The 55,477-nt window shown below is 70.5% G+C and carries 54 protein-coding genes (2 of these 54 only partly in view); 23 read left to right on the forward strand and 31 right to left on the reverse strand.

What is annotated here, in order from left to right:
• The 5 genes in view from narI to ABZX12_RS08780 are tightly spaced (each overlapping or abutting the next) and all read right to left on the reverse strand, a layout consistent with a single transcriptional unit that may run on beyond the window.
• On the reverse strand, positions 1-71 hold the beginning of the coding sequence (narI, locus tag ABZX12_RS08760; protein ID WP_355691188.1) for a respiratory nitrate reductase subunit gamma. It extends 643 nt beyond the left edge of the window; 71 of the gene's 714 nt are visible here — the first part of the coding sequence; it begins with the start codon at positions 69-71; its stop codon lies beyond the left edge, outside the window.
• Complete coding sequence (narJ, locus tag ABZX12_RS08765) at positions 71-742, reverse strand: nitrate reductase molybdenum cofactor assembly chaperone (protein WP_355691190.1); 672 nt, start codon at positions 740-742, stop codon at positions 71-73. The genes narI and narJ overlap by 1 nt, the downstream gene beginning before the upstream one ends.
• Positions 739-2,403, reverse strand: a complete 1,665-nt coding sequence (narH, locus tag ABZX12_RS08770) for a nitrate reductase subunit beta (protein ID WP_355691192.1) — start codon at positions 2,401-2,403, stop codon at positions 739-741. The genes narJ and narH overlap by 4 nt, the downstream gene beginning before the upstream one ends.
• Positions 2,394-6,035, reverse strand: a complete 3,642-nt coding sequence (locus ABZX12_RS08775) for a nitrate reductase subunit alpha (RefSeq protein ID WP_355691194.1) — start codon at positions 6,033-6,035, stop codon at positions 2,394-2,396. The genes narH and ABZX12_RS08775 overlap by 10 nt, the downstream gene beginning before the upstream one ends.
• Positions 6,032-7,282 (reverse strand): MFS transporter, encoded by a 1,251-nt coding sequence (locus ABZX12_RS08780; protein WP_355691196.1) that lies wholly within the window; start codon positions 7,280-7,282, stop codon positions 6,032-6,034. The genes ABZX12_RS08775 and ABZX12_RS08780 overlap by 4 nt, the downstream gene beginning before the upstream one ends.
• Positions 7,283-7,380: 98 nt before the next feature.
• Here ABZX12_RS08780 and sulP point away from each other — a divergent pair, with 98 nt between their 5' ends.
• Positions 7,381-9,051, forward strand: a complete 1,671-nt coding sequence (gene sulP / locus ABZX12_RS08785; protein ID WP_355691198.1) for a sulfate permease — start codon at positions 7,381-7,383, stop codon at positions 9,049-9,051.
• Here sulP and ABZX12_RS08790 read toward each other — a convergent pair.
• The 3 genes from ABZX12_RS08790 to ABZX12_RS08800 are packed head-to-tail and all read right to left on the reverse strand — an operon-like array spanning position 9,037 to position 12,936.
• The gene (locus ABZX12_RS08790; protein WP_355691199.1) at positions 9,037-10,227 is read right to left on the reverse strand and encodes an acetate kinase; all 1,191 of its coding nucleotides are present in this window, start codon (positions 10,225-10,227) and stop codon (positions 9,037-9,039) included. The two genes, sulP and ABZX12_RS08790, sit on opposite strands and share 15 nt — an antisense overlap.
• Positions 10,224-12,302, reverse strand: a complete 2,079-nt coding sequence (gene pta, locus ABZX12_RS08795; protein WP_355691200.1) for a phosphate acetyltransferase — start codon at positions 12,300-12,302, stop codon at positions 10,224-10,226. The genes ABZX12_RS08790 and pta overlap by 4 nt, the downstream gene beginning before the upstream one ends.
• A 10-nt stretch (positions 12,303-12,312) precedes the next feature.
• Positions 12,313-12,936, reverse strand: a complete 624-nt coding sequence (locus ABZX12_RS08800) for a TetR/AcrR family transcriptional regulator (RefSeq protein WP_355691201.1) — start codon at positions 12,934-12,936, stop codon at positions 12,313-12,315.
• A 91-nt stretch (positions 12,937-13,027) separates the two neighbouring features.
• Between ABZX12_RS08800 and ABZX12_RS08805 the strand changes: the two genes are divergently transcribed.
• Positions 13,028-13,777 (forward strand): SDR family NAD(P)-dependent oxidoreductase, encoded by a 750-nt coding sequence (locus ABZX12_RS08805; RefSeq protein WP_355691203.1) that lies wholly within the window; start codon positions 13,028-13,030, stop codon positions 13,775-13,777.
• A gap of 47 nt (positions 13,778-13,824) precedes the next feature.
• Here ABZX12_RS08805 and ABZX12_RS08810 read toward each other — a convergent pair whose 3' ends face one another.
• The 3 genes from ABZX12_RS08810 to ABZX12_RS08820 all read right to left on the reverse strand — a co-directional run bounded on the left by ABZX12_RS08810 (position 13,825) and on the right by ABZX12_RS08820 (position 15,681).
• Complete coding sequence (locus tag ABZX12_RS08810) at positions 13,825-14,214, reverse strand: VOC family protein (protein WP_355691204.1); 390 nt, start codon at positions 14,212-14,214, stop codon at positions 13,825-13,827.
• Between the two features lie 63 nt (positions 14,215-14,277).
• Positions 14,278-15,012, reverse strand: a complete 735-nt coding sequence (locus ABZX12_RS08815; protein ID WP_355691206.1) for a YafY family protein — start codon at positions 15,010-15,012, stop codon at positions 14,278-14,280.
• 42 nt (positions 15,013-15,054) lie between these two features.
• Positions 15,055-15,681 (reverse strand): VOC family protein, encoded by a 627-nt coding sequence (locus ABZX12_RS08820; protein ID WP_355691208.1) that lies wholly within the window; start codon positions 15,679-15,681, stop codon positions 15,055-15,057.
• A gap of 125 nt (positions 15,682-15,806) precedes the next feature.
• On the opposite strand from ABZX12_RS08820, the gene ABZX12_RS08825 reads away from it, so the two are divergent.
• Complete coding sequence (locus tag ABZX12_RS08825) at positions 15,807-17,522, forward strand: sodium:proton antiporter (protein WP_355691209.1); 1,716 nt, start codon at positions 15,807-15,809, stop codon at positions 17,520-17,522.
• Between the two features lie 3 nt (positions 17,523-17,525).
• Here the strand turns inward: ABZX12_RS08825 and ABZX12_RS08830 are convergent, their stop codons facing one another.
• The gene (locus ABZX12_RS08830) at positions 17,526-18,926 is read right to left on the reverse strand and encodes a sulfatase-like hydrolase/transferase (protein WP_355691210.1); all 1,401 of its coding nucleotides are present in this window, start codon (positions 18,924-18,926) and stop codon (positions 17,526-17,528) included.
• 65 nt (positions 18,927-18,991) lie between these two features.
• Between ABZX12_RS08830 and ABZX12_RS08835 the strand changes: the two genes are divergently transcribed.
• Both ABZX12_RS08835 and ABZX12_RS08840 read left to right on the forward strand, forming a co-directional pair.
• Positions 18,992-20,119, forward strand: a complete 1,128-nt coding sequence (locus ABZX12_RS08835; protein ID WP_355691212.1) for an ROK family protein — start codon at positions 18,992-18,994, stop codon at positions 20,117-20,119.
• On the forward strand, positions 20,116-21,717 hold the full coding sequence (locus ABZX12_RS08840) for an alpha-L-arabinofuranosidase C-terminal domain-containing protein (protein WP_355691214.1): 1,602 nt from the start codon (positions 20,116-20,118) through the stop codon (positions 21,715-21,717). Before ABZX12_RS08835 ends, ABZX12_RS08840 begins: the two co-directional genes overlap by 4 nt.
• On the opposite strand, the gene ABZX12_RS08845 is transcribed toward ABZX12_RS08840, so the two are convergent.
• From ABZX12_RS08845 to ABZX12_RS08865, 5 genes are all read right to left on the reverse strand, one after another.
• Positions 21,710-22,282 (reverse strand): GNAT family N-acetyltransferase, encoded by a 573-nt coding sequence (locus tag ABZX12_RS08845; protein WP_355691216.1) that lies wholly within the window; start codon positions 22,280-22,282, stop codon positions 21,710-21,712. The two genes, ABZX12_RS08840 and ABZX12_RS08845, sit on opposite strands and share 8 nt — an antisense overlap.
• Complete coding sequence (locus tag ABZX12_RS08850; RefSeq protein WP_355691218.1) at positions 22,279-23,877, reverse strand: RecQ family ATP-dependent DNA helicase; 1,599 nt, start codon at positions 23,875-23,877, stop codon at positions 22,279-22,281. The genes ABZX12_RS08845 and ABZX12_RS08850 overlap by 4 nt, the downstream gene beginning before the upstream one ends.
• Before the next feature lie 22 nt (positions 23,878-23,899).
• Positions 23,900-24,475 (reverse strand): dihydrofolate reductase family protein, encoded by a 576-nt coding sequence (locus tag ABZX12_RS08855; protein WP_355691219.1) that lies wholly within the window; start codon positions 24,473-24,475, stop codon positions 23,900-23,902.
• A gap of 91 nt (positions 24,476-24,566) precedes the next feature.
• Entirely contained in the window at positions 24,567-25,301 is a 735-nt protein-coding gene (locus ABZX12_RS08860) for a class I SAM-dependent methyltransferase (RefSeq protein ID WP_355691220.1), read from the reverse strand.
• 15 nt (positions 25,302-25,316) lie between these two features.
• Positions 25,317-25,961, reverse strand: coding sequence for a VOC family protein (locus ABZX12_RS08865; RefSeq protein ID WP_355691221.1), 645 nt, complete (start codon positions 25,959-25,961; stop codon positions 25,317-25,319).
• Positions 25,962-26,033: 72 nt separating this feature from the next.
• On the opposite strand from ABZX12_RS08865, the gene ABZX12_RS08870 reads away from it, so the two are divergent.
• Positions 26,034-26,984 carry a helix-turn-helix domain-containing protein gene (locus tag ABZX12_RS08870; RefSeq protein ID WP_355691223.1) on the forward strand — a complete coding sequence of 317 codons (951 nt, stop codon included), beginning with the start codon at positions 26,034-26,036 and terminating at the stop codon, positions 26,982-26,984.
• Here ABZX12_RS08870 and ABZX12_RS08875 read toward each other — a convergent pair.
• Complete coding sequence (locus ABZX12_RS08875) at positions 26,981-27,664, reverse strand: GAF and ANTAR domain-containing protein (protein WP_355691225.1); 684 nt, start codon at positions 27,662-27,664, stop codon at positions 26,981-26,983. The genes ABZX12_RS08870 and ABZX12_RS08875 overlap by 4 nt on opposite strands.
• Before the next feature lie 182 nt (positions 27,665-27,846).
• Between ABZX12_RS08875 and ABZX12_RS08880 the strand changes: the two genes are divergently transcribed.
• Positions 27,847-28,506 carry a transglycosylase SLT domain-containing protein gene (locus ABZX12_RS08880; protein WP_355691226.1) on the forward strand — a complete coding sequence of 220 codons (660 nt, stop codon included), beginning with the start codon at positions 27,847-27,849 and terminating at the stop codon, positions 28,504-28,506.
• A gap of 11 nt (positions 28,507-28,517) precedes the next feature.
• Complete coding sequence (locus tag ABZX12_RS08885) at positions 28,518-29,123, forward strand: DUF1684 domain-containing protein (RefSeq protein WP_355691228.1); 606 nt, start codon at positions 28,518-28,520, stop codon at positions 29,121-29,123.
• A gap of 1 nt (position 29,124) precedes the next feature.
• On the opposite strand, the gene ABZX12_RS08890 is transcribed toward ABZX12_RS08885, so the two are convergent.
• Positions 29,125-31,278: a DEAD/DEAH box helicase gene (locus ABZX12_RS08890; RefSeq protein ID WP_355691230.1), complete on the reverse strand. Its 2,154-nt coding sequence runs from the start codon at positions 31,276-31,278 to the stop codon at positions 29,125-29,127.
• Between the two features lie 164 nt (positions 31,279-31,442).
• On the opposite strand from ABZX12_RS08890, the gene ABZX12_RS08895 reads away from it, so the two are divergent.
• Positions 31,443-33,902, forward strand: coding sequence for a phosphoketolase family protein (locus tag ABZX12_RS08895; RefSeq protein WP_355691232.1), 2,460 nt, complete (start codon positions 31,443-31,445; stop codon positions 33,900-33,902).
• Here the strand turns inward: ABZX12_RS08895 and ABZX12_RS08900 are convergent.
• Both ABZX12_RS08900 and ABZX12_RS08905 read right to left on the reverse strand, forming a co-directional pair.
• On the reverse strand, positions 33,891-34,508 hold the full coding sequence (locus ABZX12_RS08900) for a UdgX family uracil-DNA binding protein (protein ID WP_355691234.1): 618 nt from the start codon (positions 34,506-34,508) through the stop codon (positions 33,891-33,893). The genes ABZX12_RS08895 and ABZX12_RS08900 overlap by 12 nt on opposite strands.
• The gene (locus ABZX12_RS08905; RefSeq protein WP_355691236.1) at positions 34,508-35,170 is read right to left on the reverse strand and encodes a DUF6766 family protein; all 663 of its coding nucleotides are present in this window, start codon (positions 35,168-35,170) and stop codon (positions 34,508-34,510) included. The genes ABZX12_RS08900 and ABZX12_RS08905 overlap by 1 nt, the downstream gene beginning before the upstream one ends.
• An 86-nt stretch (positions 35,171-35,256) precedes the next feature.
• Between ABZX12_RS08905 and ABZX12_RS08910 the strand changes: the two genes are divergently transcribed.
• Complete coding sequence (locus ABZX12_RS08910; RefSeq protein WP_355691238.1) at positions 35,257-35,757, forward strand: hypothetical protein; 501 nt, start codon at positions 35,257-35,259, stop codon at positions 35,755-35,757.
• Here ABZX12_RS08910 and ABZX12_RS08915 read toward each other — a convergent pair.
• Together ABZX12_RS08915 and ABZX12_RS08920 are read right to left on the reverse strand one after the other, a co-directional pair.
• Entirely contained in the window at positions 35,752-36,222 is a 471-nt protein-coding gene (locus ABZX12_RS08915) for a vitamin K epoxide reductase family protein (RefSeq protein WP_355691240.1), read from the reverse strand. The genes ABZX12_RS08910 and ABZX12_RS08915 overlap by 6 nt on opposite strands.
• A 3-nt stretch (positions 36,223-36,225) precedes the next feature.
• Positions 36,226-37,134, reverse strand: coding sequence for a DUF929 family protein (locus ABZX12_RS08920; RefSeq protein WP_355691241.1), 909 nt, complete (start codon positions 37,132-37,134; stop codon positions 36,226-36,228).
• A gap of 136 nt (positions 37,135-37,270) precedes the next feature.
• Between ABZX12_RS08920 and ABZX12_RS08925 the strand changes: the two genes are divergently transcribed.
• On the forward strand, positions 37,271-37,891 hold the full coding sequence (locus tag ABZX12_RS08925) for a class I SAM-dependent methyltransferase (RefSeq protein ID WP_355691243.1): 621 nt from the start codon (positions 37,271-37,273) through the stop codon (positions 37,889-37,891).
• Here ABZX12_RS08925 and ABZX12_RS08930 read toward each other — a convergent pair.
• On the reverse strand, positions 37,866-38,990 hold the full coding sequence (locus ABZX12_RS08930; RefSeq protein WP_355691326.1) for an MFS transporter: 1,125 nt from the start codon (positions 38,988-38,990) through the stop codon (positions 37,866-37,868). The two genes, ABZX12_RS08925 and ABZX12_RS08930, sit on opposite strands and share 26 nt — an antisense overlap.
• Positions 38,991-38,995: 5 nt before the next feature.
• Entirely contained in the window at positions 38,996-39,544 is a 549-nt protein-coding gene (locus tag ABZX12_RS08935; protein WP_355691245.1) for a Chromate resistance protein ChrB, read from the reverse strand.
• 104 nt (positions 39,545-39,648) lie between these two features.
• Here ABZX12_RS08935 and ABZX12_RS08940 point away from each other — a divergent pair, with 104 nt between their 5' ends.
• Both ABZX12_RS08940 and ABZX12_RS08945 read left to right on the forward strand, forming a co-directional pair.
• Positions 39,649-40,515, forward strand: coding sequence for a diiron oxygenase (locus ABZX12_RS08940; protein WP_355691247.1), 867 nt, complete (start codon positions 39,649-39,651; stop codon positions 40,513-40,515).
• Positions 40,512-41,762, forward strand: coding sequence for an FAD-dependent oxidoreductase (locus tag ABZX12_RS08945; protein ID WP_355691249.1), 1,251 nt, complete (start codon positions 40,512-40,514; stop codon positions 41,760-41,762). Before ABZX12_RS08940 ends, ABZX12_RS08945 begins: the two co-directional genes overlap by 4 nt.
• Here the strand turns inward: ABZX12_RS08945 and sigJ are convergent.
• Positions 41,743-42,639: an RNA polymerase sigma factor SigJ gene (gene sigJ / locus ABZX12_RS08950; RefSeq protein WP_355691250.1), complete on the reverse strand. Its 897-nt coding sequence runs from the start codon at positions 42,637-42,639 to the stop codon at positions 41,743-41,745. The genes ABZX12_RS08945 and sigJ overlap by 20 nt on opposite strands.
• Before the next feature lie 90 nt (positions 42,640-42,729).
• Here sigJ and ABZX12_RS08955 point away from each other — a divergent pair, with 90 nt between their 5' ends.
• On the forward strand, positions 42,730-43,182 hold the full coding sequence (locus ABZX12_RS08955) for a nuclear transport factor 2 family protein (protein ID WP_355691252.1): 453 nt from the start codon (positions 42,730-42,732) through the stop codon (positions 43,180-43,182).
• Here ABZX12_RS08955 and ABZX12_RS08960 read toward each other — a convergent pair.
• Positions 43,172-43,801: a methyltransferase domain-containing protein gene (locus tag ABZX12_RS08960; protein WP_355691254.1), complete on the reverse strand. Its 630-nt coding sequence runs from the start codon at positions 43,799-43,801 to the stop codon at positions 43,172-43,174. The genes ABZX12_RS08955 and ABZX12_RS08960 overlap by 11 nt on opposite strands.
• 87 nt (positions 43,802-43,888) lie before the next feature.
• On the opposite strand from ABZX12_RS08960, the gene ABZX12_RS08965 reads away from it, so the two are divergent.
• From ABZX12_RS08965 to ABZX12_RS08980, 4 genes are read left to right on the forward strand one after another with little or no spacing between them, the layout of a single operon-like run.
• On the forward strand, positions 43,889-44,299 hold the full coding sequence (locus ABZX12_RS08965; RefSeq protein ID WP_355691255.1) for a VOC family protein: 411 nt from the start codon (positions 43,889-43,891) through the stop codon (positions 44,297-44,299).
• Between the two features lie 29 nt (positions 44,300-44,328).
• Positions 44,329-44,676, forward strand: coding sequence for a YciI family protein (locus ABZX12_RS08970; RefSeq protein ID WP_355691257.1), 348 nt, complete (start codon positions 44,329-44,331; stop codon positions 44,674-44,676).
• Positions 44,673-45,866 (forward strand): DUF6596 domain-containing protein, encoded by a 1,194-nt coding sequence (locus tag ABZX12_RS08975; protein ID WP_355691259.1) that lies wholly within the window; start codon positions 44,673-44,675, stop codon positions 45,864-45,866. Before ABZX12_RS08970 ends, ABZX12_RS08975 begins: the two co-directional genes overlap by 4 nt.
• 17 nt (positions 45,867-45,883) lie before the next feature.
• Positions 45,884-47,014 (forward strand): acyltransferase, encoded by a 1,131-nt coding sequence (locus ABZX12_RS08980; RefSeq protein ID WP_355691261.1) that lies wholly within the window; start codon positions 45,884-45,886, stop codon positions 47,012-47,014.
• A 140-nt stretch (positions 47,015-47,154) separates the two neighbouring features.
• Here ABZX12_RS08980 and lexA read toward each other — a convergent pair whose 3' ends face one another.
• Positions 47,155-47,808 (reverse strand): transcriptional repressor LexA, encoded by a 654-nt coding sequence (gene lexA / locus ABZX12_RS08985; protein ID WP_355691262.1) that lies wholly within the window; start codon positions 47,806-47,808, stop codon positions 47,155-47,157.
• 97 nt (positions 47,809-47,905) lie between these two features.
• On the opposite strand from lexA, the gene ABZX12_RS08990 reads away from it, so the two are divergent.
• Positions 47,906-48,703, forward strand: a complete 798-nt coding sequence (locus tag ABZX12_RS08990) for a TIGR02569 family protein (protein WP_355691264.1) — start codon at positions 47,906-47,908, stop codon at positions 48,701-48,703.
• On the opposite strand, the gene ABZX12_RS08995 is transcribed toward ABZX12_RS08990, so the two are convergent.
• Both ABZX12_RS08995 and ABZX12_RS09000 read right to left on the reverse strand, forming a co-directional pair.
• Positions 48,661-49,857: a Cmx/CmrA family chloramphenicol efflux MFS transporter gene (locus tag ABZX12_RS08995; protein WP_355691266.1), complete on the reverse strand. Its 1,197-nt coding sequence runs from the start codon at positions 49,855-49,857 to the stop codon at positions 48,661-48,663. The two genes, ABZX12_RS08990 and ABZX12_RS08995, sit on opposite strands and share 43 nt — an antisense overlap.
• A gap of 69 nt (positions 49,858-49,926) precedes the next feature.
• A complete protein-coding gene (locus ABZX12_RS09000; RefSeq protein ID WP_355691268.1) occupies positions 49,927-50,502 on the reverse strand; it encodes a TetR/AcrR family transcriptional regulator in 576 nt (191 codons plus the stop codon).
• A 173-nt stretch (positions 50,503-50,675) separates the two neighbouring features.
• On the opposite strand from ABZX12_RS09000, the gene ABZX12_RS09005 reads away from it, so the two are divergent.
• Positions 50,676-52,688, forward strand: a complete 2,013-nt coding sequence (locus ABZX12_RS09005) for a DUF1906 domain-containing protein (protein WP_355691269.1) — start codon at positions 50,676-50,678, stop codon at positions 52,686-52,688.
• 3 nt (positions 52,689-52,691) lie between these two features.
• On the opposite strand, the gene ABZX12_RS09010 is transcribed toward ABZX12_RS09005, so the two are convergent.
• Positions 52,692-53,564 carry a LysR family transcriptional regulator gene (locus ABZX12_RS09010; RefSeq protein WP_355691271.1) on the reverse strand — a complete coding sequence of 291 codons (873 nt, stop codon included), beginning with the start codon at positions 53,562-53,564 and terminating at the stop codon, positions 52,692-52,694.
• Between the two features lie 85 nt (positions 53,565-53,649).
• Here ABZX12_RS09010 and ABZX12_RS09015 point away from each other — a divergent pair, with 85 nt between their 5' ends.
• From ABZX12_RS09015 to ABZX12_RS09025, 3 genes are all read left to right on the forward strand, one after another.
• Complete coding sequence (locus ABZX12_RS09015; RefSeq protein WP_355691273.1) at positions 53,650-54,453, forward strand: alpha/beta hydrolase; 804 nt, start codon at positions 53,650-53,652, stop codon at positions 54,451-54,453.
• Positions 54,450-55,250, forward strand: coding sequence for an LLM class flavin-dependent oxidoreductase (locus tag ABZX12_RS09020; RefSeq protein WP_355691275.1), 801 nt, complete (start codon positions 54,450-54,452; stop codon positions 55,248-55,250). Before ABZX12_RS09015 ends, ABZX12_RS09020 begins: the two co-directional genes overlap by 4 nt.
• Positions 55,251-55,313: 63 nt before the next feature.
• Positions 55,314-55,477, forward strand: the 5' end (the start) of a protein-coding gene (locus tag ABZX12_RS09025; RefSeq protein ID WP_355691276.1) for a type 1 glutamine amidotransferase domain-containing protein. The gene runs 358 nt beyond the window's last position; 164 of the gene's 522 nt are visible here — the first part of the coding sequence; its start codon is at positions 55,314-55,316; the stop codon falls past the right edge of the window.

Consider the following 55,477-nt stretch of genomic DNA (forward strand, 5'->3'; position numbering starts at 1 on the left):
CGCCAGATGTGCCCGACGACGAACACGGTCAGGCAGACATACGGGAAGACCACCCACAGGATCTCGTCCATCAGCGCGCTCCGGGAAACGTCGGCATCGGGAGGACGGCCGGATCGAAGGCCGGGGTCGCGTACGGCGTGAGCCCGACCTCCTCCTGCGGCGGGCCCTCGGCGGCGAGCCGGGCGATCGCCTCCCGTTCGTCGCCCTGCAGCGGCGGCAGCGTCGCGGTGACCGCGAGCACCGCGCCGTACCAGGGCGAGTCGCCGTCGGCGAGGGCGATCCGGAGCAGTTCGAGCCCCGCGCGGTGGTCGAGCAGCAGCCGGTGGCCGAGCTTCTGGTCGACCGTCGCGGCGTACTCCAGGACGACGCAGAGGTGATCGGGCAGCTCGGAGTCGTCGAGGACGAAACCGGATCGCAGGTAGGTCTGCTTGAACCGCAACAGCGCGACGCCGCGGCGGCGGGTGTCGCCGTGGGCGAAGTACGTGAGGTAGAGGTTGTGCCGGCGCCGGCTGTCGAATGTCTCGACGTACCGCGCCTGCAGGTCCGGAAGGTTGCCAACAGCAAGCTGTTCGAGCGTGGCCGTGAGCGGTTCGGCGAGGCTGCTCGGGAGCCGGTCGAGGGCACGCCGGACCAGCGGCAGACGCTCGACCAGAACCTCGTCGGGGTAGTCGAGCAGCAAGGACGCGGACTGCCAGGCGATCGTCAGCTGTCCGGCCGGCAGGGCCGGGGCGGGATGCTTCATCCGGCGTGCTCCTCGTCGTCCGGCCGCGGCGGGAACAGGCCGTCGGGCTTGCCTTTGCCGTCCCAGTTGAGCAGGTTGACCCGCGCCTGCTTGTCCTCCGGCGAGGCGATCCCCTCCGAGGTCTGGCGGTCCTTGAGCATCTGGAAGTTCTCGACGGCGATCGGCGTCGGTACGCCGGAGCCCTCGCCGAACGGCCCCGACCCGCCCATCCCCGGTCCGCCCTCGTAGTCGAGCGAGCAGGCCAGCTCCTCAAGATCGTGCGCCTGCTCGGCGTGCGCGGCCGGGATCACGTAGCGCTCGTCGTACTTCGCGAGAGCGAGCAGCCGGTACATGTCGTACACGTCCTCCTCGCTCATCCCGACCGCCGCCGGGATGCTGCCGTCCGGATCGCGGCCGAGGTTGATGTCACGCATGTACGAGCGCATCGCGGCGAGCTTGCGCAGCACCTGGTCGACCGGTGCGACGTCGCCCGCGGTGAACAGTTCGGCGAGGTACTCGACCGGGATCCGCAGCGCATCGATGGCCGCGAACAGGTTGTCCTTGCGCTCCGCGTCCTCACCGGTCTCGCGGACCACGTCGACGACCGGTGACAGCGGCGGGATGTACCAGACCATCGGCAGCGTCCGGTACTCCGGATGCAGCGGCAGCGCCACGCGGAAGCGGTTGATCAGCGCGTACACCGGCGAGCGTCGGGCCGCGTCGATCCAGTCCGCCGGGATCCCGGCCCGCTCGGCCTCCCGCTGGACGGCGGGATCGAAGGGGTCGAGGAACACGTCCCGCTGCGCCTCGTACAGGTCCTGCTCGTCCGGCACCGACGCGGCGGCGAGCACCTTGTCGGCGTCGTACAGCACGAGACCGATGTAGCGCAGCCGGCCGACGCAGGTCTCCGAGCAGACCGTCGGGAGACCGACCTCGACACGCGGGAAGCAGAACGTGCACTTCTCGGCCTTGCCGGTGCGGTGGTTGAAGTAGACCTTCTTGTACGGGCAGCCCGACACGCACATCCGCCAGCCCCGGCACCGGTCCTGGTCGACCAGCACGATGCCGTCCTCGGTGCGCTTGTAGATCGCGCCGCTCGGGCAGGATGCCGCGCAGGACGGGTTCAGGCAGTGCTCGCAGATCCGCGGCAGGTAGAACATGAAGGTCTGCTCGAACTCGAACCGGACCTTGTCACCGACCTTCTTGAGGATCGGGTCCCGCTCGGCCGTCGCGGCGGACCCGCCGAGGTCGTCGTCCCAGTTCGCCGACCAGGTGATCTTCAGGTCGTCGCCGGACAGCAGCGACTTCGGCCGCGCGACCGGCGTGTGCTGCTGGGCCGGCGCGTCGGTGAGGTTCGCGTAGTCGTACGTCCAGGGCTCGTAGTAGTCGTGGATCGAGGGCAGCTTCGGGTTCGAGAAGATCGTCAGCAGCTTCTTCAACCGGCCGCCGGACTTGAGCGTCAGCCGCCCGCGTTTGGTGAGGGCCCAGCCGCCCTTCCACGTCTCCTGGTCCTCGTACGTGCGCGGATACCCCTGCCCGGGCCGCGTCTCGACGTTGTTGAACCAGACGTACTCGGTGCCGGTGCGGTTCGTCCACGCCTGTTTGCAGGTCACCGAGCAGGTGTGGCATCCGATGCACTTGTCGAGGTTCATGACCATCGCCATCTGCGCCATCACCCGCATCCGTACGTCACCTCCTGCGAGCGCTTGCGGATCACGGTGACCTCGTCGCGCTGGTTCCCGGTCGGCCCGAGGTAGTTGAAGGCGAAGGACAGTTGCGCGTACCCGCCGATCAGGTGCGAGGGCTTGATCAGCAGCCGGGTCAGCGAGTTGTGGATCCCGCCGCGTTTCCCGGACGTCTCGGCCAGCGGTACGTCGATCAGCCGGTCCTGCGCGTGGTGCATGTAGACCGTGCCCTCGGGCATCCGGTGCGAGACGATCGCCCGCGCGACCACCACGCCGTTGCGGTTCACCGCCTCGATCCAGTCGTTGTCCACGATCCCCACCTTCGCGGCGTCCTGGTCGCTCATCCAGATCGTCTGCCCGCCGCGGCTGAGCGACAGCATGAACAAGTTGTCCTGGTACTCCGAATGGATCGACCACTTGTTGTGCGGTGTCAGATAGCGAACTGTCACGCCGAGTTCGCCGACCGACCCGATCTCGGGCTCGGCGAACATCGCACCCATGTCCAGCGGCCCGCGGTACACGGGCAGGTTCTCGCCGAGCTCGGTCATCCAGTCGTGGTCGAGGTAGAAGTGCTGCCGGCCGGTCAGCGTGTGCCAAGGCTTGAGGCGCTTGACGTTGATCGTGAACGGCGAGTACCGGCGGCCGCCCGATTCCGAGCCGGACCACTCCGGCGAGGTGATGACCGGGACCGGCGCCGCCTGCGTGTCGGCGAACGTGATCTGCTTGCCCTCGTGCTCGGCCGCGAGGTCGTGCAGCGGCTTGCCGACGCGGCGCTCGAGCGTCTTGAAGCCCTCGGTGGCGAGCCGTCCGTTCGTCGTACCGGACAGCGCCAGGATCGCTTCGCAGGCGTGCACGTCACGCTTCAGCGACGGACGACCGTCGGCCGGGCCGCCGCGGACGGCGCCGTTCTTGGCGCGCAGGTACTCCACCGAGGCGGTCTCGTCGTACGTGACGCCCTTCGTGGTCGCGCCCAGCTGCTCCATCAGCGGACCGAGCGCGGACATCTTCGCCGCGACGGCCGCGTAGTCGCGCTCGACCTCGATCAGCTTCGGCATCGTGACGCCCGGCACCGGTTCGCACTCGCCGGCCTTCCAGTCGCGGACCGTGCCGTGCGGGGTGGCGAGCGCGTCCGGCGTGTCGTGCAGCAGCGGTACGGCGACCACGTCGCGGCGGGTGCCGAGCCGGGTGGCCGCGAGCGCGCTGAACTTCTCGGCGATCGTCTGCCACGCGTCCCAGTCGGTCCGGGTCTGCCACGGCGGCGCGATCGCCGGATTGAACGAGTGCACGAACGGGTGCATGTCGGTGGTGTTCAGGTCGTGCTTCTCGTACCACGTCGCGGCGGGCAGGACGACGTCGGAGAACAGCGTCGTGCTGGTCTGGCGGAAGTCCAGCGTCAGCAGCAGGTCGAGCTTGCCGCGCGGAGCCTCGTCGTGCCATTCGACGTCCCGCGGATGCACGCCTTCGCTCGCGCGCAACGAGGACCCGGCGCCGAGCAGATGCTCCAGGAAATACTCGTTGCCCTTGGCCGACGAGCCGAGCAGGTTGGCGCGCCAGATCGAGAGGATGCGCGGGAAGTTCTCCGGCGCGTCCGGATCCTCGCAGGCGAACCGGAGGTCCCCGGACTTCAGGTGCTCGACGATGTGCTCGGCGACCGGCCGGCCCGCGGCGGCGGCCTCGTCGGCGAGGTCGTGCGGGTTGCGGTTGAAGGTCGGGTACGACGGCATCCAGCCGAGCCGCGCGCTCATCGCGATCAGGTCCGCGGTGGTCTTGCCGGTCATACTGCCGGGCAGGTCCGAGAAGGCGTCCGCACCGAACGAGTCGTAGCGGAACTGGTCCGTGTGCAGGTACCAGTAGGCGGTCTGGATCATCTGACGCGGCGGCCGCACCCAGTCCAGCCCGAACGCGAGCTGCGCCCAGCCCGTGATCGGGCGGCACTTCTCCTGGCCGACATAGTGCGCCCAACCGCCGCCGTTCACGCCCTGGCAGCCGGTGAGCGTGGTGAGCGCGAGGAACGCCCGATAGATCGTGTCGGAGTGGAACCAGTGGTTGGTTCCGGCCCCCATCACGATCATCGACCGTCCTTTGGAGTCCTCGGCGTTCTGCGCGAACTCGCGGGCGATCCGGGCTGCCGCGGCGGCCGGTACGCCGGTGATGGTCTCCTGCCAGGCGGGGGTGTACGGCGCGAGGTCGTCGTACGATGCCGGCCAGTGGCCGGGGAGCCCGGGGCGCGCGACGCCGTACTGCGCGAGCATCAGGTCGTACACCGTCGTGACCAGGTGATCGCCGATGCGCCGGGTCGGAACGCCTCGTAGCAGCTGGCCGTCGGCGTCGAATCTCGGCAGCGTCACAGGAACGCTCTCACGTCCCTGCAGCGTCAGGAGGGGATCCGTGGAGCCCAGGTCCAGGTTCCACCGGCCTTGTCCTGCTTCGCCGAAGCGGTGGCCGAGGGAGCCGTTCGGAACTACCGGCCGGCCTGTCGTGGTGTCGAGGACCACAGGCTTGAACGCGGCGTTCTCCTCCGTGCTGCCGAGGTCGGCCGCGGTGAGGAACTTGCCGGGGCGGTAGCTGCCGTCGGTCTCGTCGAGGCGGATCAGGTACGGCAGATCGGTGTAGGTCTTCGCGTACTGCGTGAAGTACGGGGTCTCGCGGTCGACGAAGAACTCCTGCAGGATCACGTGCCCCATCGCCATCGCCAGCGCGCCGTCCGTACCGGGTGCTGCCGGCAACCATTCGTCGGCGAACTTCACGTTGTCGGCATAGTCCGGCGCGACCGCGACCACCTTCTGCCCGCGGTACCGCGCCTCCGCCATCCAGTGCGCGTCCGGCGTCCGCGTGACCGGCAGGTTCGAGCCCCACATGATCAGGTAGCCGGCGTCCCACCAGTCGCCGGACTCCGGTACGTCGGTCTGGTCGCCGAACACCTGCGGCGACGCGACCGGCAGATCGGCGTACCAGTCGTAGAACGACAGCATCGTCCCGCCGATCAGCGACGTGAACCGCGCGCCGGACGCGTGCGACACCATCGACATCGCCGGGATCGGGGAGAACCCGGCGATCCGGTCCGGCCCCCACTTCTGCAGCGTGTGCACGTACGCCGCCGCGACGAGCTCGGTCGCCTCGTCCCAGGTCGAGCGGACCAGCCCGCCCTTGCCGCGCGCGGACTTGTACCGCTGCGCGAGCTCCGGGTTGTCGACGATGTGCGCCCACGCCGCCACGGGGTCGCCGTACTGCGCCTTCGCCTGCCGGTACAGGTCGAGCAGGACGCCGCGGACGTACGGGTAGCGGATGCGCGTGGGGGAGTAGGTGTACCAGGAGAACGCGGCGCCCCGCGGGCAGCCGCGGGGCTCGTACTCCGGCTTGTCCGGGCCGACCGACGGATAGTCGGTCTGCTGGGTCTCCCAGGTGATGATGCCGTCCTTGACGTACACCTTCCACGAGCACGAACCGGTGCAGTTGACGCCGTGCGTCGACCGGACCACCTTGTCGTGGCTCCAGCGGTCGCGGTAGAAGTCGTCCGCGCCGCGGCCACCGCGTTTGGTGAGGGTGCGCAGGTCGTCGGAAACGGTGCCTTTGGTGAAGTAGCGACGGGTACGGATCAGAGCTTCGGTCAGCTCGCCGTCCAGACTCATGCGGCTCCCTCGATCGGTGTGGCGCGCGACTCCTGGGGACTCGGTTGAGCGGTCCTCCTCACAATGGTCAGCGTCAGCAGCAGCGTCAAGGCCGCCGTGATCGACAGCAGCGTCAGGCCGATCCCGTACGACTGCGTGCGGCCGTAGACGTAGCCCATGATCAGCGGCGGCACGAAGCCGCCCAGGCCGCCCGCGGCGCCGACGAGTCCGGTGACGCCGCCGACCCGGGCCGGGTCCGTCACCCTGGCGACCAGCGCGAACGTGGCGCCGCTGCCGGCGCCGAGCGCGGCAGCCATCCCCAGGAAGGCAATCGTCCCGACAGGCTGGAGCAACGGTGTCGTGGCCGCCACCGCGGCGCCGACGACCACGACGCCGTAGCAGCACGCCAGCACCGGGATCGGGCCGAACTTGTCCGACAGCCAGCCGCCGACCGGGCGCATCACGACGGCGACGACGACGAAACCGGCCATCCGGTTGGCCGCGTCCGCGGCGCTCAGGTCGTAGGCGGTCTTCAGGTACGACGGGAGGTATACCGAGAACGCGACGTACCCGCCGAACGCGACCGCGTACAGGATGCAGGCCTGCCAGCTGATCGGGAGCTTCGCGTTCGCGATCAGCCGCTGCGCGAACCCGCCCTGCGCCGGGCGGCGGTTCGGCGCGTCCCGGAGTACGAACCAGGCGATGACGGCGTACGCCGCGAGGCTGATCGCGGTGAGCAGGAACGGGATCTGGTGCCCGGCGTTGCTGTAGAGCTTGACCGTGGTGAGCGCGCTGATCGCCGTACCGCCCATGCCGGCGCCGAAGATGCCGATCGCCAGGCCGCGACGCTCCGGCGGGAACCACGCGTTCACGAACGGCACGCCGACCGCGAACGCGGTGCCGCCGATGCCGAGGAAGAACCCGCCGACCAGCAGTGCGGCGTAGGAGTCCAGCGCGAAGAACTCGATGAACAGGATCGGCACGATCGTCGCCGCGGACACCAGCGGGAACATCACCCGGCCGCCGTACCGGTCGGTGAGCGCGCCGATCGGGATCCGCCCGAGCGAGCCGACGAGCACCGGCACGGCGACCAGCAGCGCCACATCGGACTCGGTCAGCGTGCCGAGCGTGCCCTGGGTCCGGAAGAGCGGGCCGAGCGGGCTAAGCAGCGCCCAGGCCCAGAAGTTGAGCGCGAACCCGATCGTGGCGACGGCGAGCATCAACCACGGGGAACGTACTGCGGTCCTGTCGCCGCCGGTGCCAGCCATGCTGAGCAGCTTGCCGCCGCCACGGGCGTGGCAGTAGGGCCGAAGGTCCTCCGTGTGGCGGACACTGAAGTGCGGCAGTTCTGCGAAAGGGGGCGGGGGTGACGATTACGGGACTCGAGACACTGCGCGGATACCAGCGGGGCTGGTTGCGGTCGGACGTGCTCGCCGGGCTGACGGTGGCGGCGTACTTCGTGCCGCAGGTGATGGCCTACGCCCAACTCGCCGGTCTGCCCGCGGTGGCCGGGTTGTGGGCCTCGCTCGGTCCGCTCGTGCTGTACTTCCTGCTCGGTACGTCGCGGCTGCTGTCGATCGGACCGGAGTCGACGACCGCGCTGCTGACCGCCGCCGCGATCGGCCCGCTCGCGGCCGGGGATCCGGCGCGGTACGCCGGGCTGGCCGCCGTACTGGCGCTGATGGTCGGCGCGATCTGCGTCGCCGGATGGGCCGCGCGACTGGGGTTCCTCGCGGACCTGCTGTCCAAACCGGTGCTGATCGGCTACCTGGCCGGCATCGCGGTCCTCATGATCACTGGCCAGCTCGGCCGGCTGACCGGGGCACCGGTCGAGGGTGACTCACCGGGGGCCGAGGTGGTGTCGGCGATCCGCCTGATCCCGGAGTGGGAGCTCGCCCCGGTGCTGCTCTCGGTGACGGCGCTGGCGTCGCTGCTCGCCCTGGCGCGGTGGACGCCGCGTCTGCCCGGCCCGCTGATCGTCGTGGCAGGGGCAGCGCTGGTGACCTGGATAGCCGGACTCGGCGACAAGGGCGTGGCTCTGGTCGGTTCGGTGCCCAGCGGCCTGCCGGTCCCGCAGGTGCCCTCGATCGACCCGCAGGACGTCGCGATGCTGGCGCTGCCCGCCCTCGGCGTCGCACTCGTCGGCTACACCGACACGGTGCTCACCGCCCGTGCCTTCGCCAGCCGCGGCGGCGGGCAGATCGATCCCGGTCGTGAACTGCTCGTCCTCGGACTCGCCAACGTGTCCGCGGGCCTGCTGCGGGGCTTCCCGGTGAGCAGCAGCGGCAGCCGCACCGCCCTGGCAGAGGCTTCCAGCGCCAAGAGCCAGGTTTACTCGCTGGTGGCCGCGCTGACGATCGTTGCGACGCTGGTCTTCGCCGGGCCGCTGCTCGAGACGTTCCCGATCCCCGCGCTCGGCGCCCTCGTCGTCTACGCCGCGCTGCGCCTGATCGAACTGTCCGAGTTCCGCCGGATCGCGTCGTTCCGGCGCAGCGAGCTGCTGTTGGCGGTGGCAACGACCATCGGCGTGGTCGCGCTCGGTGTCCTGTACGGCGTCCTCGTCGCCGTCGGGCTGTCCGTCATCGACCTGCTGCGGCGGGTGGCCCGGCCGCACGACGGGATCCTCGGCTACGTGCCCGGGATCGCCGGGATGCACGACATCGACGACTACCCGGACGCGCGGCCGGTGCCCGGCCTGGTCGTCTACCGGTACGACTCGCCGCTGTTCTTCGCGAACGCCGAGGACTTCCACCGCCGTGCGCTCGCCGCTGCCGACGACTCGCCCACCCCGGTGCGCTGGTTGCTGCTGAACACCGAGGCGAACGTCGAGATCGACATCACCGCGATCGACGCGCTCGACGCACTGCGCGAGGACCTTGCGGCGCGCGGCATCGTGCTCGCGCTGGCCCGGGTCAAGCAGGACCTTCGCGACGATCTCGAGGCCGCCGGCTTCCTCGAACGCCTCGGCCCGGGCCGCGTCTTCTACACCCTTCCGACCGCCGTCGAAGCCTTCAAAAAGGAGTCACCGGGCGGCTAGTACCTCGACCGCCTGGCGGGCGATCTCCCATTCCTCGTTGGTGGGGACGACCAGCACGGCGACCGGGCTGTCCCCGGTGGAGGCGAAGCCGTCGTCGGGGTCGGCGTTCCGCACCGGGTCGAGGTGGATGCCCAGGCCCTCCAGGCCCTGCAGTGCGGCGGCTCGGACCTCGGCCGCATGCTGTCCGACACCGGCGGTGAAGACGATCGCGTCGACCCGTCCGAGGACGGCGTAGTACGCGCCGACGTACTTCTTCAGCCGGTAGCAGTACACGTCGAACGCGAGCTGGGCCCGCTCGTCGCCGGCGGCCCGCCGGCGCGACACCTCGCGGAAGTCGTTCGCGCCGCTGAGGCCCTTCAGCCCCGACTCCTTGTTGAGCGCGCGGTCCGTCTCCTCCGCGGAGCGGCCGGCGACCCGGGCGAGGTGTCCGTGGATCGCGGGGTCGAGGTCGCCCGACCGGGTCCCCATGACGAGACCCTCCAGCGGCGTCAGACCCATCGAGGTGTCCACCGACGTGCCGCCGCGGACGGCGGTCGCGGAGCACCCGTTGCCGAGGTGCAGCACGATCAGGTTCACGTCCTGCACGTCGCGGCCGAGCAGCCGCGCGGCCTGACCGGCCACGAACGAGTGCGACGTGCCGTGGAACCCGTACCGCCGGATGCCGTACTCCTCCAGCCAGGCGCTGGGCACCGCGTAGGTGTAGGCGTACGGCGGCAGCGTCTGGTGGAACGCGGTGTCGAACACCGCGACATGAGGGAGGTCCGGGAGCAGCCGGCGCGCCACCTTGATGCCTTCCAGGTTCGCCGGGTTGTGCAGCGGAGCCAGCGGAACCAGGTCGGTCACGGCCGCGATCAGGTCGTCGTCCACCAGCGCCGGGGCCGCGAACTGGTCGCCGCCGTGCACCACCCGGTGCCCGACGGCCACGATGTCGACGTCACCGAGCGCGGGGCCGTGCGTCTCGAACGCCCGGACGGCAGCCTCGAGCGCGGCCTCGTGATCGGCGACCGGATGGTCGTCGTCGGCGTCACCGTGCGGCCCGTGGTGCACGTGGTGGCTCTGGCCCTCGCCGATCCGCTCGACCAGCCCGGTCGCCGCGGCCTCGCCCGACTTCGCGTCGACCAGGCTGTACTTCAGCGACGAGGACCCGGCGTTGATCACCAGCACGTGCTCACTCATCGGGCCGCCTCCTGCTGGGCCTGGATCGCGGTGATCGCGACCGTGTTGATGATGTCCCGGACGGTGGCGCCGCGGGAGAGGTCGTTGACCGGCTTGCGGAGACCCTGCAGCACCGGACCGACCGCGACCGCGTTGGCCGAACGCTGCACGGCCTTGTACGTGTTGTTGCCGGTGTTCAGGTCCGGGAACACGAACACGGTGGCGCGCCCGGCGACGGGAGAGTCCGGCAGTTTCGTCCGCGCCACGGCGGCGTCGATCGCGGCGTCGTACTGGATCGGGCCCTCGACCGGCAGCCGCGGGGCCCGCTCCCGGACGATGTTCGTTGCCTTGGACACCTTCTCCACGTCGGTGCCGGTGCCGGACGAGCCCGTCGAGTACGACAGCATCGCGACCCGCGGCTGCACCCCGAACGCGGTCGCCGTCGCGGCCGACGAGATCGCGATGTCCGCGAGCTGTTCGGCCGTCGGGTCCGGGTTCACCGCGCAGTCGCCGTACACCAGGACCTGGTCCTGCAGGCACATGAAGAACACCGACGAGACCACCGAGACGTCTGGGACCGTCTTCACCACTTCCAGCGCGGGCCGGATCGTGTGCGCGGTCGTGTGCACGGCGCCCGACACCATCCCGTCCGCGAGGCCGAGCTGGACCATCATCGTGCCGAAGTACGACACGTCCCGGACCAGTTCGCGAGCCCGGTCGAGGTCGACGCCGCGGTGCTGCCGCAGCCGGTGGTACTCGGCGGCGAACCGCTCGGTCAGGTCGCTGTGCTCCGGATGGACGACCTGTGCCGCGGTCACGTCGACGCCGAGGCTCGCGGCCTTCGCGCTGATCACGGTCGGGTCGCCGAGCAGGGTGAGGTCGGCGACGCCGCGCCGGAGCAGCACGTCGGCGGCGCGCAGGATCCGCTCCTCGTCGCCCTCCGGCAGCACGATGTGCCGGCGGTCGGACACGGCGCGGTCGACCAGCCGGTGCTCGAACATCAGCGGTGTCACCGCGCTGCTGCGGGCGAGTGCGAGCTGGTCGAGCAGCGCCGGGCCGTCGACGTACTGGTCGAAGAGCGTCAGGGCGGTGTCGACCTTGCGCGGCGAGTCCTTCGTCAGCCGGCCGCGGACGGCGGTGAGCCTGGCGGACGTGGCCTGCGTGCCGAGGCCGGTCTCGATGATCGGGAGCGTGACGCCGAGGCCCTCGATCAGCCGTTGCACCTGGCCGGGCAGCTCGAAGCCGCCGTTCAGCACGATGGCCGAGATCTGCGGGAAGGTCCGCGAGGCGTGGGCCATCAGGACGCCGAGCACGACCTCCGGGCGGTCGCCGGCGGTGACCACCGCGGCGCCGTCGAAGAGCCGGTCCAGCACGTTCGGCATCGTCATCCCGGCGATCATCAGCCCGGTGACCTCGCGGGTCAGCAGTTGCGGATCGCCGCTGACCAGCGAGCCGTCGATCGGCGCGAGCAGGTCGGCGACCAGCGGCTGGTTCAGCACCGGCTGCTCGGGAATCGCGAACGCCGGTGCGCCGATGCCGTCGAGTGCCGCGACCACCGGAGTGCTCTCGCCGTCCACGCGATTGGCGATCACTGCGAACAGCGAGCCGTGGTTCGCGGTCAGCTCGGCCGCGGCCATGTCGGCGATCGCCCGGACCTCGTACGGCGTCCGGCCGAAGCCGTTGACCACGAGCAGCACCGGCGCGCCGAGGTTGGCCGCGATCTTGGCGTTGAACGAGAACTCGGTCGGCGTGCCGACGTCGGTGTAGTCGCTGCCGACGACGAGCACCGCGTCCGCCTGCTCGGCGACCGCGTGGTACCGCTGCACGATCGTGTCCAGCGCGGCCTCGGGGTCCGCGTGCACCTCCTCGTACGTGACGCCGGCGCCGTCCTCGTACGACTGCTCGACCGCGTCCTGCGCGATCAGCAGGTCGAGGACGTAGTCGCGGCCGCCGTGGGTGGCGGCGTCCGCCCGCACGATCGGCCGGAACACGGCCACCCGCCCGACCCGGCGGGACAGTTGATGGAGCACGCCGAGCGCGACCGTCGATTTGCCGGTCGTCCCCTCCACCGAAGCAACGTAAACACTGCTACCCATACCGCGAACCCTACGGAACCGCGGGTCGCGTCAACGCGTGCAGGTGGTCGACCATGGTGTCGACCGCGATCCGCAGCGGCGCCGGGTCGCGGCTCACCTGGCTCAGCAGCAGCCCGCCCTGGACGGCCGCGAGCATCGCGACCGCCAGTGCGGCGGGGTCCGCCTGCGAGGCGAGCTCACCGCGCGCCTGCAGGTCGGCCAGCCCCTCCCGGATCAGCTCCTGCCAGCGGGCGAAGGCGGCGGCCAGTTGGGTCCGCGCGACCGGATCGCTGTCGGACAGATCGCTGGCCAGCGACCCGAGCGGGCAGCCGCCGACGCACTGCATCTCGGTCAGGATGCTGACCATCACGTCCCGCCACCGGCCGAGCGAGTCGATCGTGTCCAGGCGTTGCAGGCAGTCCTGATGGACGTCGAGCACCTGCGTCGTCTGGTGCTCGATCACCGCCGTCACCAGGGCGTCCTTGCCGGGGAAGTAGTGGTACAGCTGCGAGGGGCTGACCCCCGCGGCGGCCTGGATGTCCTCGATCGTGGTGCGGGCGACGCCCTGCTCGAGCATCAGCCGCGCCGCGGCCGCGACGATCCGGTCGTGGGTCGCCTGGCCCTTCCTGGTCAGTCGCCGGGCGGTCTCGGTCATGCCACCCACCGTACGGATTTTGGAGTTGATACTCCAATTTGATCGGAGAACCATCGGTACCGGCAACTCCGAACCAGAGGATGGAACCGATATGACGCAGGACTTCGCCGGCCGGACTGCGCTCGTGACCGGCGGCAACAGTGGCATCGGCCGGGCCGTGGCGGGGCAGCTCGCCCGGCGTGGTGCGCACGTGGTGCTCAGCGGGCGGGACATCGCCCGGGGGAGCAGGGCGGTCGAGGAGATCCGGGCCGACGGCGGGACGGCGGACTTCGTGCCGGCGGACCTGACCGACCTGGCGAGCGTGCGGTCGCTGGCCAAGCAGGCGATCGAGCTCGGCGGCGGGCACGTCGACGTGCTGGTCAACAACGCGGGGATCTTCCCGTTCGGGCCGACGGCAGAGGTGCCGGACAGCGACTTCGACGCGGTGTACGCCGTGAACGTGCGGGCGCCGTTCTACCTGGTCGCCGAGCTGGCCCCGCTGATGGCGGCGCGCGGAGCGGGCGCGATCGTCAACGTGACCACGATGGTCGCGTCCATCGGCATGGCCGGGATGGCGGCGTACGGCTCGAGCAAGGCGGCGGTGGAGCTGCTGACGCGGGCCTGGGCGGCCGAGTTCGGCCCGGCCGGCGTCCGGGTGAACGCGGTCAGCCCTGGACCCACCCGGACCGAGGGCACTGCTGTGATGGGCGAGAACCTCGACCACCTCGCCGGCACCACACCGCTGCAGCGGGTCGGGACCCCGGACGAGGTGGCCGAGGGCATCGTCTTCCTCGCCTCCGACGCGGCATCCCTGATCCACGGCGCGACCCTCCCCGTGGACGGCGGCCGCCTGGCGGTCTGACCGTCGACGACGGATTCCCCCGCCGGTCCTGCCGGCGGGGGTCTGCGTCACTCGGGGCGGGGGGTGAAGACCGCGAACTGGCTGCCGGACGGGTCGCGGAGATAGGCGAAGTCGGGGGTGCCGCCGCCGGTGCCGATGCGCTTGTTCACCACGGTGCCGCCGAGCTGCTCGGCCTCCGCGCAGGTCGTCTCGACGTCCGCGACCAGGATGTAGAAGACGGCGTGGTTGGGCAGTTCGCCGTTGGTGGCGAACAGGCCGCCCATCGGCTGCTGGGCGCCCTGCGCCGTGATGTTGCGGTAGTCGAGGCCGCCGGACGTCAGGCTCCCGGACGACTCGAACGACCAGTTGAACAACCCGCCGTAGAACTTCTCGGCGGTCTCCGGGTCGTCGCTCGCGACCTCGAACCAGGCCAGCGTGCCAGGGGTGGGAGTACTCATGGATCTCTCCTTCGACGTAGAACGTGTCAACGAGAACCACGCTCCCAGCGGTTCGCGACAGCCCTATGTCGGTGTTGGAAAAAGATCCTCGGGACGCAGCGCGGCGGCCGGGAGTTTGGTCTCGTACCCGTCCACCTGCAGGCGGCCCGACGCCGGCGGCCGCTGCGGCAGCGTCGCCGACGGCTCGGCCTTGGTGATCCGGTCCATCCGGAACACCCGCTCCTCCTGACGCAGCTGACACCAACCGGTCAGGTACGACCCGTTGGGCCCGACGACGACGTGCTGCGGCTCGATCTCCCGGAGCGTCTCGACGCCGTCGCCGTTCGTGTACTGGATCCGCAGGACGCGGTTGTCGCGCACCGCCCGCCAGACCTGCTCGGCGATCTCGCCGTCCGGATCCGGGACCGGCCGCACCAGCAGCCGGACCTTGGCCGCCGCCGCCCGCGCCTCGTCGAGATCGCGCTGCGGCATCGCGGCCACGATCTTCTGCAGCGCGGTCCGCGCGTCCCGCGCGAACAGCACGTGGTCGCCGCGGCTCAGCGCGACCGCGACCGCCATCGCCTCCCGCGCGCTGAAGTTGAGCGGCGGGAGACTCATCGACCGGTCCACCGAATACCCTCCGGTGCGGCCCTGCTTGGTCGCCAGCGGAACGCCGGCCTGCCCGAGCGCGCTGAGATCGCGCTCGATGGTCCGCACGCTCACCTCGAACCGCGCCGCCAGTTGCCGCGCCGTCCGCCCTCGTGGCCCGGCCGCGCGCAGTTCCTCCGCGAGCGCGTACAGCCGATCGATCCGGTTCATACCCGCAGGCTAGGGGCCGCCACGGACAGGTTTACTCCGGATCTACTGCGGAAGCTCGGAGCCGGTGCGCTCGGCGACCATGTAGGCGGCGTACCAGGCCGGCCAGTTCTCGTCGGCCTTGCCGGTGCGGGCCTCGTGCTCGCCGTGAGCGGCGGCGGCGCGCTTGAGGGCGGCCTCGAGGTCGTCGACCGAGCCGTACGTCGCGTCCTCGACGCGCCCGGGCAGCCGCTTGGTGACCTCCTGGAGCAGCCAGGTGTTGCCGTCGGGGTCGCTGAACGTCGCGAACGAGCCGTAGCTGGACCGCTCGTCGGCCGGACCGGTCACCCGTGCGCCGCTGTCGCCGGGCTCGAACTGGGCGCCCGGCGCGGCCGGGTGGAAGACCTCGCTGACCTTGGCGCCGTGCGCGAGCAGCTCGGCCCGCGCCGCCTCGACGTCCGAGACGACCAGGTAGAGGCCCTGCGCGGTGCCCGGTGCGGCTGTCGTGATGTTGGTGCCGAACTGAACCGAGGCGGGGGAGCCCGGCGGGGTGAACTGGACGACCCGGAACCCGTTGTCGAACGCGAAGTCCGCGTCCAGCCGCCAGCCGAGGCCGGTGTAGAACTCCTTGGCGCGATCCGTGTCGGCGACCGGGACGACGACGGCTTCGAGCTTCAGGTCGGTGCTGCTCATGACTTCCTCCTGGGATGAACGTTTTCGCTGACCACCAATCTGCCGCTCCGGGGCCCCCGTGACACCAGTGAGAATCCCTGGTCATTACCAGGGCACCCCGGTGCCCCGCCCTAGAGTGCTGTCGCGTGGACCACCAGATCGTTCTGATTGCCGGAGCGGGACTCGCGATCATGATCGCGGCCTCGGTGTTCGCGCGGCGGACCGGCGTCGCGGCGCCGCTGCTGCTGGTCGCGCTGGGGATCGGGGCGAGTTACCTGCCGAGTACGCCGGCCATCCACCTCGAGCCGGAGATCATCCTCGCCGGGGTCCTCCCGCCGCTGCTCTACGCGTCGGCGGTCCAGCTCCCGGTGCTCGACGTACGGCGGAACTTCGGGCTGATCGCGTGGCTGTCGATCGTGATGGTGATCGTGTCGGCGCTGGTGATCGGCGCGCTGGTGCACGCGCTGTTCCCGAGCATCTCGTTCGCGCTCGCCACGGCGCTGGGCGCGGTCGTGAGCCCGACGGACGCGGTGGCGGCGACCGCGATCGGCCACCGGGTCGGACTCCCGCCCCGCCTGATGACCGTGCTCGAAGGCGAGAGTCTCGTCAACGACGCCTCGGCGCTGGTCGTTCTGCGGACGGCGGTCGCCGCGCTCGCCGTCACCGCCCACTTCAGCCTCGGCCACACCGTCCTGGACTTCGCCTGGGCGGTCGTCGGCGCGATCCTGATCGGGGCGGCCGTCGGGCTGCTCACCGTGGTCCTGCGGCAGCGACTCGACGACCCGGTGCTGAACACGACGATCTCGTTCGCGGTGCCGTTCCTCGCGTACTTCCCGGCCGAGGAGGCACACGCGTCCGGCGTACTCGCGGTGGTCGTCGCCGGGCTGCTGACCGGAGCGCTCGGCAGCCGCAAGTTCAGCGCGCGTGACCGGCAGACGCAGGCGACCACCTGGACGACGATCAGCTTCATCCTGGAGAGCGGCGTCTTCCTCGCGATGGGGTACCAGTTGCCGGAGCTCGTCGACGACGCCCGCGCGGAGACGACGCTCGGCGAGATCACCGCGCTCGTCCTGCTGGTGGTCGGCCTGCTGGTCGTGTTGCGGTTCCTCGGCCTGGCGTGGCCGGCGCTGCAGGGCCGGTTCGGGCGGAACGACCGCACCGAGCAGGTCCGCGCGCAGCTGGACCAGTTCGAGGAGCATCTGGACTCGATGGAGCCGTCCGGCGCGCGCGAGGAGAACCGGCTCGCCTGGGCCCGCAAGCGGCTGGCGCGGGGCCGTGCGGACGTCGACTTCGAGGAGCGGGAGCCGATCACCGGTCGTGGTCTGCTGGTCCTCGCCTGGGCCGGGATGCGGGGCGTCGTGACGGTCGCCGCCGCGCAGACGATTCCCGCCGGTACGCCGCACCGCGCGACCGTCGTGCTCGCCGCGTTCATCGTCGCGCTGATCACGCTGGTGCTGTTCGGGCTGTCGCTGCCCGCGGTGATCGCGCGGATGCGGTTCCGGCCGGAGAGCGCCGAGGACAAGCGCGACTCGGTGCAGGCGCTGATGCGGCGGATCGGTGAGTCGGCGATCGACGCCGTCGGCCCGCTCGAGGAGCAGACCGTCGACGGCGAACCGCTCGACCCGGTCGTGGTCAGCACGCTGAAGGACCGGATCGTGCCGCGCCTGGTCTCCGGGAGCCGGCAGCTGCGCGAGACCAAGGCGGACACCCGGGAACAGATGGAGATCCTGCAGCGCCGCTACCTCGACGCGATGCGGGAGGCGCTCGGGAACGAACGCAGCATCGGGGCCTACAGTTCCGAGACGTACCGCCAGGTCGAAGGCTTCCTGGACACCGTCGAACAGCGCTTCACGACCGCCTGAGCCTCACCAGTCCGCGACGCGCTCCTGGCTGCGGTCCTCGGTGGCGACCAGGACGTCGAGGAGGAACTCCTGGAGGTCGGTGCGGATGTCTCGATGCAGCGGGTCGTCCCACAGGTTCTGCAACTCGTCCGGGTCCGTGGCGAGGTCGTACAGCTCGCCGGTCCGCTCCCTGGAGGTCGCGGGGGAGCCGTGCTGGACGACGAGCTTCCAGCGATCGCGCCGGAGCATCGTGAGGTGCACCGGTGGTGTGTACGGATGCCCGCTGTTGCGGTACTCGCTCAGCGCCCAACCGCGGCCCGCGCCGCGCTCGGTGACCAACGGCAGCAGGTCCTGCCCTTCACCGCGGACGGGCAGCCCGGCGGCGGTGAGGATCGTGGCGGACAGGTCGATCCACTGGACGAGGTCGTCGCAGCGGGTGCCGGCCGGGACGGCCGCGGGCCAGCGCACGACGAGTGGAACCCGCACGGCCTGCTCGTACAGCATCGGGCCCTTCAGCATCAGCCGGTGGTCGCCGAGCATCTCGCCGTGATCGCTGGTGAAGATCACCAAGGTGTCCTGGGTGAGGCCTTCGGCGTCGAGCGCGTCGAGGATCCGGCCGACCTCGTCGTCGACGAGCGTCACCATTGCGTAGTACGCCGCCTTGACCTCCTGCAACTCCTCCGGGCTGTACGACGTGAAGCCGCGCGCGTGACCGGCGTACGACGCCTGCGACGCCTCGGTCTGGATCGGCGGCTTGCCGGTCAGGTCGTCGGGCAGCGGGCGGCTGAGCTCCCGCTCGCGGTAGCGGCGGACGTACTCCTCCGGGGCGCCGAAGCCGTGATGCGGATCGAAGAAGTTCGCGACGAACAGGAACGGCTTGCCGCGCTCGCGGGAGTGGGTGAGGAAGTCGATCGTCTGCTCGCCGATCCAGTGGCTGTAGTGCAGGTCGGTCGGCAATGTGTCGTAGTCGATGTCCGCGCCCGCGAGGTCGGGGCGCAGCGTGCGGAGCCAGCGGTGGTACTCGTTCTCGGAGGAGCCGGGGTACGGATCGTGGGCCCAGCGGAAGACGCGGAAGCCGTCGTCGTGCCGCTTCTCGGAACGGCCGCCGAAGCACGCGTTGAGGTGGAACTTGCCGACCAGGCCGCAGTCGTAGCCCGCGTCGGCGAGGTCCTTGCTGAACAGCCGCGCCTCGTCGGGCAGGCCGACGCCGTTGGCCCACAGGCCGTGCTGGTGCACGTAACGGCCGGTCATCAGGCTGGCGCGGGAGGGAGCGCAGACCGGGTTCTGCACATAGCAGTTGCCGAACAGCGCGCCCTGGCTCGCGAGCCGGTCGAGGTTCGGCGTGTCGATCTCGTCGTTGCCGGCGGCACCCAGCGCGGAGAACCGCTGCTGGTCGGTGCAGAGAAGCAGGACGTTAGGCGGCATGCGGACCAGTCTATTAAATCTGGAGCATTGACAAAAAGAGGGCGTGCCGGACAGAGTCGGGTGCCGTGGGGACGGAACCGTCCGGGCCGCTGCGGCTGCTCCGGGAGACACACGAGGAACGAGTGCTCAGCGCACTCCGCACCCGGGGCGCGCTGACCCGCGCCCAACTCGTCGAGCAGACGAACCTGTCGCGCGCGACGCTCTCGTCGATCGTCCAGACGTTGCTGGGCCGGCAGGCCCTGACGGAGACGAGCGAGGAGGCGACCACCGGTCGGGGGCGTGGACGGCCCGTCTCGATGCTCACGCTGAACCCGGCCGGCGGGCTCGCGCTCGGTATGGACCTCGGCCACCGCGGCGTCCAGGTGACGATCGCGAACGTCGCGCACGAGGTGGTCGCCTCGGACGCGGTCGCCTGTGCGGAACGGACGCCGTCGGCGCGCCGCCTGGAGCTTGCGCTCGACCTGGTCGACGACCTGACCAGCAGGCACGAGATCTCTCTGGCCGCGCTGGCCGGAGTCGGGGTCGGCATCGTCGGGCCGGTGACGGGCGATGCGAGCCGGCCGGAGCCGGGTGCGGACTTGGTGCGCGACACTCTCGGCGCGCGTTTCGACGTACCGGTGTTCGTCGACAACAACACCCGTCTGGCTGCGCTGGCCGAGGCGGTCTGGGGCGCCGGCGCCGGTGTGAGCAGCGCGTTGTATCTGCGGCTGTCGTACGGCGTCGGCGGCGGGCTGGTGCTCGGCGGACGGCTGTTCGCGGGCGCAGGCGGCGCGGCGGGGGAGCTCGGGCACATCAGCGTGGATCGCGACGGACCGGCATGTCAGTGCGGCGGCCGGGGCTGCCTCGAACGGTACGTCTCGTTGACGACCCTGCAAGAGCGATGCACAGACGTTCTCGAAGCGCGCGATGCCGGGGCTCATGAGGTCTTGGCCGAAGCCGGCGCGCGGATCGGCGAAGTGCTGGCAGCCGCCTGCAACACGGTCAACCCAGAGGTCGTCGTGGTCGGCGGGGAGCTGGCCGACACCGGCGACCACCTGTTCGCCCCGTTGCGAGCGGCGTTCGGCCGGTACACCCACAGTCAGGTCCGCCGGACCGCGCGAATCACCCGCGCGGCGCTCGGTCCCGACGCCGCGGCCCGCGGCGGCATCGCCCTCGTCCTCACGACAACACCGCAGGAGGCCTCCCGCCCGTGACAGCTGCCGCCACGATCGACATCCACCGCGACCGGCGCCACACCATCGACCCGATGATCTACGGGCACTTCCTGGAGTCCGCGTTCTTCGGCAACATCGAGGGCGGCGTGTTCGACGAGGGCTCGCCGCTGGCGTACGGCGGAGACGGCGCGCGCAACGGCCTGCGCAGCGACGTGATCGGGCTCTGCCGCGAACTCGGGCTCCCGGTGGTCCGCTGGCCGGGCGGCAACTTCACCTCGCCGTACCACTGGGAGGACGGCGTCGGCCCGCGTGAGTCCCGCCCGCGGCGGCTCGAGCCGGCCTGGGGCTCGGAGGAGACCAACCGGTTCGGCACGGACGAGTTCCTCGCCTGGTGCGCCGAGGTCGGGACCGAGCCGTATCTCGCCCACAGCTGCCGGGACGTCGACGACGCGGTCCGCTGGGTCGAGTACACCAACTACGGCGGCGACACCGAGTACACCCGGCAGCGCGCCCGCAACGGGCACCCGGCGCCGTACGGCGTGAAGTACTGGGGCCTCGGCAACGAGGTGTACGGCGACTGGCAGATGGGGCACCGCACCGCCGCCGCGTACGCCGCCGACGCGGCCGAGCACGCCCGCTTCATGCGAGCCGTCGACCCGTCGCTGAAGTTCGTCGCGGTCGGGAAGACCGACGACCGGGACGGCTGGACCGAGACCGTACTAGGGGCTGTCGGCGACCAGATCGACTACCTGTCGTTCCACCTGTACGGCGCGACGACGCAGCTGGTCGACGGCGCCGCGGAATACGAAGCGATCGTTGCCCAGTCGCTCTATTTCGAGCAGCAGATCGTCGAGTACTCCGACCTGGTCGAGCGTTTCGCCGGGGACCGCCCGCTCGCGTTGTCGCTCGACGAGTGGAACATCCGGCACGTCGAGCCTGCCGCCTGGCCGGACCCGCAGCCGTCGGACGACGGCGGCACGGTCGCGCGCGACGTCGACGGCCTGCCGACCGCGCCGGCGCACCGGGTGAACCGGTGGAGCCCGAGAACGCTCGCCGATGCGCTCTTCTACGCCGGTGTCTTCCACGCCCTGCACCGCGCCGGCGGCCGTGAGGTCCCGGTCGCGATGGCGAACACGGTGAACCTGCTCAACGCGAACGGCGTCATCGTCGCGCGGCCCGCCGGCGCGGTGCGCGCGGCGACCTACCACGTCTGGGACCTGTACCAGAACCACCTCGGCCCGGTCGCGCTGTCCGCCGACGTCCGGTCGCCCGGCAGACTGACCGCCGTACGGCAGGGGGACGAGCGCGATCGCCGGGGCGAGTTCCGCAGCTACCCGGCGACCGTCCCGGACCTCGACGTCTCCGCGACGCAGACGACCGACGGCCGCTCGCTCCGAGTCGCCGTCATCAACCGCCACCGCGACACGGCGATCCGCGCCGCCCTGACGCTCGGCGGCGGCCGGCTTCCGGCCCGAGCAGCGGTGACGCAGTTGAGCGCGGACGACGTGCTCGCGACCAACACGCTCACCACACCCGACGCCGTCAGCCTGCGGGACCTGGGAACCACCGAGCTGGTGGACGGCGGCTACGACTTCCCGCCGCACAGCATCACCGTGCTGCGCTTCGATATCAGCTGAGGTCGAGGCGCATCAGGATGCGTGGATGCCCGGCCAGTGTCGACGTAGTGTCTGCGGCCTTGGTGAACCCGGCGCGCTCGAAGTTCTTGCGGATACCGGCGTACGCCATCGTCAGATCGACCTTGCTGCCACCGTTGTCGAGCGGATAGGCCTCGACGGCCGGCGCTCCGTTCGCGCGGGCGAAGTCGACGGCGCCGGCGATCAGCGCGTGCGAGATCCCCTGACCGCGATGACCCGGCCGGACCCGGACACACCACAACGACCACACCGGCAGGTCGTCCACGTGCGGGATCTTCCGGTTGCGGGCGAAGGTCGTTTCCGCGCGCGGTGCGATCGCGGCCCAGCCGACCGGCGTGTCACCGTCGTACGCGAGCACGCCGGGTGCCGGCGTCGCCGCGCACAGGCCCGCGACGTACTCGGCGCGTTCCGGGCCGCGCAGCGCGTTGTTGAGCTTGGACGGGATGCGGTAGCTGAGGCAGAAGCAGACGTTGGCCGTCGGCGACTTCGGCCCGATCACCGCCCGCACGTCCTCGAAGACACTGGCCGGCCGTACGCCGATACTCATGGCGCCACCTCGGCCTGCAGAAGCTGGTTGTGGATCATGAACGCCGTCCGCAGCTCCTTGTAGCCGACCCGGTCGAACAGGACCGTCATCGCCGTGCCGTCGTAGTGCTCGACCAGCCCGGCCCCGAACGCGCGATGCACGACTCGGCTGCCGACCGGAAACGGCTGGTCCTCGGGCGGCGCCGCGGTCCGGCCCGCGAGGTCGTTGTCACAGTTGCCGCACGGGCCGTCGTACCGCTCGCCGAAGTAGCTGAGCAGCCATTCGCGACGGCACCCGCCGTACTCCGCGTAGCCGGCCATCATCTCCACGCGGGAGCGGGCCACCTCGCGACGGTCGTGCTCGACCGCCGAGGCCGCGGCGACAGCAGCGTCCACCGGGCCGGTCAGACGGAACTGATGGCCGACGGCGACGACGCGGGCGTCGGTCAGCCGGCCGAGGGCACGCTCGACCCGGGCCGTGCTCAGTCCGGTGGCCTGGGCCAGCGCGGCGACGTCCTGCGGCCGGTGGTCGTGGATCGCGGTGGCGACCGCGAGCAGGTCCTCGTCGGTGACGCCGCCGGAGGCGAAGAAACGGTTCAGGCCGAGGTCGGCGTGCCGGAAGAACAGCTCGATGTCGGCCGGTTCGCCGTCCCGCCCGGCGCGGCCGATCTCCTGGTAGTACGCGTCGACCGACGCCGGCGCCTCGGCGTGGCTGACCCAGCGGATGTCCGGTTTGTCGATCCCCATCCCGAACGCGATCGTGGCGACCACGACCCGGCAGCCGCCGGCGAGAAAGGTGTCCTGCACCTCGCGGCGCTGCTTGGCCGGCAGCCCGGCGTGGTACGCCTGCGCGGCGACGCCGGCTGTGCCGAGCTCGTGCGCGAGCTCCTCGGCATGCCGATGCGTGCCGACGTACACGATGCCCGGCCCGCGCGACGAGCGGACGTGGCTGAGCAGCCGGCGGTTCTTCGTGTCGTCGTCGGCGAAGGCGAACACGGCGAGGTTGAGGTTGGGGCGGTCGAACCCGCCGACCACGACGGCGGGTTCGTTCAGCTCCAGGCGATGCACGATCTCCTTGCGGACCGGCGGCGCGGCGGTCGCCGTGAGCGCGAGCACCGGCGGACGTCCCATCGCGCGGATCGCGGCCGCGAGCCGCAGGTAGTCCGGCCGGAAGTCCGCACCCCACTCGCTGACCAGATGTGCCTCGTCGACGGCCACCAGCGTCGGCCGGGACGCGGCGAGCAACTCCAGTACGTCGGGATGCGTCAGCTGCTCGGGGGAGAGCAGCACGAACCCCGGCCGGTTGCTCGTCAGCAGCTCGTGGGCGGCGTGCCGGCCGGCGCGATCGATCGCGTTCAGTTCCGCGACCTCGACACCGGCCGGCCGCAACGCCCTTAGCTGGTCCCGCTGCAACGCCACCAGCGGGCTGACCACCACAGTCACTCCGCCGAGCGCCAGGCCGGCCAACTGGTAGATCGCGGTCTTCCCGGTGCCCGTGGCCAGGACGGCAAGCACATCCCGCCCGTCCAGCACAGACCGTACGGCGTCCTCCTGGCCGGCCCGCAGGGACTCGAACCCCAGCCGCTCGCGGGCGAGTGCTACGACGTCGACACCCATGCCCCGAACCGTAGTACAGCGATCAGTGCTGGACGGAGTAGACCAGCTTCTGGATGCCGTTCTTGTAGGACTCGCTGGAGACGAGTTCGAGGTTGGTCTTGTCGCGGTCGGCGTCGCTGAACAGGCGCTTGCCGGCGCCGAGCAGGACCGGGAACACGAGCAGGTTGTACTGGTCGATCAGGCCCGCGTCGGACAGGTTGCGGTTGAGCGTCGCGCTGCCGTTGACGATGATCGGCCCGCCGTCGGTCTCCTTCAGCGCCGCGACGTCGTCGAGGGACCGGAGGATGGTGGTCTGGCCCCAGTTCGTCACGAGGTCGCTGTCCTGCAGCGTGGTCGACACGACGTACTTCGGCATCGCGTTGTAGCCGGCGAACTCCTGCGTCATCCCCGGCCAGACCGGTGAGAACGCCTGGTAGCTGACCCGGCCGAGCAGGAGCGCGGTGGCCTCGGTCTGCTCCTCGCCCTTGAGCGCGTACGCCGCCTCCTCGAACGCGATGTCCTTGAAGGTCCAGCCGGAGTTGCGGTAGCCGGGCTCGCCGCCGGGGCCCTCCACGACGCCGTCGAGGGAGATGAACGCGGTGGTGATGAGGGAACGCATCTGAAGCTCCTTGGATCAGTGGTGTGTGGTGCTTGTGCCTGTGCGTCGTGCGGGTGCCGAAGCACTCGACACCCGCGAAATGTGACGCCGGTCACATCGTGCTGACGATCCAGGCCGCGGAGTCGAAGAGGACCCCGTCACCGCTGTCGTGCGCGGAGAGCATCGCACGCAACGCGGCCCGGGCGTGGTCGGCCTCGCCAGGGGCGAGCTCCGCGAGCAGGGCCTGCGGCTCGCGGAGCCGGAGGACGTTCTGGTACGCCGACTCGACGTCGGCTCCGTAGTACAGCTGCTCGTTGACTGCGGTGAAGGTCGGTTCAGAGAAGCCCGCGGACGTGAGCACCTCCCGCACGACAGCCGGGTCGCCGAGCGTGAACGGCGACTCGTCGCGGAAGTCGCCGCCGATGGTTTCCGGAATCACCCGCGCCCACTCGTTGGCAGCCCGCGGCTGCCAGACCATGACCACGAGCCGCCCGCCCGGCCGCAGGGCCCGCCGCAGGTTCCGGAAGGCGCCCACCGGATCCGCGAAGAACATCACCCCGAACCGGCTGATGCACACGTCGAAGGTGGCCGCCCCGAAGTCGTACGTGGCGGCGTCCGCGAGCAGATAGCTGACGTGCTCGTCCGAGGTGTGCTGCCGGGCGTGCTCGAGCATCCGCTCGGACACGTCCACACCCACCACGTGCCCGGGTGCGGCATCCGCGGCTGCCTCACGGGTCGTCTGCCCGCCCCCACACCCGACGTCCAGCACTCGATCCCCGCCCCGCACGCCGCAGGCGGCTCTGAACCGTCCCTGCAGGAACCGCATCTCGGCGTCGTAGTCGAACACGCCGCCAAGGCTAGATCAGGCAGGGACGAACCGAATCGAGTTCCCGTCGGGGTCCTGGGTGTCAGGCCCTGGGGCGGTCGTTGCGAAGGCCAGGTGGGCGATCGAGGCGGCCGGCGGGGGTGCGAGCTCGAGTGTGTCGGCGCCGAGGCGGAAGGTGTTCTCGCCGACGTGCTCCATGCCGAGATGCGTGCCGTAGAACTCGGCCGCCGCCTCCAGGTCGGGGGCCGCGACGGCAATGTGCTTGAACGCCTGGAGCGGGCCGGCCGTGATCGGCGCGACACGGAACTCCTCCGAGCGCTGCAGAAGCTCGACGCGAACGCCGTTCGGGTCGGACAGGAACGCCAGCCGCCCTTGTCCGCTGCCGGCCACCCGCGGCGACGAGATCTCGGCGTACCCGAGCGCCGTCAGCCGCGCGTAGTCGCCGTCGAGGTCGTCGGTCATGAAGCCGATGTGGTTCAGCCCGTACGACGCCTGCGCGTCGGGCTCCTCGTGGTGCAGCAGCTCGACCAGGCCGGTCGCCAGCTGGATGTGCACCCGGTGCACGCCTGGGCCCTCCATGAACAACCGGTCGACCACCTCCGCCCCGAGCCCGCCGTAGAACGCCAGACTCGCCTCGAGATCCCGCACCCGACCGCCGACATGGTTCAGCTCATAGATCACCGCACAACAGTAGCAAGCGCTTTCCAAACGTGACGATCGCCAACGAGTGGCGGTGGCGTGCAGGATGGGGCCATGGAGTCACTGGTGTTCGAGAGCCGGGACCTCGGTCGGACCGAGGAATTCCTGAACCGGGCGTACACGAAGATGCAGATCGGCGGCGGCCCGGCCGGCGTGCGGACGCGGATCGCGCGGGCGGCCGCCGAGTCGATCACCGTCGACCGGATCGACATCGGGTTCGAGATGAGCTACGACGCCGACCCGCTCGGCAAGATCTGCCTGTGCGAGGTGTACACCGGCCGCATCACGGACCACGCGACCGACGGCTGGGAGGACGCGTTCCAGCCGGGGGACCTGGTGTCGTTCGCGCCGCCGGACCGGCCGTACGCCGGGAAGATCCACACGTCCTCGTACAGCATCACGATGTTCGACCCGGCGCTGCTGACCCGGGTGGCCGGTGTCGGCCGGAAGATCAACGGGCCGGTGCGGCTGCTCGCCCACCGGCCGCGGTCCCGCCAGGCTGCCCGCCAACTGTCGCAGACGATCGCCTACCTCGCCGACACGCTGCCCAACGCGGCCGCCCAGAACTCGCCGCTCGTGCTCGCGTCCGTCTCGCAGCTGCTCGCCTCGACCGTCCTCGCCGCGTTCCCGAACACGGCCGACGCCGACCCTCAGCAGGTCGGCGCCGACAGCCGGGACGCGCGGCCGACGACGGTCCGCCGGGCGCTCACGTTCATGGAGTCGAACCTCGACCAGGCGCTCGCGATCGCCGATATCGCGGCGGCGGCCGGCGTCACCGTGCGTGCGCTCCAGACGGCCTTCCAGCGGCACCTCGGGACGACACCGCTGGCCTACCTACGTCAGCTGCGGCTGGAGCAGGTGCGTGCGGAGCTCGTGGCCGCCGACCCGTCGCAGCAGACGGTTGTGGCAGTGGCTGCTCGGTGGGGCTTCCACCACCACGGCCGGATGACCGCCGCGTACCGCGAGCAGTACGGCGAACTGCCGAGCACGACCCTGGCGCGTTAGGGAAGCTTCCGGGTGTCGATGAGCTGCTGGGCGACGTCCCGGAGCTTGGTGTTGGTGTCCTGCGAGTAGCGCTTGAGGACGGCGAAGGCGCGGTCGGCGTCCATGTCGAAGCGCTCCATCAGGATGCCCATCGCCTGCCCGACGAGTTTGCGGGCGTCGATCGCCTGGGCGAGTGACTCCTCGTGCCGCGCCGACGCCAGCGCGACGGACGCGTGCCGGGCCAGGATGTGCGCGACCGCTTCGTCGTCAGGCCCGAACGCGTCGGGGTCCAGGCTGTACAGCCCGAGCACACCGACCGCGCGGCGGGACGCCGCGCCCGTCACCATCGGTACGTCGAGGACGCTGCGGACCCCGAGCGCCGCGACCTTCTCGGCCCACACCGGCCAGCGGTCGTCGGCGCCGGTGTCCCGGATCAGGACCGGCGCGTGACTCTGCAAAGACTCGACCAGGGGACCGTTCTGGCTGCCGATCTGGAGCTCGAAGATCTCGGCGACGACCGGGTCGGTGACGGCGGCGACCTGCGCACGCGCGCCGCGGGTCGCGAACGCGACTCCGGCGTAGGTGCAGTTCAGGGCCTGGAGGGCGAACTGCACCACGGCGTCGACGGTCTCCTCGACGCTCGCGGCGTCGTGGAGCTCGAGGGCGAGGCGCGCGAAGTCCGAGGCAGTCGTGTCGCTCATCGGGTCGATCATGGCCATCAGTTCATCGTCTCCTGGCGGTCCGGCGGGGGCTGGCCGCCGTCGGGCTGCCGTGGTCACATCATGCGGCTGCTATGACCGGTTTCGCTGCGGTCTGTCCCGTTTCCCGCACAATTTGCGTTCTGTGGACAGGCCGGTGTTCGCCGTACGGCTAGGTTTGAGGGGTGCAGGTGGCGAAGCGGTGGACGTGGGTCGCGGTCGGGGTCTTCGTGGCGGGGGTGTGGGCGGCCTGCTCGGACGACGGCGGCACCACCAAGCCGGTGACCGCACCGGTACCCACCGTCAGCAAGACGGTTCCCGCCGAGCCGACGGCCACGACCTCGAAACCCTGGTACGACGACTACGACCCGGCGCACTTCGCCGCCGACGTCCGGCGCTACGCCAGACAGGCCGGGATCAACCCACAGTTGCTGATGGCAATCTTGTACAACGAGTCGTACAAGCCGCACGACCCGACGTTCGAGCGGCAGTGGGCCGAGGTCGACTCGGACCCGGCGTTCGGGATCGCGAACATGCACAAGCCCGCGTTCGACGAGACCAAACGCGGCCGTCCGTTCGCGAAGCGGAAGTGGGAGGAGCTGCCCGACAACCCCGCGCTGGCGATCCAGGCCGCGGCCTGGCACCTGCACGATCTCGCGCGACGGCTGCCTGCCGACCGCGCGGACCTCTACACCACGGACGAGTTGCTTGCCCTCGGCTACAACGCGGGCGGCGGCAACATGCGGATCTTCGCCCGCGGCCGCAAAGCCGGTGCGCAGGCGCAGTCGTACCTCGACCGCCTGCACGGCAACTGGGCGAAGTCCGCCGAAGCCCTCGAGAGCTGACAGGAGCCCCTGTGACCTTCGCAGCACCCACCCTGGCCGTCGCCGACTGGCGCCAACAGGTCTTCGCGCTGTACCGAGCCGTCCGCGCCGAGACCGACCCCGCCGCGGCGCACCCCCGGTGGCAGGCCACCCGCGACGAACTGCTGAGAAATCACCCCGCCTCACCGGTCCCGGTCGAACAGCGCGCCGGGTATTCCGGCGCGCCCGTCGCGCCGTACGACCCGCAGTACCGCTTCGAAGCGGCCGTCGACACCGACGTGAAACCGCACAACTGGGAGTTCGTCTCGGCGACCGACGGCGTCATCCCGTTCTCCCGCGTCGGCGTCCTGCACCTTCCGATCGGCGACCTCGACGTGTGGTGGCTGGAGTCGTACGGCGGCGGCCTGTTCGTCCCGGTCAAGGACCCGAACAGCGCGACGTACGGCGGCGGCCGCTACCTGATCGACACGGTCAAGGGCGCCGACCTGGGCGGTGACCTCGGCACCGGCCGGTTCGTGGTCGACCTGAACTTCGCCTACAACCCGTCGTGCGCCTACAGCCCGGACTGGACCTGCCCCCTCGCACCGGCAACCAACACGCTGGGTGTCGAGTTGCCGGTGGGGGAGCTGGCAGGCTGAATCAGGCCGCGGCCTCCAGTGCCCGGGTCAGCAGGGCGACCAGCGCCTCGAGCTGGAAGTCGGCCGAGGAGCCGACCTCTTCGTCGGAGCCGTCGAGCGCCATCGCGGCCAGGCCGGCCTTGGCGTCGATCAGGTCCGCGACCCGGGTGTCGATGGTCTGCGCGGCGATGATCCGCCACGCGGTGACCGGCTCGTCCTGGCCGATCCGGTGCACCCGGTCGATCGCCTGGGTCTGCTCGGCGTTCGTCCAGGACAGCTCGGCGAGGACGACGTTCGACGAGACCTGCAGGTTCAGGCCGACGCCGGCGGTGAGCAGCGAGCAGACCGCGATCGCCACGTCCGGATCGTTGACGAACGCGTCGATGTTCTTCTGCCGGGTGCGCGCGGTCTGGTCGCCGCGGATCGACGAGTACCGGATGCCGCGCTCGGCGAAGAGCTCCTCGGCGGTGTCCATCACCTCGATGTGACGGGCGAAGAACACCACCTTGCCGACGTTCTGGGCGAGCTGTGCCGCGTAGTCGGCGGCCAGGCCGGCCTTGGCCTGGCCGATCCGGCGGAACAGGCTGAACACGTTGTCGCCGGTCTTCTTGGTCGCCATCTCGGCCCGCTCCCAGCCGGCCACCTGGCGCACCAGGTCGTGGTCGATACCGTCCACGACGATACCCAGCCGGCGCGTCTCGAGCGCGGTCCGGTAGCGCGCGACGAGCCGGTCGGCCAGCTCCCGCTCGGCGTCCCGGATCGAGCGGCCGACGGCGCCGTCCAGCTCGACCGGCAGGTCGGCGATCCGGCGCGCCGGGATGTCGGCGGCGACATCTACCTTGCGGCGGCGGACGATGCCCATGTCGATCACGCTGGCCCGGGCGGCCGCGGCGAAGCCGGGATCGGCCGGCGTCAGGTCGGTGTCGTCGAGCTTGTCCATCAGCTCGGCGCGCGGCGCCTTCTCGTCGATCCAGCCGAGGAACTCCCAGATCGCGGTGAAGTCCTCGATCGAGTTGATCAGCGGTGTACCGGTGAGCGCCATCAGCAGCGGCCGCGCGGTCCGGGACCGGATCCGGTCCGACAGCTCGAGCACGTTCCGCGACCGTTGGGACTTCTTGTTCTTGATGAAGTGCGCCTCGTCCACCACCATGCCGCGGAACCCGAGGTCGCCGAGCCAGCCGACGTGCCGGTCGAGCACCTCGTAGTTCACCACCACGATGTCTGCGAAGCCGTCGATCGTGTCACCGTCGCCGTGGATCACGGTCGGGGTCTTGCGTGGCGTCCAGAGACCGGCCTCGCGCGCCCAGTTCGTCTTCACGACGTTCGGCACGACGGCCAGCAGCGGGTAGGCGTCGGCGGCCTGGGCGGCGAGCAGCGCCTGGGCGGTCTTGCCCAGGCCGGGCTCGTCGGCGAGCAGGAACGTCCGGTGACCGGCCGCGGCGGCCGCGATCAGCCGGGCCTGGTGCGGCATCAGCTCCAGGCCGCGCAGGCGCAGGCTGTCGATCCCGCCGGACAGCCGGAGCGAGGTCGGGTCGGGCAGGCTCATGCTCGCCGACGCCGAAGCGTGCTCGAACGAGCGCAGCAACGGACCGATCAGCTCCCATCCGCCCAGGCGGCTCGGCCGGGCCGGCCGGGACGAGACGTTGGAGAAGTCCGGGGCGAGGAACGGGTTGGCGAGCTGCCGGGAGACGACCGCCTGCGGCACGACCCGCCGGGTCTGGGTCTCCGGGGCAGCGACGGGCTGCTCCGGCTCCGGCTCCTCCGGCGCCTCCATGCCGGCGTCCTCGAGCATCTGCCGCCGGAGCGCGGCCGCGGCCTCGGAGATCACCGCGTCCTCGGCCAGCAGGCCGAGCAGCGAGGGCTCCAGGGCGGCGGTCTTGGCCAGGATCGTCGCGATCCCGTCGAGCCGCCGCAGCTGCTCGGTGCGGTACGCCTCGGTGGCGGATCCGTCGCCGTTCACCCGGGCCCGCTCCTCGCGGACCAGCAGGGCGACGACCTGGAACTTCGTCCGGATCGAGGGCTTGATCGCACCGCGGGTGACAGCTCCCTCGACCTCGCGTACGGCCTGCGCGAGGACCTGGATCAGACCGTCGGACTCGCCGTCGCGGACACGGCGCCGGCGACGGGGAGCGGAACGGGTAGCGCCGGGCTGGCGCTGACCTCGTCGGGCCAACATTTCCTCCTGTGTCGTGCCACGGCGGAGCCGTGACGGAATACCGGACCACGCGAGGACCGACCCGCCGACGAGATGCCACCCGGTGTCGTCCAGAGGGCCGTTCAGAGGGTCCTCCAGGAACGCGGCTCAGAATGCACCGCTCCTGTGTGCGCGATCGAGAAACCATGCTACCCGCACTCTCCCGATTGTTGGAGACCGGCACCGGGTACCAGTGCTGGCGCACGAAGATCGTCGGCGAATCCCGAGAGGCGACCGTGGACCGGATCGAGGCCAAGGCACTGAGTGACGACGAACTCGAGGGCATCGACGCGTATTGGCGCGCGGCCAACTATCTGTCCGTCGGGCAGATCTATCTGCTCGCCAATCCGCTGCTCCGGGAGCCGTTGCGACCCGAGCACATCAAGCCGCGGCTGCTCGGCCACTGGGGCACGACGCCCGGGCTGAACCTGATCTACGCGCACCTGAACCGGGTGATCCGGCAGCGGGACCGGGAGATGCTGTTCGTGACCGGCCCGGGCCACGGCGGCCCGGCGCTGGTGGCCAACACCTGGCTGGAGGGGAGCTGGACGGCGGCGTACCCGAACACCACGCTGGACGAGGCCGGGATGGGGCGGCTGTTCAAGCAGTTCTCGTTCCCGGGAGGTGTCCCGAGTCACGTGGCGGCCGACGTGCCGGGGTCGATCAACGAGGGCGGCGAGCTGGGCTACTCGCTGAGTCACGCGTACGGCGCGGCCGCGGACAACCCGGACCTCGTCGTGACCTGCGTCGTCGGCGACGGCGAGGCGGAGACCGGTCCGCTGGCGGCGTCCTGGCACTCGAACAAGTTCCTGAACCCGGCGCGCGACGGCGCCGTCCTGCCGATCCTGCACCTGAACGGATACAAGATCGCGAATCCGACGGTGCTCGCCCGGATCGGCGAGGAGGAGCTGACCGCCCTGATGCGGGGCTACGGGTACGAGCCGTACCTGGTCGAAGGGTCCGAGCCGGCCGCGGTCCACCAGGCGCTGGCGGCGACCCTGGACGCCTGCCTGGACCGGATCGACGAGATCCAGCGCGAGGCACGCTCGGCGGACGACGCGCGGCCGCGGCCCGCCTGGCCGATGATCGTGCTGAAGACACCGAAGGGATGGACCGGTCCGCAGACCGTGGACGGCGAGCAGGTCGAGGACACCTGGCGGTCGCATCAGGTGCCGCTGTCCGGTGTACGGACGAACGAGGACCACCTCCGGCAACTGGAGGACTGGCTCCGCAGCTACCGGCCCGAGGAGCTGTTCGACGACGACGGGCGTCCGGTCCCGGAGCTGGTCGAGCTCGCGCCGGGGGAGCGGCTGCGGATGGGGTCCAACCCGCACGCCAACGGCGGCCTCCTGAGCCGCGACCTCGAGCTGCCGCCGGTCGAGGAGTACGCCGTACCGGTGAAAGCGCCGGGCGCCGAGGACGGGGAGCCGACGAAGGTCTTCGGCACGTTCCTGCGGGACGCCTTCCGGCGGAACCCGGGCATCCTGCGATTGTTCGGGCCGGACGAGACCGAGTCGAACCGGCTGGGCGCGGTCTACGAGGAGACGGACAAGCTGTGGCTCGCCGAGCGGCGCGACACCGACCGCAACCTCGGACCGGACGGCCGGGTGCTGGAGATCCTCAGCGAACACACCTGTCAGGGCTGGTTGGAGGGGTACCTGCTCACCGGGCGGCACGGCCTGTTCTCGTCGTACGAGGCGTTCGTCCACATCGTCGACTCGATGGTCAACCAGCACGCGAAGTGGCTGAAGACCATCAACCAGCTCGAGTGGCGGCGGCCGATCCCGTCGCTGAACTACCTGCTCACGTCGCACGTCTGGCGGCAGGACCACAACGGGTTCTCGCACCAGGATCCGGGCTTCATCGACCATGTCGTGAACAAGAAGGCCGAGGTCGTCCGCGTCTACCTGCCGCCGGACACCAACACGCTGCTGTCCACGATGGACCACTGCCTGCGGACCCGGAACTACATCAACGTCGTTGTGGCGGGCAAGCAGCCGCAGCCGAACTGGCTGGCCTGGGACGAGGCCGCGGTGCACTGCGCCCGGGGTGTCGGCGTCTGGGATTTCGCCAGCAACGACGACGGCGACCCGGACGTGGTGATGGCGTGCGCGGGCGACGTGCCGACGATGGAGACGCTGGCGGCGGTCGACCTGCTCCGCGAGCACGTCCCGGACCTGCGGATCCGGGTCGTGAACGTCGTCGACCTGATGCGCCTGCAGGACGCCGCCGAGCATCCGCACGGGCTGCCTGACGCCGACTTCGACGCGCTGTTCACCACGGACAAGCCGGTGATCTTCGCCTACCACGGCTACCCGTGGCTGATCCACCGCCTCACCTACCGGCGGCACGGCCACGCCAACCTGCACGTCCGCGGGTACCTCGAGGAGGGGACGACGACCACGCCGTTCGACATGGTGGTCCGCAACAACCTCGACCGGTACCACCTGGCGATGGACGTGATCGACCGGGTGCCGTCGCTGCGGTCGCGTGCGGTGGCTGCGCGGCAGTACTTCATCGACCAGCGCACGCGGCATCATGCCTATGTCACCCGGTACGGCGAGGACCTGCCGGAGGTGCGGGGCTGGCGGTGGTCAGTCCAGTAGGCCGACCGCGACCCGCAGATCGTCGACGAACCGACCGAAGTCCCGCCGGAACTCCTCCGACCGCACGACCGCGGACGGATGCACGGTCGCCACCGCGAGGCCGCCGCCCGGAAGCTCCAACCGCCTACCCCGCTCCTGGGTGACCCGGAACGTCGAGCCGAGCAGGGCCTTCGCGGCCACCGATCCCATCACGACCACCAGCGACGGCTTCACGATCTCCAGCTCGCGCCGCAGCCACGGATGGCACGCGGTGATCTGACTGGCGGCCGGCGTCTTGTGGATCCGCCGTTTTCCCTGCCGCTCGAACCGGAAATGCTTCACCGCGTTCGTCAGGTACACCGTCGACCGGTCGATCCCGGCCTCCACGAGCGCCTTGTCGAGCAGGTGGCCCGCGGGCCCGACGAAGACGTGCCCTTCCTTGTCCTCGTGGTCACCGGGTGTCTCGCCGACGAGCATCATCCGGGCCCGCACCGGCCCCTCGCCGGGCACCGCCTGCTCGGCGTCCTCCCAGAGGTCGCAGCCCCGGCAGTCGCCGAGCGCGGCACGGACCTTCCGCATCCCGCCGTCGTGCGGGACCCATTCCTGCGCTCCCGGGTACTTGGTCATCAGCCACCTGTCTCCGAGTGTGGCGCGTGGACGGGCTTGGACTGCGCCGAGCGCCGCTGCCGCAGGTAGATGGAACCGCCGATGATCGCCGCGACGGCCAGGAACTCACTCTGCCAGTTCTGCAGCGACTCGTACCAGAACTGACTCGTGCCGAGATAGGACCAGGTCGTGACCGCGGCGCCGCCGTGCAATTCCTGTTCCTCGCTGTACGCCGCGGCACCGGTTGCCGCGTGCAACCACAGTGACAGCAGGAACACCACCCCGAACGCGATCGCCAGCGAGTTCTCGTACAGCCTCAGGATCAGCTCGGAGCCGTGCCGTACCGCCCAGGGCGCGTTCCGGTCGGTGCGGTGCTCGCGCGGGTCCTCGTCCTGCGGCGCCGGTCCGTCGAGCGGCCGGGACTCCGCTGAGCCCTTCTGTACCAGGTACGCCGTGAGCAGCACGTACATGAACATCTGCAGGAACTCGGACTCCCAGTTCTCGAACACCGCCTCGCCGAACGAGGAGGAGCCGATGTACTGCCCGAAGCTCTCCGCCGCCCGGCCGTGATCGGCGAGCTCGGCGTTCTGCTGGGCGTGACCCACGAAAGCCAGTCCGACCAGGAACCCGAGGAACAGCACCAGGTTGGCCAGCAGCAATGCCCGCAGTCGTAGCCATCGCATGCCGCTCCGGTACCCCGTGCCGCCTCGTTTCATGACGCGGCGCACGACGTCTACAGTGGCTCCATTCGTCGCCAGGGAGGCATCGGATGGCAGCTGACGCGCGGGACGCGCACGTGCTCGGCCCTGGCCGGGCGCCGACGCCGTTCACGGCCGCCCAGATCCGGGACGCGACGACGGCGGGGAAGTCGATCACGCGCCGTGTCGACTCGGAGGATGCCGACCCGTTCCTGCTGATCAGCACGTACCTCGAGTGCGACGCGGACGGCGCCACGCTGGAGCGCTCGCGGCTGACGCTCGACGGCACCCCGCTCGGCGACCCGCAGGTGTTCACGACGACCTGGCTGGACCTGCAGCGTCACGCCTCGTTCCCGGCCGCGGACACGACGATCGAGCCGGAGCGGATCCGGACCGCGATCGGTGATCTCGACTGCTTGCGGTACACCGTGCGTGACGGCGCGACCGACGAGGTGTTCTGGTTCGCCACCAGCCTGCCCGGGATGCCGATCCAGCAGGAGAGCCGGACCGACGGCCGGGTCGTGACGACCGTGTCGCTCGTCGACTACACGGTCACCCAGCCTGATTCATGACGCCGGCGGCACCAACGCCAGGCGGACGATGACGAGGGCGAACAGGACGAGCGTCAGCGCGTGGACGACCGTGCACCACAGGCAGATCGCGTTGATCCGGAACAGCTCGGCCCAGATCAGGTAGCAGACGAACACGACACCGGTCAGTACGCCGGCCAGCCGCAGGCGCCCCGGCCACGGGGACGACGTACGCCACATCGGCGGCAGCGACAGCGCGGTCATGCCGACGAAGAAGGCGAGGCCGAGCAGCGCGACCGGGATCCCGAACAGCGTCGAGTACTGGCTGCTGGTCACCTTCGCGCAGTTCACCACCCCGGTGTCCGGGCAGGCGAGCGTCGAACCGGCGGTGAAGTGCTCGTACGTGAGGTACGCCGCCACCGCGAGCCCGGCGACCGAGACGGCCAGCGTGGCCCACGGAATCACGCCGAGCGACGTCCGGGCGGACTGCTGCGCAGTGCTGGCCACGCCTCAGCCCTTCGCGCTGCCGAGCTTCGCCGCCGCGGCGGTCACCGTGTCGGTCGAGCAGACCTTCTCCGGCTGGTTGTTCGTCAGCTTGCAGATCGCCGCGGTGTAGACGTTGGCCGACGAGAGAACCGCCTTCGCGATCGGGCTCGACGGATCCTTCAGCGCGTCCGCGATCTGCGCCTGCGTCTTCCCGGCGAGCACCTCCGGGCTGTACGTCGCCCCGGAGTTGACGAACTTGCCGCCGAGGTCGATGAACGGGATCGACCCGTCGCTCTCGACGTACGGCGGCTTGTTGTAGGTGTCGAACGTCTTCTGGTCCTCGGCGGTCGGGGTGTCGAGCGGCTTGTACCCGTTCCCGACCATCTCGTTCGTGGTCGTCTCGACGCCGGTGAACGCCAGGTACTGACTCGTGTACGTCGAGCCGTGGAACGACAGCGTCGCCGTGTTCGGGAAGACGTCCTCGGACGCCGAGTGGGTGGTGCCGAGGTTGCTGAACGTCCCGAAGCGGGACAGCGCGACCGTGACCGGCCAGCGCTCCGCGGCGCAGTACGGGCAGAACTCGGCGCCGATGTACAGCACCTTCGGCTTGCCGCCCGCGGTCAGCGCCGGAGCGGTGATCGCCGACGGCGCGGCCTTCACGTCCGCGCTCCCGACGGCGGCGAACGTCGAGTCCGGAATCGAGGAGAGCGCCGTGACCAGCCCGGAGTCGGCCGCACCGGACGGACCGGTCGCGGTCTTCTTGCCGCCGCCGACCAGGCGGATCGTCACCAGGCCGCCGACAATCACCAGGACCAGGACGACCGCGCCGACCGCGAACAGGAGGCGTCGTCGTCGCTCCGCCTGCTGCTGGGCGGCCAGCTGCGCCGCGATCCGCTCGCGGGCCGCAGCCTTCTGTTCGACGCGCCGTGCCATGACTCTCCTCTGATCGTGCCGTGCTCCTGAAGATCAACTATCCATCAGGCCCGGAAGTTCCTGCCTCTCCGTCACCGTGAGGTTACAGATCGGCAGGTCGGCGCCTGACCTCAGGTCCTCTCTAGTGTTGCGCTCTATGGACTGGCGAGCGTGGCATGCGAAGTACGACGTCCCGGGATCGGAGCTGTCGCGGCGGCTGGCGGCGGTGCAGGAACAGGTACGGGCGGCGCTCGACCGTGCTCCCGCCGGGCCGGTGCCTGTGGTCAGCCTGTGCGCAGGACAAGGCCGGGATCTCCTCGAGGTGATCGAGGACCATCCGCGCGGGGCGGACGTCCGCGCGCGGCTCGTCGAGCTGGACCCTGAACTCGCAGCCACGGCCCGGGAGCGGGCACCGGACCAGGTCGAAGTGGTCACGGGTGACGCGTCGCTGACCGATCAGTACGACGGCATGGTCCCGGCCGAGTTGGTGCTGCTGTGCGGGATCTTCGGCAACGTGTCCGACGCGGACATCAAGCGGACCGTCGAAGCGATGCCGCAGTTCTGCCGGACCGGCGGCACGGTGATCTGGACCCGCCACCGCGAGGACCCGGACCTGGTGCCGACGATCTGCGACTGGTTCGAGGCGCGCGGCTTCGAGCAGGTCTGGCTTTCCGACCGGGACGCCGGTTTCGGGGTCGGCGTGCACCGCTTCACCGGCGTACCGGAGCCGCTGGTGACGGGAGAGAGCCTGTTCAGCTTCGTCCCGGCCGGAGCATGAGCAGCCCGAGCAGCAGCAGTACGGCGAGCGCGAGGTACCCGGCGTCGAGTACGGCGACCGTCGCGATCGCGGCGACGAGCAGCGGACCGCCCGCGTCGCCGAGCTCGCGGCCGAGCTCGGCCGTCCCCATGGTCTGACCGAGCCGCTCCGGCGGCGTACTCGCCGCGAGCGCCGCGAAGCCGAGCGGCGTGATCACGCCGGTTCCCGCGCCGATCAACGCCGCCGCGAGCAGGAGGAACGGCACACCGGGCAGGGCTGCGCACACAAAGCCGGCCGCCGCGAGGATCAATCCGAGTGCGATGCCGGCGCGGGTCGTCAGCCGGCCGGCGTCGAGCGCACGACCGCTGCGTGGCTGTACGACGGCCGCGGTCGCGGCGAGCAGCGACACCGCCGCTCCGGTCGCGACGGTGCCGAGCCCGTCCGCGGCGCCGGTCACCGGCAGGAACCCGACGCCGACGGACAACGCGGCCGTCGCGGCAGCGAGTGCCGTCGTCGGACGAAGGAACTGCGGATCGGTGATCCGGCGCGCGAGGTCCAGCACGGTCTGCCGCGTCCGCGGCAACGGGGGCACAACCGGTACGGCGATCAGCGCCCAGACGGCGACGCCTGCGGCGAGCACTGTCATCACCGCGAACAGCAACCGGAAGCCGCCGAGCCACACCAGCCCACCACCGAGCAGCGGGCCGGCCGTGTAGCCGATGCTCTTGTAGAACCCGTAGCTCCCGAAGGCGCGTCCGTGCTTCGCCGAAGGATTCAGACGCGCCACGAGTGCTGAAGCCGCGGGGGAGAAGGCCGAGGCCGCGGCACCCTGGCCGAGGCGCGCGACCCACAACCAGCCCGGTCGGTCCACGAGCACATAGGTGCCTGAGGCAACGGCGAAGCCGACCAGCCCGAACAACAGCATCGGGCGCGCGCCGATCCGGTCGGCGATCGTGCCGAACACCGGCTTCAGGAGCACCTCGGCCCCGTCGTACAGCGCGAGCAGGAGACCGAGCGTGAGCAGCGAGGTGACGGCATCGGCGGACGAGCCGCCGAGGTTCGCCGCGACCGCGTGGGCGCCGAAGGCGGTCGTGAAACCGGCCGCATACAGCGGCCACATCGTCCTCACGCGTGCCCCGGAAGCTGATGCAGCGCGCGGAACACGAGTTCCGCGTAGTCCTCGCAGCGCGCGACGCAGTCCTTGAGTCGGGCGGTCGCCTGCGCGGACTCCGGCGTACCGAAGACGTCGCGGCCGGTCAGATCGCGATGCCAGCGGCGGAGACGCTCGAGGCTCTGTTCCTCCTCCTCGAGCTCGGCGAGGGTGAACTTCTCGATCCGGATCTCCTTGGCGAGCTCCTCCTCGAACTTCGTGCAGTCCGCCAGGAACTCGGTCCAGTCCGCGCGCCGCGCCTCGTCGTACAGCCGGCGCAGCCGGGCTGCGTCGTCAGCGCTCCGGCCGGTCGCGTCGAGCACCGTGACCTCGCCGTCCGCACGGGCCACCAGCTCGGCCGTCCGCTGCATCGAGGCCTCGAACACGGGAAGCTGGGGCACCGCCCAGACGCCTTGCCCGAGCGACAGCGCCCCCGCCTTCCGCAGCTCCCGCCACACTGCCACGCGATGCCGAGAGGGCTCCGCGGGGATCCGCACCACAAGCACCAGCCACCGATCCGTCACAGCAGTAAATGTAGCGGCTGTTACAACGCCTGGGAACCTCGACACCGCTTGAGACATCAGTTATGTTACATAAACGATGTCATATCGCTTCGGAGGTGTGCTCGATGAACGAGACCGCTGAGCGGTTGCTGGGGTCGGCGGGCCGGTTGTCGCGGGACCCGGAGACGGAGATCGACTGGGACGCGCCGATCGGCGACGGGTACGGGATGTCGCCGGAGTGGAGCACGCTGTTTGCGACGCCGTACTGGGACGAGCTGACCGAGGCGCAGCGGCGGGAGCTGACCCGGCACGAGGCAGCGTCGGTGGCGACGACCGGGATCTGGTTCGAGCTGATCCTGCAGCAGCTGATCCTCCGCGACGTGTACGACAAGCCGGCCCGGAGCGCCGAGTTCCAGTGGGCGCTGACCGAGATCGCCGACGAGTGCCGGCACTCGATCATGTTCGCCCGCGCGACCGAGCGGATGGTCGAGCCGTCGTACCGGCCGCGGCTGCCGGCGCGCGAGCTCGGCCGGATGTTCAAGACAGTGGCCACCGGCGAATCGGCGTACGCCGCGATCCTGGTGGCGGAGGAAGTGCTGGACGTCATGCAGCGCGACTGGATGCGGGACCGCCGGGTCGAGCCGCTGGTGCGCACGGTGAACCACATCCACGTCGTGGAGGAGTCGCGGCACATGGTGTTCGCGCGCGAGGAGACCCGCGAGCGGCTGGCCGGTGCGGGACGCGGACGGCGCTGGGTGAGCGCGCTGGTGATCGCGATCGCCGCCGACATGATCGTGTCGAGCATGGTCGGCAGGGACGTCTACGCGAACGTCGGACTGGACGTCGACCGCGCCGTCCGGGAGGCGCGGCACAATGAGTACCACCGGTCGTTGTTGCGGACCAGTTGCGCGAACCTGATGGACTTCCTCGGCTCGGTCGGGCTGCTCACGCCGGCAGCGGCTCGGGTGTACCGGCGGACCGGTCTGCTGTGAGTTACGCGATCTCGGGGGAGTGCTGCTCGGACGCGAGCTGCGTCGCGGTCTGCCCGATGAACAGCATCCACCCGGCGCCGGGGGAGCCGGGGTTCGGCACCGGCGCCGGCCTGTTCATCGACCCGCGCACGTGTATCGACTGCGGCGCGTGCGCCGACATCTGCCCCGTCGACGCCGCGAAGCCGGCCGATCGGTCGGCGCCCGAGGACGTGCAGCGCAACGCGGCGTACTTCGCGGAGCGCGAGCCGCTGGAGGCCATGGATCTGGACAGCTGGGAGCCGCCGTCGTACGAGGTGCGCGGCGGCGGGCCGCGGCGCGTCCTGGTGGTCGGCGCCGGACCGGCCGGTATCTACGCGACCCGCGAACTGTTGCTGCGGACAACGGCCGAGGTCACGCTCGTCGACCGGCTGCGGCACGTCGGCGGCCTGGTGCGGTACGGGGTGGCGCCGGACCATCCGCAGACCAAGCAGATCATCGACACCTTCGAGCGGATCGCGGCACACCGCCGGGTGCGGTGGCGGCCCGGGACGGACGCGGCAGCGCTGCACGGGTACGACGGCGCGTTGCCTGCGGGCTATGACGCTGTAGTTCACGCGGTCGGCGCCCGGCGGAGCCGGCAGCTCGGCATCGCAGGTGAGGAGGCCGCCGTCGCGGCCGAGGATTTCGTTGCCTGGTACAACGGACGCCCCGGCGCGGCGGCTCCCGCGGACCTGGTCGGCCCGCGTGCGGTGATCGTCGGCAACGGGAACGTCGCACTCGACGTGGCCCGGATCCTGCTGAGCGGCGAGCAGCGGTTGCGCTCCATGAAGGTTCCGTCAGACGTGCGCGCGGCGCTGGCTGCGAGCGGTGTGAAGAAGGTCGTGCTGGTGGGCCGACGCGGGCCGGACGAGGCGGCGTACACGCTGTCCGCCCTGCAGGAGCTGCAGGCGGCGGTCGGCGACCGCGTCGAGTTCCGGTACCACGCCAGGCCGGCCGCCTGGACCGGTGACGGCCTGGTCCTCGACACCGGTGAGACGATCGCGGCGAGCCGTCTGTTCACCGCGATCGGCTTCGAGGGCCGGCCGATCGACGGTCTGCCGTTCGACGCGGACCGCGGCATCGTCCCGAACGTCCGCGGCGCCGTCGTCGACCGGCCCGGTCACTACGTGGCGGGCTGGATCAAACGCGGCGCGCGCGGCGGGATCGGGGTCAACAAGGCCTGCGCCCAGGAGACCGTGCGGACGCTGGTCAGCTCTGCCAGGGGCTGAGCTTCTCCGGGTTCCTGATCGCCCAGATGTTGGTGATGCGGTCGTCGGCCACGTCGAAGGCGATCACGGTCTCGATGACGCCGTCGAACTGGATCACGAGGCCCGGTTGCCCGTTGACCGTGCGCTCGAGGAGCGTCCTGCCGAGCCGGAACACCGGGAGGTCCGCGAAGTACTGCGCGACGTCGGCGCCGCCGTGGACCGGCGCGAGTGAGGCGGCCACGATGCCGCCGCCGTCGGCGACCGCGGTGACCTCGGGGTCGAGCAGCGTGACGAGCGCGGCGATGTCGGTCGCCTCCCAGGCCGCCTTGAACTCGCGGACCAACTCCGCCCGGCGCGCGGACGGCGCCGCCGGGTGCCCGGCGTCCCGGATCCGCCGGCGGGCCGACGAGGCCAGCTGCCGGCAGGCCGCCGGTGTCCGGCCGACGATCTCGGCGACCTCCGGGAACGGGTAGCGGAACACGTCGTGCAGGATGAACGCCACCCGTTCGGCGGGCGTCATCGCATCGAGGACAACCAGGAACGCCATGTTCACCGACTCGTCCAGCGTGACGCGGTCGGCCGGATCGGTGCTGCCGGTCTGGCCGGCCTGCCACTCGGCGGTCTCCGGCAGCGGCTCCGGGATCCACTCACCGACGTACCGCTCGCGGCGGGCGCGCGCGGACCGCAGCTGGTCCAGGCAGATCCGGCTCGCGACCTTGGTCAGCCACGCCGCCGGGTTCTCGATCGCCCGCTGCTCGTCCGGCGTCATCGCGTACCAGCGCGCGTAGGTCTCCTGGACCACGTCCTCGGCGTCGGCCAGCGAGCCGAGCAGCCGGTAGGCCAGGTTGATCAGCTGCCGCCGCTCGCTCATGATCGCGCTCAGCCCGGGCTCACTCATCTCGGTCCTCTCGTCCATACCCCGTACGACGCAACAGGCCCGCGAAGTGTGAGGTCTGACAGTTCGCGGCGGCGTCTCGTCGTAGGGAGCATGACCACACACACCACGTCACACAACGCTGTTTCCGAGGTCGAGATCCGCGAGCGCGTCGAGGTCCTGCTCGACGCGGTCCGGACCGGCGATCTGGACGCCGTCAAGACCATCTTCGCGCCCGGCCTGGTCTCCTTCGACATCGAGCCGCCGCTGCGGCACCTCGGCGCGGAGAAGAAGTGGGCGAACTGGGAGCGCGTCTTCACCGTCTTCGAGACCCCGCTGGAGTACGAGGTCCGCGACCTCACCGTCCTCGTCGACGGCGACCTGGCCGTCGTCTACTCCCTCAACCACATGAACGCCGCGCTGAAGCCAGGCGGCAAGATCGACTACTGGCTGCGCTGGACCGCCGCGTGGCAGAAGATCGACGGCCAGTGGCTGATCGTCCACGACCAGGTCTCCGTCCCGACCAACTTCGAGACCGGAACAGCGGCGATGGACCTCATGCCCTGAGGCGAGCCCGGCCGACGATGTGGGGGCTGGCGGGCGTGACGCGGTCGGGTGGGAAGCGGAACTCGTCCAGGTCCTCGATCTCGAAGCCCGCGGCCGTGATCGCGGCCGCGGTGTCGCGGTGGGTATGGCAGCCGCCGACGAACAGCGGCCACAGGGTCGCGTCGGCGAGCCTCTGCACGGTCGCGAGGCGGGTACCCGGCTTGGCTGCGACATGTTCGTAGAACCGGAGTTCGCCGCCGGGGCGCAGCACCCGCCGGGCCTCGGCGAGGGCCACCTGCTGGTCCGGCACCGAGCAGAGGACGAGCGAGACCACGACGACATCGGCTGACGCGTCAGCGGCCGGCAGGCGGTCCGCCGTACCTTGGACGACGTCGACGTCGACCGGCGCGGACTCGGCCTGCCGCTCGGCCTGGGTGCGCAGGTAGGGTTCGGGCTCGACGGCCAGCACGCCGGTCACCTCGGGCGGGTAGTGCGTGAAGTTGCCGCCGTCCCCGGCGCCGACCTCGATCACCCGGCCCGCCGCGCCCGTCAGCAGACGGCGACGGTGCTCGGCGGCGCCCTGCTGGTCGAGGGCCGGCCGGGCCTTGGTGTAGATCCGGGCGAAGAGCGGATGTTTCATGCTCTCCACCCTCTCAGAGTGTCGGATCGCGGCAGCCGCCGATCGTCTCCAGAGTGACCGCTGTTCGTCACCATGAGGAGAAGAACCATGCCTACGACCGTGCCAGGCACCGTGAAGATCGTCGACGTCGTCGTGTCCGACCTCGGCGCCGCGATCGAGTTCTACCGCCGCTTCGGGCTCGAGTTCGAGCGCGATCAGTACATGCCGGACGACCACGCCGGCTGCGACCTGCCGAACGGTCTGCATCTGATGCTCGACACCGACGAGGCACGCGGCAAGATCACCGCCGGCTGGACACCGCCGGCGACCGGCCGGATCTTCCTGACCTTCGAGTACGGCAGCCCGGCGGAGGTCGACACGGCGTACGCCGACCTGGTCGGGGCCGGCGTACCGAGCCTGCAGGAACCGTTCGACGCGCCGTGGGGGATGCGTTACGCGACCGTCGCGGATCCGTCCGGGAACGGTGTCGATCTCTACGCCGCCCTGCCCGCTTCGTGAGCCAGACTGTCCGGAAAGGAGGTGCGTGGGTGAAGTACGTGCTGATGTTCATCGAGACCGAGGAGTTCGCGAAGGAGTTCGCGGCGCTGGGACCGGGCGAGCGTGAGGAGGCGTACCGGCGGGTGTACCAGTGGTTCGAGGATCACAAGGACAAGATCACCGACCGCGGCTCCAAGCTGCAGGGCCCGGAGACCGCGACCACGGTCCGGCTCGACGGCGGACGCGTGATGACCACCGACGGGCCGTTCATCGAGGGCAAGGAAGTCGTGTCCGGGTTCACCGAGATCGAGGTCGAGGACCTCGACGAGGCATTGCGGATGGTGCGCACCTGGCCGGCCTGCCCGGTGGTCGAGATCCGGCCGGTCGAGCAGATGTGACGACGCCCGAGGACGAGCTGGCCCGCGTGGTCCGGGACCACGCAGGCCGGCTCGCCGGTGCGCTCGTGGCGCTGCTCGGCGACTTCGCCGCCGCGGAGGACCTGGTCCAGGACGCGGTCGAGATCGCGCTCAAGCGCTGGCCTGTCGAAGGCATCCCGGAGCGGCCGGACGCCTGGCTGTTCACGGTCGCGAAGCGGCGCGGTCTCGACGTGCTGCGCCGGCAGCAGAACTACCGCGCCAAGCTGGCCGCGCTCGAGCCGCCGGTGCAGCCGCCGCCGGACGACAGGTTGCGGCTGATCTTCACCTGCTGCCACCCGGCGCTCGCGCGGGAGGCGCAGGTCGCGCTGACGCTCCGCGTGGTGTGCGGCCTGACGACCGCCCAGATCTCGGCCGCGTTCCTGGCATCGGAGTCTGCGGTCGCGCAACGGATCACCCGAGCGAAGCGGAAGATCACCGACGCGGGCATCCCGTACCGCATCCCGCGTGCCGACGACCTGCCCGAACGTCTCGACGAAGTGCTGACGGTGATCTACCTGCTCTTCAACGAGGGCTACCTGTCGAGTACGGCGGACCGTGCGCACTCGCGGGATCTCGTCGACGACGCCGAATGGCTGACCGCACTGCTGCACGGCCTGCTGCCCAACGAACCCGAGGTGGGCGGCCTGCTCTGCCTGATCCGCCTGCACCGGGCCCGGACGGCGGCGCGCTTCACGCCGGACGGCGACATCGTGCTGCTCGAGAACCAGGACCGCACCTTGTGGGATCACGCCGCGATCACCGAAGCGACCGCACTCCTGACCCGCACCGCACGCCGTCATCACGCACCCGGCCCGTACCAGCTGCAGGCCGCCATCGCGGCCTGTCACAGCGAGGCCCGTACCTGGTCCGAGACGGACTGGCCGCAGATCCTCGTCCTGTACGACATGCTGCTCACGTTGCAGCCGACACCCGTCGCCGGACTGCACCGGGCCATCGCGCTGTCGTACGTCCGTGGGCCTGCGGACGCTCTCGCTGAGCTCGACGGGCTGGCGGGCGATCTCGAGCACTACCCGCTGTTCCACGCGACCCGGGCCCAGCTGCTGCGCGATCTCGGCCGCGACAGCGAGGCCCGGGTCGCCGACGGTCGCGCGGCGGAGCTGACCACCAACCCAGCACAGTTGGGGCTGCTCAACGCGCGGCTGGCCCGCTGACCGAGCATCCTTGCTCCATGGGTGCGGAGGGGCGCGGGGAACGGCTGTGGTTCCTCGACTGGCTGCGGGTGCTGGCGGTGCTCGGGGTGTTCGCGTTCCACACGCTGCGGCCGTTCGACGACGGCGACTGGCATGTGAAGAACGCGGAGACCAGCGAAGGCATCTCGATCGGGATCACGTTCCTGGGACTGTGGGGGCTGGCGTTCTTCTTCATGATCTCCGGCTGCGCCGCGTGGCTGGCCCTGCGGTGGCGGACCGCGCCGCAGTTCCTCCGCGAACGGTCGCTGCGGTTGCTGGTCCCGTTCGTCGTCGCGTACGTGCTGCTCTCGCCGTTGCAGTACTTCATCGAAGAACACCACAAAGGGCGCTCGACGGCCGCGTTCCTCGACGACGTGCGGACGTTCTTCGGCGATCTCGGCGGTGATGCACCGCTGTGGCTGCGCGACACGTACCACCTGTGGTTCCTCGTCTACCTGATCCAGTTCGCCGTGCTCGGGCTACCGCTCTTCCTGCTCCTGCGCGGCCAGACCGACTGGATCGCGCGGCGCTGCCGGCGGCGCGGATCGATCCTGCTGCTCGCCGTACCGCTCGTGCCGATCCATCTGCTGCTGCTCGCCGCGCCCGGTCCGGAGCACGGTTGGGGCGAGTTCGTGTTCTTCTTCGACTTCTTTGTCGTCGGCTACCTGGTGATGTCGGACGAGCGCCTGCTGGCAGCGGTACGACGAGACGCCGTACCGGGGCTGCTGCTCGGCGCCGGTGCTTTCGTGCTCGGCGTCGTGACCGGCATCATCGACTTCCTCGACGGCTGGTGGCCGGCCCCGGGCTACTCGTGGGCGTACCTGTGGTACTCGCCGCTCATCACGCTCGCCGTGTGGGGCTGGCTCGTCGCGGTCCTCGGCCTCGGTCTCCGCGCGCCAGCACTCCAGCGTCCGCTACCGCCCACGCTCGCGCGGGCCGCGATGCCGTACTTCATCGTCCACCAGCCGGTGATCCTCGCGATCGCATACGTCGTCGTCACCTGGGACGCGGGCATCGGGCCGAAGTACGCCGTACTCCTGCCCACCGCCTTCGCCCTCTCCGCGCTGCTCGCCTGGCTGCTCTCGTCCCTCCCGGTCGTCTCCCAGCTCTTCGGAGTCAAGCGGACCTAAGTCCGATGCCGTGAGGTCAGTCGTGGACGCTTGGGGGTTGACCCCCGAGTTGGTGGGTTGGCCCCTCGCATTCTGGGGGGTCAACCCGCAAGCTGAGGGGTCAACCCCGGTGCCGTCGAGTTGGCGGTCCAGGCCTTTGTCTACACGCTCCGGAGCACGGAGACGACGATGCCGAGGATGGTGGCGTTGTCGCCGTCGATGACCTCGTACGCCGGGTTGCGCGGCTCGAGGTAGACGTGGCCGTTGCGACGGCGGTAGACCTTCACGGTCGCCTCCTCGTCGATCATCGCGGCGACGATCTGGCCGGAGTGGGCCTCGGACTGCTGGCGCACCACGACGATGTCGCCGTCGCAGATGGCGGCGTCGATCATCGACTCACCGCGGACGCGCAGGCCGAACACGTTGCCGCGGCCGGTCAGTCCGCGGGGGAGCTGGAGGACGTCGTCGACGTGCTCGACCGCGGAGATCGGCGTACCGGCCGCGATGTCGCCTACCACCGGCACCGGCACGTTGTCGTCGCCCGTGGCGCGCGCGGCCGGCTCCTGCAGGAACATCCGCACGTCGATCGGCCGGGAGACCGACGGGCTGCGACGGAGGAACCCTTTCTCCTCCAGACTGGCCAGGTGCTTCGACACCGATGACGAGGAGCGCAGCCCGACCGCGTCGCCGATCTGCCGGCTGCTGGGTGGGTATCCGTGCCGCGTCACCCAGTCCCGGATCACCACCAGGATGCGTTGCTGCCGCTCCGGGAGCGCGCCGGTGTCCAGGTCGCCGAACAGGTCGAGATCAGTCACCGCGAAATCCTAGAGCGCCGAGGTCCGGGAACCGCGCTCCGACCCGCCTCGGAAAAGAAGTGGGTGGCGGGGTGAAGCACGTGCGAGGCTGCGGGGCATGGACGAACTGTCGGATCAGGTGCTGGATGCTTTCGGGCTGGTTGAGCCCGCGGTTCGGTTGCCGGGCGGTCAGGAAGAGACCTGGAGGTCCGGCGCCGTCGTGCTCAAACCCGCGGGCGCGGAGACGGCCTGGCGGGCCGAAGTGCTGAGCGCGTTGCCCGAGTCCAAGGAGTTCCGGGTGGCTCGGCCGGTGCGGGCTCGCGACGGCAGGTGGGTCGCGTCGGGGTGGGAAGCCAGTGAGCTGCTGGCCGGTGCCACCGACGTGCGGCGGCAGGACGAAATCCTCACCGCGGCCGCTGCGTTCCACGAGGCCGTGGACGAGGTGCCGCGCCCCGAGTTCCTGGACACACGGCACGATCCCTGGGCGGACGGCGATCGGATCGCGTGGCGCGAGGAGTCGATCGGCGGCAGCCCGGCGTACGCCGAGCTCGTCGGGCCGCTCGTCGCGGCGTGGCGGCCCGTTGAGCTGAGATCGCAGGTCGTGCACGGGGATCTGCCGGGGAACGTGATGTTCGCCGACGGGCTCCCGCCGGCGATCATCGACTGGTCGGTGTACTGGCGGCCGCCGTCCTGGGCGGCGGCCGTCGCGGTCGCCGACGCCTTGTGCTGGTACGGCGCCGCGCCCGAACTCGCCGCACGGTGGGCACATCTGCCGGAGTGGGGCCAGATGCTCGTGCGAGCGCTGATCTATCGGATGACCACGGACGAACTCGCCGGTGGCGCCGCGGCGTGGACGGACAGCCGGCGCGCGAGCTATGCGCCGGTGATCGAGCTCGCCGTCTCGTACGCCGGCTGACCGGTTGCCCGCGCCCTGCCCGCGGCCCGGGCGGCGAGCGGGACGGTGCCGAGGGCAAGGACCCCGAGTGCGGCGCCGATCCAGCCGACGGCGGAGTAGCCCGCGCCGGCGTCGAGGGCCAGGCCGCCGAGCCAGGGGCCGACCGTGATGCCGACGTTGAACGCCGAGATGTTGAACGCGGCCGCGAGCGTGGGCGCGGAGCCGGCGACGCTGAACACCCGCGAGTTCACCGCCGGGTTGGTGGCGAAGCCGAAGGTGCCGACGCCGATGATCGCCGGTACGGCGAGCGACGGCGTGGCGGTCGCGACTGCGACGACGACCGCGGCGGTGATCACCCCGGTCAGGCTGATCACGAGCGTGCGGAACGGGCGCCGGTCCGCGGTCCGTCCGCTGATCGTGATCCCGGCCAGCGCGCCGACGCCGTACAGCGCCAGGATCACCGGCACCCAGGTCGCGGACAGGCCGGTCGTCCCGGTGAGCAGCGGAGCGAGGTAGCTGAAGATCACCAGGATCGCGCCGGTCGACAACGCCGTCGTCGCGTACGCGAGCCACAGTTGCGGGTTCGCCATGCTCCGCAGCTCGAGACGCAACCGCGGCGCCTCCTTCGCGCGTCCGCCGGGGATGGTCGCGACGACGCCGGCGATCGCGACGGCCGACAGTACGGCGACCGCCCAGAACGCCGATCGCCAGCCGAGGTGCTGACCGAGCAGCGTGCCGGCAGGCAGTCCGACGATCGTTGCCACGGTCAGGCCGCCGGCCAGGATGCTCATCGCCTTGGCCCGCGCCGCCGGTCCCGCGAGTTCGATCGCGGTCACGGACGCGACCGCCCAGAACCCGGCGTACACGAACGCCCCGGCCACGCGGGTCGCGAGCAGCACGCCGTACGACGACGTGAGCGCGCCGGCCACGTGAGTGAGCGCGAAGACGGTCAGGAAGGCGAGCATCGCGGCGCGCCGGGACCAGCGCAGCGTGCTGACGGCGAGGATCGGGGCGCCGACGAGCATGCCCACCGCGAACGCGGAGATCAGCAGACCGGCGGCCGGGATCGAGACGTCCAGGTCGGTCGCGATCTCGGGCAGCAGACCGGCGAGCATCAACTCGGACGTGCCCTGGGCGAAGATGGCGAGCCCGAGCAGATAGACAGCGCGAGGCATGGGAGTCCTCTCGGAATTGGAATGAGCGGTGCAAAAAGCGGGCGGACAGCTGCCCGGAGGAGGTGCGGTTCAGAAGCTGCGCAGTGTCGCCTCGACGACGACCCGCTGGCTGTCGGCGGTCGCGCCACGGCGGGCGGCGACGCGCAGACCGCCGAGAACGGTGAAGACGTACGTCGCCAGACCAGCGGCGTCCTGCTCCGGATCCACCTCTCCGGTGGCCTGTGCCGCCCGGATGGCCGTGGTCAACGCGGCGAGCTTGACGTTGTGGTCGCGGTCGAGGAGCTCGACGATCCCGGCGTCCTTGGGGCCGAGCTCGACGATCGTGTTGATCACGAAACAGCCCGCCGGGTCGTCGGGATCCGGCTCCACCGCCGTCCACAGGATTTGCCGCACCCGCTCGCGGATCGGCAGCGTCGCGTCCTGGATGACCTCGAGCTGGGCGGCGGTGAAGCGATCGGCGTACCGCCGCAGGGCGCGGTCGAACAGGTCGCGCTTGCTGGTGAAGGTGTTGTAGATGCTGCTCCGGCCGAGGCCCGTCGCCGCGCAGAGGTCCTGGGTCGAGGTGGCCTCGTAGCCCGATGTCCAGAACACTCGCATCGCGGCATCCACGGCGCGGTCCTCGTCGAACGTCCTCGGTCTCGGCATGCCGCCGAGCATAGCACGTTATGGACTGATCGATCCAAAACATCCTGCCCGTCGGAAGGTCCGCCCCCGCCGATAGCATCTGCGCATCGAGGCGAGTGCCGGAAGCTCTTCGACAGTGCGGCGGCGCTCGCCTTCACTTGGGGGTACCGTCCATCGATGAACTGAGGAGCATTGTGAGGTTGTTCAGACCTGGGGTGCTGGCACTTGCCCTCGGCCTGGTCGCCGGAGTCGCCGCGAGCGCCCCGGCCACCGCTGAAGACACGAAGACCGTCTCCTACCGCGGCTATCAGGTGACTGTGCCGGCCAGTTGGCCGGTCGTCGACCTGGCCGCGACTCCGTCCGCGTGCGTCCGGCTCGACCAGCCGGCCGTGTACCTCGGCCACAGCACCGAGCAGGCCCACTGCCCGGCGCACCGCGTCGGCCGCAGCACCGGCCTCATCCTGGAGCCGCTGACCACGGCGCAGCCGTCCACCGACGGCCTGCTCCGCCGCGCGGTCGCGGACGCCGGCGTCCTGGCGACGGCGTACTACGCGCCGGGCGCCGAGCAGACGGCGAGCGACCTCCTCGCCACCGGCCGGGTGGTGACGAAGACATCCTCGGCGCGGGTCGCCCAGGAGGCCGCGGTGACGCCGACGATTGTTGCGACGGGCAACTACGCGGGCGACGGATTCGACGCCTGCACGGCGCCGCCGCAGAGCACCATGGATGCCTGGCGCCCGAAGTACCAGGGGGTCGGCATCTACATCAGCGGCGGCTTGCGCGCGTGCGCGCAGCCGAACCTGACGTCCAGCTGGGTCGCGACGAACGCGAGCAAGGGCTGGCAGTTCCTGCTGATCGACGTCGGTCTGCAGGCGCCGTGCACGACGTACAACAGCCGGATGTCCTCGGTCGCGTCGACCGCGCTGATCCAGGGCAAGAATGCGGCGATCAACGCGGTCGCGGCGGCGCAGGCGCTGGGGTTCGCTCAGCGGAGCGCGATCTACAGCGACATCGAGGCGTACACGTCGACGGCCGCTTGTGACGCCGCGGTGCTGTCCTACCTGAGCGGGTGGACGCAGGAGCTCAACGCCCGCGGGTACGTCGGCGGTGCGTACGTCGGCGCCACCTCCGGCGCGAAGGCGCTGGTCGGCGCGTACGCGAACACGGCGTACACGCGTCCCGACAACATCTGGGTCGCGCAGTGGAACCGCACGCCGGGCACGATGTCGATCCCGGCGACGTACTGGAGCAACCACCAGCGCGTCCATCAGTACGACAACGTCACCGAGACCAACGGCGGCGTGACGCTGAACATCGACAAGGACTACCTGAACCTGACGGCTCCGCCGCCGCCGGTCACCAGCTTCACCGTGACGGGTGGCGTCGCGGCCGCCACGTTGCGCTGGACGCAGCCTGCCAACGTCACGCTCGGGCAGATCATGGTCCGCGCCGCGTCGGGCTCGACCCCGCCGCAGCTGCCGACCGCGGGTACGCCGATCTACAACGGCACGGCGAGCGTCTTCACGCACACCGGGCTCGCGAACTCGGCCAGCTACGCATATCGGGTGTGGGTGAAGAACAGCGCCGGCAAGATCAGCCCAGGCGTCGATGTCCGGCTGGTCGGGACGAAGGCGACGTTCGGTGCGAGTTCGGCGTCGATCATGTACACCGGTGCAGTGACGCTGTCGATGGGCGTCTCGCGGCTGGACGGTGCGGCGAAGATGGCCGGCGTGCCGGTGGTGCTGTACTCGAAGGCCAAGAACGCGACCAAGTGGTCGACAGTCGGGTCCTTCACGACCGACGCCAACGGGGTCGTCTCGACGTCGCAGAAGCCGGCTGTGTCGACCTACTACATGTGGGGCTACAACGGTGGCGCCGGCCTGCTCGGGACGCGGAGCGCCGCGGCACTGGTGCAGGTCCACCCGGCGATGTCGGCGTACCTCGTTCCGGGCGCGATCACGCTCGGCGGCTCGAGCCTGCTGTACGGCTACCTGAACCCGGCACACGCCGGTACGACGGCGTACCTGCAGCGTCGTTCGGGGACGTCGTGGGTGGCCGTGACGACCGGGACGCTGACGACGAACGGCAAGTACGCGTTCAGCCTCAAGCCGACCGCGCGTGGCACGTACACCTACCGCGTGGTGTGGCTGGCCGACGCGGACCACCAGGGCACGCAGACGGCGTCGAAGGTGCTGACGGTCGGCTAAGCCCTAACCGGCGAGGTCGGCCGCCGCACGTCGCGCGAGTTCGATCGCGTGCGCCGCCAGCGGTGAGTGGGTGCGGCCGGCCAGCCACAGCAAGAAGATCTCCCGCGGCGGGAGCTCTGGCGTGAGTTCATGCAATGCCAGGCTCTCGTCGTCCCGGAGTACGGCGAGACGCGGCGCCAGAGCCGCACCGAGACCGGCCCGGACCATCGCCAGCAGCGCCTCGTTGCCCTCGGTGCGGAACACGAACTGCGGGTGGATGCCGCGGGCGTTCAGGAAACCCTCGACGACGGCCTGGTGGCAGATCGCGGGGTGTGCGACGAGCGGAAGCCCGTCGAGCTTGTCGAGTGGGATCGGTCCGGCCGGGAAATCGCCGGGGCGCGCCACGAGCACGTACGGGTCGTCGAGCAACTTCAGGTCCTCGATGCTGTCTGCGGTCCGCCCGTCGAAGAACATCAGGTCGAGCCCGGTCAGATCGGGATCGTCGGTCTCCTCCTCGAACAGCCGGATGTCGCAGCCCGGATGCGCGTCGCGCAGGTCCCGGATCACCCGCGGCAGCAACGTGTTCGAGACGGTCTGGAAGGTGCCGATGTCGATCCGGCTGTCGCCCGCCCGGAACCGCTCGATCCCGTCGCGCATGTCGTCCGCGCGGCGCAACAACTCCCGGCCGTGCCGCAACACAACGGCGCCGAGCGGAGTGATCCGGACCGGTTTCGGACCACCCGGCCGGTCGAACAGCGGACCGCCGGCGGTCTTCTCGAGGACGGCGATCTGCTGGCTGACGCTCGACTGGGTGTACCCGAGCCGGTTCGCGGCCCGTCCGAACGACCCCTCGTCGGCGACGGCGGCCAGCGTCGCCAGATGACGCAACTCGTACATGGGCCGAATTCTATCGTCAATGGCGATCGCTTTGATAAGAATCAATCGCTTTTCACGATGATGCACCGGATCCTACGGTCGTGTCATGACCACTTACCGAGTCCATGACATCGAGCTCTGCGCGGAGACCTACGGCGACCCGGCCGATCCCGCGATCCTGCTGATCCACGGCGCCGGGGCGTCCATGCTGTGGTGGGATGCCGAGCTGTGCGCCGAGCTTGCGAGCCGCGGCCGCTTCGTCATCCGCTACGACCAGCGCGACACCGGTCGCTCGACGTCGTTCCCGGTCGGCGCGCCCGGGTACGCGATGAGCGACCTGGCCGCGGACGCCGTCGGGCTGCTCGATGCGCTCGGCGTCGCGCAGGCGCACGTGGTGGCGCAGTCGATGTCCGGCGGTACCGCGCTGATGCTCGGCCTCGACTACCCGTCGCGCGTGGCGTCGCTGACGTTCGTGTCCAGCAGCAGCGGTGACGAGGGCCTGCCGCCGCCGTCGGCGGACATGCCGCGGCTGGGCACGCCGGACTTCGGTGATGCGGCGGCTGTCGAGGAGTACGTCGTACGCTCGATCGAGGCCGAAGCAGCAGGCCACTTCGACGAGCCGGCCGCGCGGGCGTTGGTCCGCGCGGACATGGCTCGCACGAAGGACTACGAGGCCGCGCTGACGAACCACTTCGCAATGGACTTCGATGCCCCGCGTCACGGGGGCTTCGGCGACCTGGCAGTGCCGGTGCTCGTCCTGCACGGGGACGCCGACCCGCTGCTGCCGCTGCCGCACGGTGAGTCGATCCGTGACGCGGTGCCCGGGGCCCGGCTCGTTGTCCTGCGCGGCATGGGTCACGGATTGTCGGCGCCGTACTGGAAGACGTTCGTGGACGAGGTGACGCGATGAAGTACGCGATCTGGTTGCCGCTGTTCGACGAGTTGTCCGACCCGCTGCTGGTCGCGCAACTGGCGGCGGCGACGGAGGAGGCCGGGTGGGACGGGTTCTTCCTCTGGGATCAGCTGTGGTGGCGGCCGCCGGTGCGGGAGGTCTCGGATCCGTGGATCACGATGAGCGCGATGGCGACCGCCACGGAACAGCTGCGGATCGGTCCGATGGTCTCGCCGATCGCCCGCCGGCGGCCGGCCAAGCTGTTGCGCGAGACAACGACCTTGGACCGGCTCTCGGGCGGACGGCTGATCCTCGGGGTCGGGCTGGGCAGCGACCGGTTCGCGCAGGAGTACTCCAGGACCGGCGAGGAGATCGACGACCGGATCCGCGCCGAGCGGATGGACGAGACGCTCGAGATCCTCACCGCCGGGTGGACCGGGGAGCCGGTGCGGCACCACGGCAAGCACCTCCTGGTCGACGACGTGCAGTTCCTGCCGCGCCCGGTCGCCGGCCGGGTACCGGTGTGGCTCGCGGGTTTCCCGGGCAACGCGAAGCCGGTCCGGCGCGCGGCACGGTACGACGGCTTCTTCCCGGTCAACCTCACCTCGCCGGAGCAGGTGGCGGCACCGGCCGCCGTACTGCGTGATCTGCGCGGCGACCTGGACGACTACGACATCGCGGTCGCGCTGGAGCCGGACGTCGATCCGCGTCCGTACGCCGATGCGGGCGCGACCTGGTGCCTGATGGACGTCGACCCGGTGACGTTGCAGCTCGCCGACGTCCGCGCACTGATCACCGCGGGTCCGCCGAAATAGCGCGTGTGCTGGACGGCTCCTCGGGTACCGGATGACGTCCCTGCTACCCGAGAGGAGTTCACGATGCCGAAGATCGCGTTCCTGGTCGCTGCCGAGGGGATCGAGCGGGTGGAGCTCACCGAGCCCTGGAAGGCCGTGAAGGATGCCGGCTACGAGCCCGTCCTGCTCAGCCCCGAGACCGGTCAGGTTCAGACTTTCAATCATTTGACCGCCGCGGAGACGGTGCC

Source organism: Kribbella sp. NPDC003505 (genome assembly GCF_040610875.1).
Classification (GTDB): domain Bacteria; phylum Actinomycetota; class Actinomycetes; order Propionibacteriales; family Kribbellaceae; genus Kribbella.

Bases quoted from the DNA above. Each gene is read 5' to 3' on its own strand.
- narJ (WP_355691190.1), bottom strand. From the start codon at position 742: ATGAAGCATCCCGCCCCGGCCCTGCCGGCCGGACAGCTGACGATCGCC.
- narH (WP_355691192.1), bottom strand. From the start codon at position 2,403: ATGCGGGTGATGGCGCAGATGGCGATGGTCATGAACCTCGACAAGTGC.
- ABZX12_RS08775 (WP_355691194.1), bottom strand. From the start codon at position 6,035: ATGAGTCTGGACGGCGAGCTGACCGAAGCTCTGATCCGTACCCGTCGC.
- ABZX12_RS08780 (WP_355691196.1), bottom strand. From the start codon at position 7,282: ATGGCTGGCACCGGCGGCGACAGGACCGCAGTACGTTCCCCGTGGTTG.
- ABZX12_RS08790 (WP_355691199.1), bottom strand. From the start codon at position 10,227: ATGAGTGAGCACGTGCTGGTGATCAACGCCGGGTCCTCGTCGCTGAAG.
- pta (WP_355691200.1), bottom strand. From the start codon at position 12,302: ATGGGTAGCAGTGTTTACGTTGCTTCGGTGGAGGGGACGACCGGCAAA.
- ABZX12_RS08800 (WP_355691201.1), bottom strand. From the start codon at position 12,936: ATGACCGAGACCGCCCGGCGACTGACCAGGAAGGGCCAGGCGACCCAC.
- ABZX12_RS08805 (WP_355691203.1), top strand. From the start codon at position 13,028: ATGACGCAGGACTTCGCCGGCCGGACTGCGCTCGTGACCGGCGGCAAC.
- ABZX12_RS08810 (WP_355691204.1), bottom strand. From the start codon at position 14,214: ATGAGTACTCCCACCCCTGGCACGCTGGCCTGGTTCGAGGTCGCGAGC.
- ABZX12_RS08815 (WP_355691206.1), bottom strand. From the start codon at position 15,012: ATGAACCGGATCGATCGGCTGTACGCGCTCGCGGAGGAACTGCGCGCG.
- ABZX12_RS08820 (WP_355691208.1), bottom strand. From the start codon at position 15,681: ATGAGCAGCACCGACCTGAAGCTCGAAGCCGTCGTCGTCCCGGTCGCC.
- ABZX12_RS08830 (WP_355691210.1), bottom strand. From the start codon at position 18,926: ATGCCGCCTAACGTCCTGCTTCTCTGCACCGACCAGCAGCGGTTCTCC.
- ABZX12_RS08845 (WP_355691216.1), bottom strand. From the start codon at position 22,282: ATGAGTATCGGCGTACGGCCGGCCAGTGTCTTCGAGGACGTGCGGGCG.
- ABZX12_RS08850 (WP_355691218.1), bottom strand. From the start codon at position 23,877: ATGGGTGTCGACGTCGTAGCACTCGCCCGCGAGCGGCTGGGGTTCGAG.
- ABZX12_RS08855 (WP_355691219.1), bottom strand. From the start codon at position 24,475: ATGCGTTCCCTCATCACCACCGCGTTCATCTCCCTCGACGGCGTCGTG.
- ABZX12_RS08870 (WP_355691223.1), top strand. From the start codon at position 26,034: ATGGAGTCACTGGTGTTCGAGAGCCGGGACCTCGGTCGGACCGAGGAA.
- ABZX12_RS08875 (WP_355691225.1), bottom strand. From the start codon at position 27,664: ATGAGCGACACGACTGCCTCGGACTTCGCGCGCCTCGCCCTCGAGCTC.
- ABZX12_RS08890 (WP_355691230.1), bottom strand. From the start codon at position 31,278: ATGTTGGCCCGACGAGGTCAGCGCCAGCCCGGCGCTACCCGTTCCGCT.
- ABZX12_RS08895 (WP_355691232.1), top strand. From the start codon at position 31,443: ATGCTACCCGCACTCTCCCGATTGTTGGAGACCGGCACCGGGTACCAG.
- ABZX12_RS08900 (WP_355691234.1), bottom strand. From the start codon at position 34,508: ATGACCAAGTACCCGGGAGCGCAGGAATGGGTCCCGCACGACGGCGGG.
- ABZX12_RS08905 (WP_355691236.1), bottom strand. From the start codon at position 35,170: ATGCGATGGCTACGACTGCGGGCATTGCTGCTGGCCAACCTGGTGCTG.
- ABZX12_RS08910 (WP_355691238.1), top strand. From the start codon at position 35,257: ATGGCAGCTGACGCGCGGGACGCGCACGTGCTCGGCCCTGGCCGGGCG.
- ABZX12_RS08920 (WP_355691241.1), bottom strand. From the start codon at position 37,134: ATGGCACGGCGCGTCGAACAGAAGGCTGCGGCCCGCGAGCGGATCGCG.
- ABZX12_RS08925 (WP_355691243.1), top strand. From the start codon at position 37,271: ATGGACTGGCGAGCGTGGCATGCGAAGTACGACGTCCCGGGATCGGAG.
- ABZX12_RS08930 (WP_355691326.1), bottom strand. From the start codon at position 38,990: ATGTGGCCGCTGTATGCGGCCGGTTTCACGACCGCCTTCGGCGCCCAC.
- ABZX12_RS08940 (WP_355691247.1), top strand. From the start codon at position 39,649: ATGAACGAGACCGCTGAGCGGTTGCTGGGGTCGGCGGGCCGGTTGTCG.
- sigJ (WP_355691250.1), bottom strand. From the start codon at position 42,639: ATGAGTGAGCCCGGGCTGAGCGCGATCATGAGCGAGCGGCGGCAGCTG.
- ABZX12_RS08955 (WP_355691252.1), top strand. From the start codon at position 42,730: ATGACCACACACACCACGTCACACAACGCTGTTTCCGAGGTCGAGATC.
- ABZX12_RS08960 (WP_355691254.1), bottom strand. From the start codon at position 43,801: ATGAAACATCCGCTCTTCGCCCGGATCTACACCAAGGCCCGGCCGGCC.
- ABZX12_RS08965 (WP_355691255.1), top strand. From the start codon at position 43,889: ATGCCTACGACCGTGCCAGGCACCGTGAAGATCGTCGACGTCGTCGTG.
- ABZX12_RS08980 (WP_355691261.1), top strand. From the start codon at position 45,884: ATGGGTGCGGAGGGGCGCGGGGAACGGCTGTGGTTCCTCGACTGGCTG.
- ABZX12_RS08990 (WP_355691264.1), top strand. From the start codon at position 47,906: ATGGACGAACTGTCGGATCAGGTGCTGGATGCTTTCGGGCTGGTTGAG.
- ABZX12_RS08995 (WP_355691266.1), bottom strand. From the start codon at position 49,857: ATGCCTCGCGCTGTCTATCTGCTCGGGCTCGCCATCTTCGCCCAGGGC.
- ABZX12_RS09000 (WP_355691268.1), bottom strand. From the start codon at position 50,502: ATGCCGAGACCGAGGACGTTCGACGAGGACCGCGCCGTGGATGCCGCG.
- ABZX12_RS09010 (WP_355691271.1), bottom strand. From the start codon at position 53,564: ATGTACGAGTTGCGTCATCTGGCGACGCTGGCCGCCGTCGCCGACGAG.
- ABZX12_RS09015 (WP_355691273.1), top strand. From the start codon at position 53,650: ATGACCACTTACCGAGTCCATGACATCGAGCTCTGCGCGGAGACCTAC.
- ABZX12_RS09020 (WP_355691275.1), top strand. From the start codon at position 54,450: ATGAAGTACGCGATCTGGTTGCCGCTGTTCGACGAGTTGTCCGACCCG.